The sequence below is a fragment of the Motiliproteus sp. MSK22-1 genome (assembly GCF_001968815.1).
Lineage (GTDB): Bacteria > Pseudomonadota > Gammaproteobacteria > Pseudomonadales > Balneatricaceae > Motiliproteus.
Window position 1 is genome coordinate 346,030 of the sequence record NZ_MIEQ01000096.1, and the last position, 57,671, is coordinate 403,700.

The 57,671-nt window shown below is 45.9% G+C and carries 48 protein-coding genes (1 of these 48 running past the window's edge); 24 read left to right on the forward strand and 24 right to left on the reverse strand.

Going from position 1 to position 57,671, the window contains the following annotated elements; translation table 11 throughout:
* Positions 1-94: 94 nt before the first annotated feature.
* A complete protein-coding gene (locus BGP75_RS25160; protein WP_076721648.1) occupies positions 95-1,651 on the forward strand; it encodes a M14 family zinc carboxypeptidase in 1,557 nt (518 codons plus the stop codon).
* A 102-nt stretch (positions 1,652-1,753) separates the two neighbouring features.
* On the opposite strand, the gene BGP75_RS25165 is transcribed toward BGP75_RS25160, so the two are convergent.
* The 4 genes from BGP75_RS25165 to betC form a co-directional block, all read right to left on the reverse strand.
* Positions 1,754-2,449, reverse strand: a complete 696-nt coding sequence (locus tag BGP75_RS25165) for a PspA/IM30 family protein (protein ID WP_076721649.1) — start codon at positions 2,447-2,449, stop codon at positions 1,754-1,756.
* Between the two features lie 9 nt (positions 2,450-2,458).
* Positions 2,459-2,731, reverse strand: coding sequence for a YiaA/YiaB family inner membrane protein (locus BGP75_RS25170; protein WP_076721650.1), 273 nt, complete (start codon positions 2,729-2,731; stop codon positions 2,459-2,461).
* A gap of 474 nt (positions 2,732-3,205) precedes the next feature.
* Positions 3,206-4,165, reverse strand: coding sequence for a choline ABC transporter substrate-binding protein (locus BGP75_RS25175; RefSeq protein WP_076721651.1), 960 nt, complete (start codon positions 4,163-4,165; stop codon positions 3,206-3,208).
* A gap of 70 nt (positions 4,166-4,235) precedes the next feature.
* Positions 4,236-5,801 carry a choline-sulfatase gene (gene betC / locus BGP75_RS25180; protein ID WP_076721652.1) on the reverse strand — a complete coding sequence of 522 codons (1,566 nt, stop codon included), beginning with the start codon at positions 5,799-5,801 and terminating at the stop codon, positions 4,236-4,238.
* Positions 5,802-6,053: 252 nt separating this feature from the next.
* Between betC and BGP75_RS25185 the strand changes: the two genes are divergently transcribed.
* Complete coding sequence (locus tag BGP75_RS25185) at positions 6,054-6,989, forward strand: choline sulfate utilization transcriptional regulator (protein ID WP_076721850.1); 936 nt, start codon at positions 6,054-6,056, stop codon at positions 6,987-6,989.
* A gap of 73 nt (positions 6,990-7,062) precedes the next feature.
* On the opposite strand, the gene BGP75_RS25190 is transcribed toward BGP75_RS25185, so the two are convergent.
* Entirely contained in the window at positions 7,063-7,995 is a 933-nt protein-coding gene (locus BGP75_RS25190) for an AEC family transporter (protein ID WP_143821187.1), read from the reverse strand.
* Positions 7,996-8,140: 145 nt separating this feature from the next.
* Positions 8,141-8,626, reverse strand: coding sequence for a GNAT family N-acetyltransferase (locus tag BGP75_RS25195; protein WP_076721653.1), 486 nt, complete (start codon positions 8,624-8,626; stop codon positions 8,141-8,143).
* Between the two features lie 363 nt (positions 8,627-8,989).
* Between BGP75_RS25195 and BGP75_RS25200 the strand changes: the two genes are divergently transcribed.
* A complete protein-coding gene (locus BGP75_RS25200; RefSeq protein WP_076721654.1) occupies positions 8,990-10,126 on the forward strand; it encodes a lipocalin family protein in 1,137 nt (378 codons plus the stop codon).
* 243 nt (positions 10,127-10,369) lie between these two features.
* Positions 10,370-11,098 carry a PEP-CTERM sorting domain-containing protein gene (locus BGP75_RS25205; RefSeq protein WP_076721655.1) on the forward strand — a complete coding sequence of 243 codons (729 nt, stop codon included), beginning with the start codon at positions 10,370-10,372 and terminating at the stop codon, positions 11,096-11,098.
* A gap of 61 nt (positions 11,099-11,159) precedes the next feature.
* Here BGP75_RS25205 and BGP75_RS25210 read toward each other — a convergent pair whose 3' ends face one another.
* The gene (locus BGP75_RS25210) at positions 11,160-11,603 is read right to left on the reverse strand and encodes a low molecular weight protein-tyrosine-phosphatase (RefSeq protein WP_076721656.1); all 444 of its coding nucleotides are present in this window, start codon (positions 11,601-11,603) and stop codon (positions 11,160-11,162) included.
* 367 nt (positions 11,604-11,970) lie between these two features.
* Between BGP75_RS25210 and BGP75_RS25215 the strand changes: the two genes are divergently transcribed.
* The 10 genes from BGP75_RS25215 (at position 11,971) to BGP75_RS25260 (ending at position 25,205) form a co-directional block, all read left to right on the forward strand.
* Positions 11,971-13,206 carry a polysaccharide export protein gene (locus tag BGP75_RS25215; RefSeq protein WP_198939538.1) on the forward strand — a complete coding sequence of 412 codons (1,236 nt, stop codon included), beginning with the start codon at positions 11,971-11,973 and terminating at the stop codon, positions 13,204-13,206.
* Positions 13,207-13,298: 92 nt separating this feature from the next.
* Positions 13,299-15,542, forward strand: coding sequence for a polysaccharide biosynthesis tyrosine autokinase (locus BGP75_RS25220; RefSeq protein WP_158070176.1), 2,244 nt, complete (start codon positions 13,299-13,301; stop codon positions 15,540-15,542).
* 341 nt (positions 15,543-15,883) lie between these two features.
* Positions 15,884-17,335: an undecaprenyl-phosphate glucose phosphotransferase gene (locus BGP75_RS25225; RefSeq protein ID WP_233153027.1), complete on the forward strand. Its 1,452-nt coding sequence runs from the start codon at positions 15,884-15,886 to the stop codon at positions 17,333-17,335.
* A 58-nt stretch (positions 17,336-17,393) separates the two neighbouring features.
* Positions 17,394-18,509: a non-hydrolyzing UDP-N-acetylglucosamine 2-epimerase gene (gene wecB, locus BGP75_RS25230; RefSeq protein WP_233153028.1), complete on the forward strand. Its 1,116-nt coding sequence runs from the start codon at positions 17,394-17,396 to the stop codon at positions 18,507-18,509.
* A 27-nt stretch (positions 18,510-18,536) separates the two neighbouring features.
* Positions 18,537-19,778, forward strand: coding sequence for a UDP-N-acetyl-D-mannosamine dehydrogenase (gene wecC / locus BGP75_RS25235; RefSeq protein WP_076721658.1), 1,242 nt, complete (start codon positions 18,537-18,539; stop codon positions 19,776-19,778).
* 30 nt (positions 19,779-19,808) lie between these two features.
* Entirely contained in the window at positions 19,809-21,002 is a 1,194-nt protein-coding gene (locus BGP75_RS25240; protein ID WP_143821188.1) for a hypothetical protein, read from the forward strand.
* Between the two features lie 61 nt (positions 21,003-21,063).
* A complete protein-coding gene (locus BGP75_RS25245; RefSeq protein ID WP_076721660.1) occupies positions 21,064-22,311 on the forward strand; it encodes a DUF6369 family protein in 1,248 nt (415 codons plus the stop codon).
* 47 nt (positions 22,312-22,358) lie between these two features.
* Positions 22,359-23,612: a glycosyltransferase family 4 protein gene (locus BGP75_RS25250; protein ID WP_076721661.1), complete on the forward strand. Its 1,254-nt coding sequence runs from the start codon at positions 22,359-22,361 to the stop codon at positions 23,610-23,612.
* A 69-nt stretch (positions 23,613-23,681) separates the two neighbouring features.
* A complete protein-coding gene (locus tag BGP75_RS25255; protein ID WP_076721662.1) occupies positions 23,682-24,446 on the forward strand; it encodes a WecB/TagA/CpsF family glycosyltransferase in 765 nt (254 codons plus the stop codon).
* 378 nt (positions 24,447-24,824) lie between these two features.
* Entirely contained in the window at positions 24,825-25,205 is a 381-nt protein-coding gene (locus BGP75_RS25260) for a hypothetical protein (protein ID WP_143821189.1), read from the forward strand.
* A 78-nt stretch (positions 25,206-25,283) separates the two neighbouring features.
* Here the strand turns inward: BGP75_RS25260 and BGP75_RS25265 are convergent, their stop codons facing one another.
* Complete coding sequence (locus BGP75_RS25265; RefSeq protein ID WP_076721664.1) at positions 25,284-26,312, reverse strand: glycosyltransferase family 2 protein; 1,029 nt, start codon at positions 26,310-26,312, stop codon at positions 25,284-25,286.
* Between the two features lie 330 nt (positions 26,313-26,642).
* Here BGP75_RS25265 and BGP75_RS25270 point away from each other — a divergent pair, with 330 nt between their 5' ends.
* Together BGP75_RS25270 and BGP75_RS25275 are read left to right on the forward strand one after the other, a co-directional pair.
* Positions 26,643-28,868: a bifunctional diguanylate cyclase/phosphodiesterase gene (locus BGP75_RS25270; RefSeq protein ID WP_076721665.1), complete on the forward strand. Its 2,226-nt coding sequence runs from the start codon at positions 26,643-26,645 to the stop codon at positions 28,866-28,868.
* A 149-nt stretch (positions 28,869-29,017) separates the two neighbouring features.
* Positions 29,018-30,295: an MFS transporter gene (locus BGP75_RS25275; RefSeq protein ID WP_076721666.1), complete on the forward strand. Its 1,278-nt coding sequence runs from the start codon at positions 29,018-29,020 to the stop codon at positions 30,293-30,295.
* 159 nt (positions 30,296-30,454) lie between these two features.
* Here BGP75_RS25275 and BGP75_RS25280 read toward each other — a convergent pair whose 3' ends face one another.
* The 6 genes from BGP75_RS25280 to pgi all read right to left on the reverse strand — a co-directional run bounded on the left by BGP75_RS25280 (position 30,455) and on the right by pgi (position 39,267).
* Entirely contained in the window at positions 30,455-32,002 is a 1,548-nt protein-coding gene (locus BGP75_RS25280) for a di-heme oxidoredictase family protein (RefSeq protein ID WP_076721667.1), read from the reverse strand.
* Between the two features lie 189 nt (positions 32,003-32,191).
* Entirely contained in the window at positions 32,192-32,899 is a 708-nt protein-coding gene (locus BGP75_RS25285; protein WP_076721668.1) for a response regulator, read from the reverse strand.
* Positions 32,883-34,457 carry a HAMP domain-containing histidine kinase gene (locus BGP75_RS25290; protein ID WP_076721669.1) on the reverse strand — a complete coding sequence of 525 codons (1,575 nt, stop codon included), beginning with the start codon at positions 34,455-34,457 and terminating at the stop codon, positions 32,883-32,885. Before BGP75_RS25290 ends, BGP75_RS25285 begins: the two co-directional genes overlap by 17 nt.
* Before the next feature lie 694 nt (positions 34,458-35,151).
* Positions 35,152-36,378 (reverse strand): AGE family epimerase/isomerase, encoded by a 1,227-nt coding sequence (locus BGP75_RS25295; RefSeq protein ID WP_076721670.1) that lies wholly within the window; start codon positions 36,376-36,378, stop codon positions 35,152-35,154.
* A gap of 137 nt (positions 36,379-36,515) precedes the next feature.
* On the reverse strand, positions 36,516-37,493 hold the full coding sequence (locus tag BGP75_RS25300) for a carbohydrate kinase (RefSeq protein WP_076721671.1): 978 nt from the start codon (positions 37,491-37,493) through the stop codon (positions 36,516-36,518).
* Positions 37,494-37,611: 118 nt separating this feature from the next.
* Positions 37,612-39,267, reverse strand: coding sequence for a glucose-6-phosphate isomerase (pgi, locus tag BGP75_RS25305; protein ID WP_076721672.1), 1,656 nt, complete (start codon positions 39,265-39,267; stop codon positions 37,612-37,614).
* 312 nt (positions 39,268-39,579) lie between these two features.
* On the opposite strand from pgi, the gene BGP75_RS25310 reads away from it, so the two are divergent.
* Entirely contained in the window at positions 39,580-40,896 is a 1,317-nt protein-coding gene (locus BGP75_RS25310; protein WP_076721673.1) for an ROK family protein, read from the forward strand.
* A 12-nt stretch (positions 40,897-40,908) separates the two neighbouring features.
* On the opposite strand, the gene BGP75_RS25315 is transcribed toward BGP75_RS25310, so the two are convergent.
* A complete protein-coding gene (locus BGP75_RS25315) occupies positions 40,909-42,021 on the reverse strand; it encodes a site-2 protease family protein (RefSeq protein ID WP_076721674.1) in 1,113 nt (370 codons plus the stop codon).
* Positions 42,022-42,178: 157 nt separating this feature from the next.
* Positions 42,179-42,817, reverse strand: a complete 639-nt coding sequence (locus BGP75_RS25320; RefSeq protein ID WP_076721675.1) for a PA14 domain-containing protein — start codon at positions 42,815-42,817, stop codon at positions 42,179-42,181.
* Positions 42,818-43,199: 382 nt separating this feature from the next.
* Here BGP75_RS25320 and BGP75_RS25325 point away from each other — a divergent pair, with 382 nt between their 5' ends.
* The gene (locus tag BGP75_RS25325; RefSeq protein WP_076721676.1) at positions 43,200-45,098 is read left to right on the forward strand and encodes an ABC transporter substrate-binding protein; all 1,899 of its coding nucleotides are present in this window, start codon (positions 43,200-43,202) and stop codon (positions 45,096-45,098) included.
* Positions 45,099-45,264: 166 nt separating this feature from the next.
* Here the strand turns inward: BGP75_RS25325 and BGP75_RS25330 are convergent, their stop codons facing one another.
* Complete coding sequence (locus BGP75_RS25330; RefSeq protein WP_143821190.1) at positions 45,265-45,825, reverse strand: hypothetical protein; 561 nt, start codon at positions 45,823-45,825, stop codon at positions 45,265-45,267.
* Positions 45,816-46,310: a hypothetical protein gene (locus BGP75_RS25335; protein ID WP_076721678.1), complete on the reverse strand. Its 495-nt coding sequence runs from the start codon at positions 46,308-46,310 to the stop codon at positions 45,816-45,818. Before BGP75_RS25335 ends, BGP75_RS25330 begins: the two co-directional genes overlap by 10 nt.
* Positions 46,311-46,868: 558 nt before the next feature.
* Here BGP75_RS25335 and BGP75_RS27860 point away from each other — a divergent pair.
* Entirely contained in the window at positions 46,869-47,063 is a 195-nt protein-coding gene (locus BGP75_RS27860) for an ATP-binding protein (protein ID WP_083705054.1), read from the forward strand.
* Between the two features lie 58 nt (positions 47,064-47,121).
* On the opposite strand, the gene BGP75_RS25345 is transcribed toward BGP75_RS27860, so the two are convergent.
* The 6 genes from BGP75_RS25345 to BGP75_RS25370 all read right to left on the reverse strand — a co-directional run bounded on the left by BGP75_RS25345 (position 47,122) and on the right by BGP75_RS25370 (position 51,549).
* Positions 47,122-48,030, reverse strand: coding sequence for a LysR family transcriptional regulator (locus tag BGP75_RS25345; RefSeq protein WP_076721679.1), 909 nt, complete (start codon positions 48,028-48,030; stop codon positions 47,122-47,124).
* A gap of 62 nt (positions 48,031-48,092) precedes the next feature.
* Positions 48,093-48,446 carry a DUF1428 domain-containing protein gene (locus tag BGP75_RS25350; RefSeq protein WP_076721680.1) on the reverse strand — a complete coding sequence of 118 codons (354 nt, stop codon included), beginning with the start codon at positions 48,444-48,446 and terminating at the stop codon, positions 48,093-48,095.
* 34 nt (positions 48,447-48,480) lie between these two features.
* Positions 48,481-48,846, reverse strand: a complete 366-nt coding sequence (locus BGP75_RS25355; RefSeq protein WP_076721681.1) for a YciI family protein — start codon at positions 48,844-48,846, stop codon at positions 48,481-48,483.
* Positions 48,847-48,856: 10 nt separating this feature from the next.
* The gene (locus BGP75_RS25360; protein ID WP_076721682.1) at positions 48,857-49,717 is read right to left on the reverse strand and encodes a YciI family protein; all 861 of its coding nucleotides are present in this window, start codon (positions 49,715-49,717) and stop codon (positions 48,857-48,859) included.
* Positions 49,718-49,746: 29 nt separating this feature from the next.
* Positions 49,747-50,148, reverse strand: a complete 402-nt coding sequence (locus BGP75_RS25365; protein WP_076721683.1) for a YciI family protein — start codon at positions 50,146-50,148, stop codon at positions 49,747-49,749.
* A 150-nt stretch (positions 50,149-50,298) separates the two neighbouring features.
* Entirely contained in the window at positions 50,299-51,549 is a 1,251-nt protein-coding gene (locus tag BGP75_RS25370) for an RNA polymerase sigma factor (protein WP_076721684.1), read from the reverse strand.
* Between the two features lie 415 nt (positions 51,550-51,964).
* On the opposite strand from BGP75_RS25370, the gene BGP75_RS25375 reads away from it, so the two are divergent.
* The 5 genes from BGP75_RS25375 to BGP75_RS25395 all read left to right on the forward strand — a co-directional run.
* Entirely contained in the window at positions 51,965-52,843 is an 879-nt protein-coding gene (locus tag BGP75_RS25375; protein ID WP_076721685.1) for a pirin family protein, read from the forward strand.
* Between the two features lie 35 nt (positions 52,844-52,878).
* Positions 52,879-53,850: a glutathione S-transferase family protein gene (locus tag BGP75_RS25380; protein WP_076721686.1), complete on the forward strand. Its 972-nt coding sequence runs from the start codon at positions 52,879-52,881 to the stop codon at positions 53,848-53,850.
* Positions 53,851-53,977: 127 nt separating this feature from the next.
* Entirely contained in the window at positions 53,978-54,715 is a 738-nt protein-coding gene (locus BGP75_RS25385; RefSeq protein WP_076721687.1) for a response regulator, read from the forward strand.
* A gap of 24 nt (positions 54,716-54,739) precedes the next feature.
* Positions 54,740-57,508 (forward strand): PAS-domain containing protein, encoded by a 2,769-nt coding sequence (locus BGP75_RS25390; RefSeq protein ID WP_083705055.1) that lies wholly within the window; start codon positions 54,740-54,742, stop codon positions 57,506-57,508.
* Positions 57,508-57,671 carry the 5' end (the start) of an ABC transporter substrate-binding protein gene (locus tag BGP75_RS25395; protein ID WP_198939539.1) on the forward strand. Its footprint extends 913 nt past the window's final position, so the window shows 164 of its 1,077 coding nt (coding positions 1-164); the start codon lies at positions 57,508-57,510; its stop codon lies off the right edge, out of view. Before BGP75_RS25390 ends, BGP75_RS25395 begins: the two co-directional genes overlap by 1 nt.

Consider the following 57,671-nt stretch of genomic DNA (forward strand, 5'->3'; position numbering starts at 1 on the left):
GGGTTTGGGAAAGGGGCCAAGGTTCCCTGCTATCAATATGTGTGAGCGTCCAGGGCCTGTCCTGGCGTTCACTTACACTATTAATGGAAATAAAATGTTATTACAAAAGGAATTTGCCGTAAGAGTGTCAAGCGTTCTTTTGATGTTGTCGCTTTCATCTGGAGTTATGGCTAATCACGCTAAAAATGAGTTTCATAAGCACAGATCTATGGATAAAGCGCTAAAAGGTTTATCGACCTACCAGCAACTGGATAAAAAACTCGCCAGAATCAAAAGAAAATCCCGTCGCCCGATACAAGTGGGTCCATTGATTAGAAATGGCGATAACAAAGGGCTTATCGACATAGATATTCCTCTGGATCAAAGTCTATCCATCAACCATGAGGTTTGTGGAGGTGGTCATTCAGTGCCCAGTATACGAAATGCGGTCGTTTGTACCCTGAATGATCAGGGGCGGGGTAATACTGATCCGACTAAAATAGGGCAATCGACTCAGGGCCGGGCCTTGTTGGCTGCGCGTTTAGGGAATCGGGCAGGGACCCGAGTGATGATCATTACACAGCAGCACGGTAATGAACCGGCCGGTACTGAGGCTGCCGTTAAGGTATTGCGCTGGTTAACTCGTTCCCATAGAAAAGCAATCAGAAATATATTGCGCAAGCTGGATCTGTTGGTTTTGGTCAGAGCCAACCCCGACGGCGGTGAGCCAGACTCGCTGCATTGTGAGTTAGACCCTCTCCCCGGCCGTGTTATTACCAAGGATTGCGCTCTGATCAGACAGTCTGTTGATGCAACAGCTGGCGGTGCATTTGCAAGCGATTCAGAAGCGGATTTCAGTGGTATCGTCGGTCGCGGTTATGATCTTAACCGCTATCACCATGTAGGTTTGGATAAGCCTATTCGTCCCATCGAAAGCCAGGCTATGGTGGCCGCTGCTCTGGCCTTCCAGCCTCTGGTTATACTGGATTTGCACGGAGATCTGCATAAAACAGATTGCCATATTGATTTTGACAGTATTCTTCCCGGTCAGGTATTGGGTCTGTTTCCTACCGGTGAATGTGCTGAACCGGACCAGGAAGATGATGTTCGGCTGATGAGTCCTTTTGCTGACGCCAAGGTTGGCTCCGAGCAGGAGAATCTGGTTAAAAGCCTGGCGGTGGATGTGATGGATCGTGTTGATGAAGTGTTTGACGGCTCTGTCGGTCGTTTTTCTCAGGTTCAGTTCGGGTCCGGTAATATTGGCAGTGGTTCTGCGGCAACCTATCAGGTTATTGGTGCGGGTGCCGGGGGGTGGGAGACTGCGAATTTCTCCTACGAGGTCCGCTCTGATGTTACAGCTGTTGTTGATGGTCAAGCTGTTATCGGATTGAACCCCGGTTTGCCTGACCCTGACCTGCTAAAACAACAGATACGCATCAATCGAGTTGCTCTGATTTCGGCACTTAAGTCGCTGGCCAAGTTTGCGGATAATCCACCGATAGATGGTGCAGATTTTTGTGACTACCCTTTGGCTTCGGGCTTGATCGCCAGTCTACCCGAGAAGTATTGGGGCGATGCCGCAACCGAATCTAACGTCCTGGTACCTATCTCCCCGGCTATAGGGGTGCCGCTTTATATTAGTGGGAATTGCCCGGACAGCCCACTTCAATAAGGGTATTGATTCGTCGACAGGTTGTTCGTCTGCCTTACCATAATAGGCATGGAGAGAGGGGTGCAGATACTGTTTGCAACTCCTCTCTTCAACGTTTAATTGTTAGGACTGTTGTCTGGCGGCTTGCTGGGCCAGCCTGTCCATAACATTGTTTACCGCTCTGTTGTCGGCTTCTCTGGTATTGGTTTGGGCGAACATTCCTTCAGGAGAGACGGCGCTTTCCACCTGTGCGGTAGCTTCCAATTTGTCAGAGAAGCGTTCTTGAGTCAGCTGAATACGAGCTAATGTTGATTCCATCTCCAACAGTCCGTTAGTTATTCCAGTTCCGCTGGATACAAGCCGCTGACTTGCCTTGTGGGCATTGTTTGTAGCTTGGGCCATTCGAAGTTCAAGCCGGTATCTTTCCACGTGCTGCAATGCTGTTTTGAGTGATTTTTCCAGTTGTTGAGCGTGTTGGTGTAGTTTTTCATGTTTCTTTTGTTGATTTTTTAACAGTGATTCTCTTTCTGCAATGGATTGGGCTATTTCCAAAGCAACGTCTTGCTGGTTGTTTGTCAATGCAGAAACAGCAAGTTGTTCTTGCTCCTCAACTGATTGTGTTAAGGCATCTATTTCCCGTTTCAGCCGCAGCTTTTCAGCAACGACTTGGGTCAATTCCTGTTTTGCCTGCTGTATGCCTTTTTCACAATCGATAATTTCCTGATCCAGTATTCGGAGCGCGTTGGCATCAATAACAACTTCCAGCGCTTCTCGAGTACTGCCGCGCATAGCTGTGACCAATTTTTGGATTAATTGCATAGGGGATTCCTATTCACTGTATTCTTTGATGATTTTGTTGGTTTTGGCTTCGCTGATCTTGTTGAGCAGTCGATTGTTCTCGTGATCATCACGTAAGGTTTTGGACAGGGTGATGGTGGTGCTGACCATAAACAGTGCGCTGATAGCGAAATATCCACGGATGACTAACTCAGCAGGCATAAAGGCGATACCGGCAGCCATGGTTAAAATAGATAGAGCAAATGCTGCTTTTACAAAGAACAGCCAGCCTGTGGAGTGGCTTTGATGGTTGCTTTCTAACATATTAATGACTCCTTGCTATGTAAGATTAAACCCCGTTGTAAGATTAAACCCCGTTGTTTCGGAAGAACGAGAGGCAGTATGCGAGATGGTTTTCCAGGGGCAATGGTTATCGCAGGAGTTTTAGCAGCCGTGCTCGGTGGTAGCAGGATGTAATACGTTTCAAGCCTTCTGCTCGGATAGAACAGCCGTTATCACTTCAAGACTGGAAGAAAAAAATAAGCTTCTAAGCTGGATTTGTCGGTCTTCGAAAGGTTGGGAAAGCTATCGCGATATCGCTGATTTAAGATTGGAGTGTTGATTGGGGAACAATGCAATTGACCCGACCCTGCATACAATTCTATGTATAGGGCCGTCCAGATAGACGTGCCGACAGATGAATAGAGCCTCTGCCGACACTGTTTCAGGTTTGTTGTTAGCTATTGGTCTGTGCCTGTTGTCCGCTGTATCAGAGGCAACAGAAATGATTTTGTGTTCCTAGTTTTGCTGCAGGTAGGCCTTTACTGCAGCCAGACCTGGTTTACCGTCACGAGTTGTCACCCCTTCAAGCCAATGGTCCAATGCCCCCGGGTTTTTGCTTAGCCATTCTCGCGCGGCTCCTTTTGGAAGCCATCCTGAGTCAAGAATCAGGCCCATCATTTCGTTTTCCATTTGTAGACTGAATTTCAGATTGTTAAGGAGTTTTCCAACGTTGGGGCAATCCTGCTGATAGCCCTTTCTGGTTAATGTATGGATGGTCGCTCCACCGAAGTTTGCTCCGAAATATTTATCACCTCCGGTGAGGTACGCCAGGTCAAAGTTGGAATTCATTGGATGTGGTTCCCAACCGAGAAAAACAATAAATTGCTTACGTTTTATAGTGCGTTTTACCTGGGCCATGACGCCTTGTTCACCGGATTCAATTAAGCGCCACTTCTTTAAGCCAAAATCCCCGCTCGAAATCATTTTCTGTAGCAGTTGGTTCGCCGGTGCTCCTGCTTCTATGCCGTAGATCTTGTTGCGGAATTTATCGGCATGCTTAACTAAGTCCGAAAAATCCTGCACACCGGCATCATAGACATATTGAGGTACAGCCAGGGTGAACTTTGCTCCTTCCAGGTTTGTGCTGAGCACATCGATGTCGCCAGGGGCCGCGTATTTATCGATAAATTTCTGTTGGGCAGGCATCCAGTTACCTAAAAAAACATCAATTTCACTGTTTTTAAGACCCTCAAAACCAATGGGAACAGCCAAGGTACTGATATCTGTCTGGTAGCCCAGTCCATTTAATACCGTGCTGGCCAAAGCATTGGTAGAGCTGATGTCTGTCCAACCAGGGTCCGTAAAGCGCACGGTTTCACACTGAGCTGGATCTGAAGCAAATACATTGGATGAGATCAAGCTGAAACCAAGACTGATGGTTCCAGTAATCTTTGCAAATGAACGTAGGGGGCGCATAGAACTATTCCTTTTATTGTTGTTTGTTTTTTTAATGTGGTTTGTAGCCACAAATCTGTTCGCCGGCAGGTTAATCGGTTACTTGGGGAAATCGGGCCCGCTTCTCCAGATCATCAAGATCGATATGGTTTCGCATATACATTTCAGTGGCGTCAAATATTGGCTGGTGATCCCATTTGGGTGGCTTGCCCTGCTTATGAGCTTCAGCAACCAGGCGGCGGCGTTTTTGACTGATAATGACGTCACGGGTAATTGCCTCGGAATCCCAGCGTGAAGCAGCTTCTTCACGGAATGCAGCAAGCAGTCCGGCAGTCTCTTCGCTCTCATGATTAGCGCTATCAGCCAGATTAATGCGTTCCTGGGGGTCTTCTTTGAGATTAAATAGCTGATCCGGGTCCGGTTGACTGCAAATATATTTGTAGTCGCCGCGGCGAATCATAAACATAGGAGAAATAACACCTTCTCCCATGTATTCTCCAATAACTTCGTCATGTCCCAGTGACGGGGTTAAATCTCCCTCTGCACGTTTTCCAGTGAGGTGGGGCATTAGGCTGCGACCATCAATGGGCATTGCGTATTCCGGCGCTTTTCCGTTGTTTGCCAGTTCAGCAAAAGTGGGTAGTAAGTCCATAGTTGATATGGATTGAGTGACGCGATGGGGTTCGAAATGTTTTGGAGCGTAGACCAGCATAGGCACACGAGCGGACCACTCGAAATAACTCATCTTGTACCAGAGGCCCCGCTCACCGAGCATATCTCCATGGTCACCGGAAAAGACAACTATTGTATTGTCATCAAGGCCCGTATCTTTCAAGGTTTGCATCAGCTTTCCAATCTGGTCATCGACATAGCTAACGGCTCCATAGTAGGCACGCCGGGCATTGCGAATCTGTTGGTCGCTGATTTGTGATCGGTCTTTCTGGTACACGTGCAAGAGTCGCTTGGAGTGGGGGTCCTGTTCATCGTCGGGGATTTCAAAGCTGGGAAGATCGATTTCTTCGTTTTCATAGCGATCCCAGTACTCTTTGCTGATGGCGTAAGGGTCATGGGGGTGAGTCATGGAGACGGTAAGACAGAACGGGCGAGCATCAGCTCCTCGTACATGATCATTGAGATATCGTTGTGCGTAAAAAACAACTTCATCATCAAAGTCGAGCTGATTGGTGCGAACGGCTTTCCCGGCCTGAGTCACTGAGGACATGTTGTGATACCAGGTGGGCCGTTTCTCAACGTTTTCCCAGTCTGGGAACCAGCCGTAATCGGCGGGATAAATATCGGTGGTTAATCGTTCTTCAAAGCCATGCAGCTGATCAGGACCGCAGAAATGCATTTTTCCAGATAGGGCGGTACGGTATCCGCTGTGGCGTAAGTAGTGTGCATAGGTCGGAATATCGGCAGGGAATTCTGCCGCATTATCATAGGCGCCAATTTTGCTTGGCAACTGACCGCTCATCAGTACATAGCGGCTGGGGGCGCAAAGGGGACTGTTGCAATAGGCTGAATCGAACACTACACCGCTTGCCGCAAGTTTATCCAAATGAGGTGTCTTGGCTGTTTTTCCACCGTAGGTAGAAAGTACTGGTGCGGCTAACTGGTCAGCCATAATAAAGAGTATGTTTGGTTGTTGCTGTGCCATTGGTTGATTACCTTATATGACCTGTTTATTTTTATTAGGTCAGCTTATGTAGTTTCTGTCGTCTGTTGGATTATTAGCTACTGAATTGGCATTCCAGCTAAAATTCCTGAAGATCTTAATATGAGTTTTTCTTGGTTTTTTATGCTTTAAAAGCCAGATTTTTACCTGGATGAGCGTTTATGGAGTTATTTTGCATAATGAGGAGATGGGCGTAAACTAGTCTGGTTTTAATGGATGGGATTAGGTTGGCTAATGTTACTTTGTCAGCGATTACCTTCGGTTCAAGGTCTGCTTATATTTGAAGCTGCTGCAAGGCATTTGAGTTTTACTGCTGCTGCTCGGGAGCTTGGGTCCACTCAGTCAGCGGTAAGTCAGCAAGTACGAGGGCTGGAGCAGCAGCTTGAATTGCCATTATTCCGTCGGATTTATCGTGGGGTTACCCTGACGGAAGAAGGACTGCAGCTCTATGAAGCAGTGCAGTCCGGTTATCAGCAGATGGCTGAGTGTTTGGAAAAGCTGCAGAGGTCCCGTCAACATCAGCGTATAAATGTCGCAACTGACTTTGCATTTGCCGCATATTGGCTATTGCCACGTCTGCCAGAATTCAGGGAGCGACATCCGGGCATAGATGTACGTATTGTTACTTCTCAGGGGCAATATGACTTTAGTGCTCAGGATGTGGATGTGGCAATTATCTTTGATAATCAGCAGTCTCTGGCGGATAAAACACGAAAGCCCTGGTTGGAGAAGCCCCAAAGGCTGTTTTTTGAAAAAGTATTTCCGATCTGTAGCCCCGCATTTTTGCGCAGGCACGGTCCTGTTCAAAGCCATAAAAAGCTGGCGGCTTTGCCTTTGCTTAAGCTGGGGGCGGATGCCGGGCAGGGATGGCAGGATTGGAACAGTTTTTTTAAAGGGCGACGCAGTCAGGTTGAGCCCAGTGATCCGGTGCTGACCTTCAATAATTATACGTTGTTGGTGCAGGCCGCCATTGCGGGTCAGGGAATAGGGATGGGATGGGATACCCTGGTTGATGATCTTATCAACAGCGGTGTGTTGGTCGGGTTGAGTGAATTCAGCCTGAGTACCGATTCAGGATATTTTCTGGTGGAACCTGACCCTCAGGACCGGTCCGCAGCCAAACTGTTTTTCATAGACTGGCTATTGGATTTGAAGGACAGGCAAGGCTGAGATAAGTGGTTTGGTGGTTTTGACCGGATTGTCTTTTGAGAGAACAGCGTTGCCGGTCTTTTTAGGGGATTCGTTAGAGCATTAAGCTTGCCCAGAGAGTCACGCTAATCAGGGACAACAGGGTTGAGGCAACAACTATCTGTGATGTTTCTTTTTCGAATACATCATATTTGAGCGCGACGACATGCACCAGTGCTCCTGTTGGTAATGAAGTCAGTAGCACCGCAGTTATCAGCCATACAGGATCATTGATACCCAGAAGATAGAAACTGCCCCAGGTGAGGGCGGGATGAGCGATTAATTTCACCGCCATTAGCCAACCCAGTTCAGAGACTGCCATTGAGTTACGGGAGAACTGAAGGCTCGCCCCCAGGCAGAACAGCGCTACCGGTATTGCGGCAGGTGCCAGCATATCAATGACTGTTTGCAGAATCTCTGGTGTTTTAAGCTCATTGGCTGAAAGGGTCAGCCCCAGCACTGTTGATAGAAAGATTGGATTACGTAACAGGGATCGATCAATAATTGAAAATATCTGCTTGCCCCCCCAACCTTTTTGGCGAAAGAGTTCAAGCAGCAGTTGAGCGCCTCCTATCAGCAAAACATTGCCTATCAGGATAATGCTGACAGTGGCTCCGTAAGCTTTGTCACCGATGACGCCAAACGTCAGAGGGATGCCCATATAAGCGTAGTTGGCAAAAACGCTGTTTAACCCACGAAGGACAAGATTTTCCTGGCCCTTAACTGAAAAAAATATACGGCAACCAGCAACGGTAATCAGGGCGGTTAACACGATTCCCAGTAGAAAAGCGCTAATGGAAGGTAGGTTGATCAGACTTTCAAGTGACTCTTTGCTGGAGGCGTTAAACAGCAAAGCAGGAACTGCCAAAAAATAGACAAACTGGTTAAGACCCGGCAGCATTTTTATATCAAACACTGTTCTCTTTGCCAGGTAGCCCAGGGCAATCATCAGAAACAGTGGAAGAATCGCCTGCAAGCTCAGTAACACTTATGCTTCTCCGTCTGTTGGGTAGAGTTGGATTGATATACGCCGTAAAGGTGAGCCAGCAGGGTAGAGTAAGCCCACAGGAAAATAAAGCAGATACTCGATCGGGTGGCGAGTTAAGTGGGCTTGTTTGCTGGTTTTCCGAGGACTATTGTCCCCGTCCGAACTTGCACAGTGCTTCTCCATCCAGTCGGTATCCAATCCACTCGTTTTGTGGTTTGGCACCGATGGAGTCGTAAAACTGAATTGCGGGTTCATTCCAATCCAATACTGACCATTCGAAACGTCCGCATTTATTTTCGATCGCTTGCTGAGCCAGGTGTTTGAGCATAGCTTTGCCCGCTCCTGATCCTCTTTGTTCTGGTGTGATATAAAGGTCTTCCAGATATAGGCCTTGTTTCCCAAGCCAGGTGGAATAATTGTAAAAGTAAACCGCATAGCCTATGGGTTTATCTTCTCTAAGGCAGATCAGCGCTTTGGCGGTTGCATCTGGAGCAAAGAGCGACGTCGCGATATCCATTTCGGTGGCCACGACTGAATGCTCAGCTTTTTCGTAGATGGCGAGCTCGGTAATAAAGCCCAATATAAGCGCAGCATCTTCTGCTCTCGCCGGTCGAATGGTCAGGTTGTTCATGATTCTCCTGTTGATTTGCCATGTTGCCTGATGGATTTTTTAAGTCATCTGGTGGATCGAATAGTACGATGAATCATAACTTTATGGCAGTGCATATTTATCATACCCGGCTGCGCAAACTTCATCTGTAACTGCATAAGACAGACTTAAATTATTGTTGCTTTTTGATGCGCTCCACCGACATGAATCCGTAAGGCTGACCAGAACTCTTTTGTTGTTGGAGTTTTTTAAAAAAGATATTTTTGGCGCAGAACTTTCACATAAAAAAGAGTTCATAGCAGAGGATTATCAATTGATGGCATCTGTTTGTGATGGACCGCGGAATCTGAATAAGCCCTTTAGACGATACAACAGGATGAATGTATGGCTTTAGCAAAGCGTCGGCAAAATCGAATCAAGAGTAAGAAAAACCTCAAGCGCAGACGCAATATTTTACTGGTGGTGTTTGTGATGGGTTTTGTTAGCGGCGTCGGGATGTTGCTATACAAGGCGGGTCTGCTACCTGCCAATGAAACCGCAAGTGAATGGTACGATACCAGCAAAGAGGATGTGGTACTGGTGCAGTTGCCGGCTGATGATGCTCCTCATCAAAATTATACCGAGTGGTGGTATTACAACGGTCAATTGCAGGGACCTGATGGCCATCGTTATAGTTTTCATTACACACTTTTTGTCATAAATGCGCTGACGGTTCATACGGTTATTCATGCATCTTTTGTTGATCATAAGACCGGCAAACGTTTTACGCATCAATCCCGCACAGGGGGTAACGCTTCGCTGGATACCAAGGACCGATTTGATTTTTCCGTTGGTGATTGGATTATGCAGGGTGGAAATGGTAAGGACAAAATCCAGGCTAAAACAGATGAATTTTACTTTAGCCTGGATCTTCAGAGTACTCAGCCACCAGTGTTTCAGGGAGGGACGGGGTTACTTGACTTTAAGGAGGCTGGAAAAAGTTATTATTACAGTCGTCCGCGTATGAGTATAGAAGGCTATGCGGGTCCAGTGGGTAAGGAGCAACCCGTGACAGGAGTTGCCTGGTTTGATCACCAGTGGGGTGATTTTCGTACTACGGTATTTGGATGGGAGTGGTTTGCCCTTCAGCTGGATGATGGTGCGGATGTAATGATCTACCAGCTTTATTCCGGTGATCAGCAGCCGTTACTGGTGTCAGGAACTTATACAAAAAATGGTGCAACCTCAGTGCTTGATCAGGCTGATATCCGCTCGAAATCTGTTAAATCCTGGAAAAGTCCTTTAAGCAGTATCAGCTATCCGCTTGAATGGGTGATTGAAATTCCTAAAGAAAATATCGAGGTATCAGTCAAGCCGTTGCATCAGGCCAGTGAGTTTGATGGGCGTAAAACGACCTATAACCTCTACTGGGAGGGGGCGGTCCAGGTTACCGGTTCCCACGGGGGTAAAGGTTTTCTGGAAGTGAATACAGCGGATCAATTAGCCTCTAAGCAGAAGGTAGTTAGTTCTGCTGGTCAGTAAAGTGTTTAGGTTTTGGTCGAAATTAATATCGCTAGTGTCATTGATTAGAGTGGGTGTCAGCTATTTTTACATAGTAAAAAATAGAATATTCACCCTGTTTTTAATTGTATGAAATATATGGAGAAAATATTTATGGCTTGATCTGTGCTGGGAAAATTTGGTTTTGTAAACGCTGTTGTAGGGATCTGACCTAGCGGGATGCTCGAATAATTATTTGCTTTTGGGATGCAAAGGGAACTAAGAATGAAAAAATTATGGCCTGGCGTTGCAGGCGCCGTTTTACTATCAGCTATTTCAGTAAACTCACAGGCTGGTTATGTGAGTACTATTGATATTGCTGGCGGGTTTGATATTTATAACTTCAATCCTGTTCTGCTTGATGATGACTCGAATCCATTTACTTATAACGTTGATCTGCATAATGTTACAGGTAGAGCGGACTTTAACCTTCCTCCTCTGGGTACCGATCTTGATTGGTATGCCAATGGTTCTGCGACAGCAGATTATGATCCTGATCCTCTTGTTCCGCCGTTGGAGCAGACATTTTCCAACGAGCTGATTTTCAGTGGCATATTTGGATTTACAGGATTTTCACAACCAAGCTACAGTTTTGACTTTGATACTCAGACCTATACCAGCGTCAGCGGTGGATTCACGTCACCCTTACCGGGCCTTCCCGGTATGTTAGATATCAGCTACGAAATTGTGGCTTTTGATATCGATGGAATACTTAACGATGTGTCCATTTCGATTGTAGAATCAGGGTTTACGGATCCCTCTCAGACCGTTTCGGCGCTTCTTAATGTTTTGGATGCGACTCCGGCCAATGGTGGGGTGGGTAATGGTGATGGACGCATCGACGGCGCTTTTACAGTCGATATGCAGATAACTGCAGTTCCAGAGCCAGCAACTGCGGTGTTGTTTGGTTTCTGCCTTGCCGGGCTTGCTCTTCGTCGCAGAAGGAGCCGGTAACCTTTCGTGTTGTTCTTAAGCTTTCTCCGGTGATCGCTGATCAACCGGAGAAAGCTTGAAGCTAGCTAAGTTTTTCTATCCATTGATCAACCCCCTCTTGAATCGATGTCAAAGAATCCCTGAATGCCTGAATACCCTGCTGGTAAGGGTCAGGAATATCTTTACCACTATCTTCCAGTAATCGAAAAACCTTCCCTCTTGTCGTGGGGTAGAGAGATTCTACGTGCCGCTTTTGATCAGAATCCATCACAAAAATGATATCCGCCCATTGGGCGAGTAAAGGGTTGAGTTTTTGACCGCGATGGTCAGAGATATCCAGGTTTATCTCTGACATCAGATGCTGAGCATTAGGGTCTGCCGGGTGTTGTATTAAGGCGTGTGTGCCTGCTGAGCGGACTTCAATCGGATAGTTAAGTAACTTAGCGCCTTGGCTGCGAAATACTGCTTCTGCCATGGGGCTGCGGCATATGTTTCCTATACAGGTGATGAGTATTTTTGAAAACAAACTATGAACGCCTATTTATAAATAATTGATTGTTGGTGTCAGAAATAAGTATTTAAACAGCCATTTAAAAACACCGTTTATATTATACGATTTAAATAGATGTTTTAAAATAGTGTTTGAAATCTCTGTCTGCTGGATCTGATTGAAGGATATAAGCAAATAGTTCCAATTAGTAGGAACTATTTCAGCAAAGAAGACTCTTGATTATCTGTGAAGAAACTTAGCAGAAGTAAGAAGATAGTTTTGGATAGACCTGAAATTTTGGCAGTATCTGAATAAATTAGAATATAAGGTCTATTAAATATATATTTAAAGCGATACAATTTGTGGCAGCCAAATGGAAAAGATGGAAGACAGGTGCAAGGACTTGAAGGATTCAGCAGTAGATTTAACAGAAATGGGTCATAGTCACTATCATCCCGGCACGTTTTTGTCAGCGCGCACTGCTATAGGTGCTCGGTATAGAAACGGCGCAGCAGTTTTAGTACTACTCTTTTTTATCATCGCAAATGCTGGTTGTAGTATCGCCCCTGGGATGCAGGCTTTTGGTTTGAAGCAGCAGTCCCGGGTGACGGTTCCTGCGGCCAGTCAAGATGAATCCCCCCCAGAGCACATTAAGATCAAGCCGATTGATGCTCAGCTGATTATCGAACTGGATAAGAAGCAGCAGCTAGCCAGATCACGCAACCAGTCCGCGACTCAAAACCAGTTGCTGATAGACAACTATGTATATCGGTTGGGGCCTGCGGATATTATCTCTATCATCGTTTGGGATCACCCTGAGCTGACTATCCCCGCCGGTGCTGAGCGAAGTGCTGAACAAGCCGGTAATATGATTGCTAACGATGGCACCATCTTTTTTCCCTATGCTGGAGTGGTCAAAGTTGCTGGTAAAACGCTGACTGAAACTCGGGCTTTGCTGACCAAAAAACTCAGCAAATACATTGAAGATGTAAAGCTGGACGTCCGCGTGGCGGCGTTTAACAGTCAGCGCGTCTATATGGTTGGTGAAGTTAATGAGCCCAGTGTTAAGAAAATTACGGATATCCCCCCTACTATTATCGAAATGGTAAACCGAGCGGGTGGTTTTACTTCTGAAGCTGACCGTCGAAATATTACGCTGACTCGTGGCGGAAAGACTTATCGTATTGATTTGCTTGCTTTATATGAAAACGGTGATAGTAGTCAGAATATCCTGCTTGAACCTGGTGATGTCGTTAACGTCTGGGATCGGGACCTCAATAAAGTCTTTGTTCTGGGTGAGGTTAATGGCCCCGGCTCGTTTAAAATGAATAAGCGTCGCAAGAGTCTGGCAGAAGCGCTGGCAGAAGCCGGTGGCGTTAATCAAAACACCTCAGATCCTAGCCAGATTTTTGTTGTTCGTGGCTCTGCAGATCAACCTGGTATTTTTCATCTGGATGCCAGTACTCCTGATGCTTTGATACTGGCGGATCGATTTCCGTTGGAACCCAGAGACGTCATCTATGTTGATACAGCCCAGGTGGTTCGCTGGAATCGTGTAATTGAGAATGTAAGTGGTACGGTCGAAACGTTGAATTCTGCTTCGAATACTAATTTCCCGTTGTTTAACGGTAGTAATTAGCAATTTCACAGAAGTGGTAGTGAAGCTGGAAATCAGCGTAATAGACTTCATCCTCAGATGGTTTGATGTCTGCGAAAGGGAAGGGAAAGAACTTGCAAGCCATTCAATCTAATCAATCAGAGAAAGTATCACCCTATCCGGTATCTTTTGACGAAGAGACGATAGATCTGGGGGAATACCTCGGTGTGTTGCTGACTTATAAATGGTTCATTGCGTCAGTAGCGCTTGTCGGTACCTTGCTGGGTGGCGGCTATGCCTTTATCGCAACACCTGTTTATCAGGCCAATGCGCTGATACAGGTTGAAGATCCGCAAGCGAGTGGTTTGGCCGCTCTTGAAGATGTTGCTGGTTTTTTGGAAGGAGACGCAGCTGTTGAGGCGGAAGTTCAGTTGTTACGATCCCGTATGGTGATTGGTGAGGCCGTTAATCAGTTGTCCAGAAATATTATTGCGGAGCCTGAGTACTTTCCCGTTATCGGTAAAGCTGTAGCGAGGTACTTTTCCCCAAATCAGCCCGGCGTGGCTAAAGCTTGGCTGAATCAGTCCCAGTATGCTTGGGGAGGGGAGCTTATTCGTCTGGATCTGCTGGAAGTGCCTTCATTTTTATTGGGAGAGAAGCTGCGACTGGTGGCCGGCAAGGCTGGGCACTACCGGCTTTTCGATCAGAAAAACCAACCTTTATTGGAAGGTGAGGTTGGTAAATTGGCTGAAATTTCTACCGTGGGTGGCGAGAGAATCAAGCTTTTTGTGTCTTCTTTGACTGCTCGTCCCGGTACTTATTTCCGATTGACCCGACTTTCACCTATCGCATCGATAGAGAAAGTACTGGCTGATTTATCCGTTAAAGAACAGGGTAAGAAATCCGGAATGCTCGGGCTGACAATGACCGGGCCGAGCAGAGAGGACATTACAACGCTGCTGAATAAAATTGCTGATGTCTATGTGACTCAAAATGTAGATCGCAGTTCGGCAGAAGCGGGGTTGTCACTGAGTTTTATAGAGAAGCAGCTTCCTCCGCTAAAAGAACGGGTTGATGCGGCGGAAAATGCCTATAACCAGTACCGTACTCAGCATAGTTCCGTCGATTTAGAAGCAGAAACCAAATCTGTGTTAGAAGGTTTGGTCAATATTGAAACCGCGTTGCTGGAGTTGCAGCAGGAGCGAGACGAATTACGTAAGCGCTTTAAACCAGCCCATCCAGTGATTGAGGCTCTGGACGGGAAGATTGGTTTGCTAAAGTCGAGAGGGAGTGAGCTGGAAACGGATGTTGATCGCCTACCGGATACTCAGCGGGATATTCTACGACTGGCTCGTGATGTTGAAGTGAATACCGGTCTTTATACAAAGTTATTAAGTATTTCCCAGGAACTCAGGGTGGTGAAGGCTGGTACTGTCGGTAACGTTCGCGTTGTTGATTACGCGTTGCTGCCAGAGCAGCCCATTAAGCCACGAAAATTCATGCTCCTGGCTATTTCATTGTTGGCTTCTCTACTGTTAGGCGCCATTTTGGCCTTTCTGCTGCGGGCATTAAAAGGCGGCGTAAACGACCCTGATGAAATTGAACGGAAGCTGGGTGTGCCTGTATATGCTTCGATTATGCACAGTAAACACCAGCGTAAAATGATCAATCGCGCTAAAAAAGAAAGTAAAGCCTTGGCTATTCTTGCGCAGCAATTGCCAGATGACCCCGCTGTTGAGAGTTTCAGAAGTTTACGTACAACGTTGCATTTTTCGCTTAAACAAGCTGACAACAATATCATTATGATTGCAGGGTCGAGTCCGAAAATCGGTAAGTCATTCACTGCGATTAATTTGGCTGCTGTAATGGCCAGTAATGATAAAAAGGTGCTCATCATTGATGCAGATCTTAGAAGGGGTTACTTGCACCGTTATAACGGTCAAAAACGTGATAAGGGTTTAGTCGAGCTGATTACCGATCCGGACGAGAGTGTGGCTGATTATATTCAGTCTACAGAAGTGGAGGGGCTCTATATGCTGCCCACTGGAAAATTGCCACCTAATCCTGCTGAATTGCTGTTACATGAGTTTTTCAAGAAAAAGCTGGATGTGCTATCCGGTTTGTTTGATTACGTAGTCATTGACGGACCGCCAATTCTGGCAGTTACAGACGCTGCCATTATCGGTAGAAATGTAGCCACTACTTTATTGGTAGCTAAGGCTGATTTTCATCCTATGAGAGAGTTGGAGCAAGCTACCCGACAGTTACAGCAAGCGGGAGTGGTTATAAAAGGAGTTATATTCAATGATGTTGAGGTTAATAGTGGGCGCTATGGCTCTGGAAGGTATGTTTATCAATATAGCTACAAAGCATCTTAATATAAAAGTTCTTAAACGGTAATAAAAATATTGCTTTGTAATATTTTTTAAGTATATAGATGGCATAATTTATCTTGGGGTTAAACTCGGAAAATAATTTGAATGTTTTAGAGCAGGAGAGGTCCTACAATATACTCTGAAAATGTAGCCTGGAAAATATGATTTAATAAAAAATGATCTAAGAAAAGTGAGTTCTGAGAGAAAATTGTTCTAAGAAAAATATAGTCTGAAAATTTCGAACCCGATGTTATTTATATATCGAGGCGTAGCCTACTAATACAGAAAATAATGCAGCAAAGGAAGTACGGATAATATTGTTGCAGTATTAAACGGATAAAAAAATGGAACTTCGCATTTCACAACCGAATGTGTCTTCGCTGCATATGGGTAGTAGTCGACGACTACTGAGAAATCATGAAACCCTCATGTTTTGGGTACAGCTTTTAGTCGATATATTTGTCGTAGTGGGCAGTTTTTTACTTCTGACCTATTGGAAGGTAGAGGGCTTTCCCCCGCATTATCGCTTTTTAGCCATTATTACGGCATTGGCAATTGCAGGTATCTACATATCCAGGGGCGTCTACAGCCGCTCAGCAAGCCCATTGCATTCGGCACTGAGGGTTACCATTGCATGGTTTCTGTGTTTGTTATTCTTACTTATTCTAGGCTTTTCAACTAAAACGACAGATATGTTTTCTCGCCAGGTTCTGATGACCTGGGCACCCTCGGCGCTGTTGCTGCAAATTGCGAGTCACATAATCATAGCTGAAGCGATTATTCATTATCGATCGGCTTTCACTAAAGCATTACCTGCTTTGATTATTGGTCATGGAGCGGTTGCCAAGCACCTGGCAAAAAGTCTGAACAATAATCGATGGTTAAGGGACCGGGTTATTGGTGTCGTACGTGATAGTGATGAAGTAGTTGATAGTGCTGAAGAGGAAGCGCTGACAGTACCTGTTCTAGGCAGTGTTAAAAGTATCAGAGAGACGATAAAAGCGCATAAGATCAGGCGTATATATATTGCCTTGCCCCTTAGCGAATCAGATCAGATTGAAGGCTTGTATATTGATTTATTGGATTTGAATGTCGACTTAATCTGGACGCCAGACATTTTCGCTATGAATCTCCTTAACCATTCGGTACGCGAAGTTGCAGGCTTACCCTTGATATCACTTAACGAAAGTCCGCTGACAGGCTCAAGGGTATCCATGCTGCTGAAGGACATCATGGATCGTTCCATTGCTGCGGTTGGCCTGCTACTTCTTGCTCCCTTTATGACTGCAGTAGCCATTGCGGTGAAACGCTCTTCCCCCGGTCCTGTTCTTTTCAAACAGGACCGCCACGGTTTTGATGGCAAAGTTGTAAAGGTCTGGAAGTTTCGCAGCATGAAATTGCACGATGATTCTGGAGAGGTAAAGCAAGCTACCCGAGGTGATTCCCGTGTAACTCCGGTCGGTGCGTTTATTCGAAAAACGTCTATAGATGAGTTGCCACAGCTGATAAACGTGTTGCAGGGAACCATGTCTCTGGTTGGGCCACGGCCCCATGCGGTGGCTCATAACGATTATTATTCTGACAAAATAAATTCTTATCTTTCACGGCATCGTATTAAGCCCGGCATTACAGGGCTTGCTCAGATCAGTGGATATCGAGGGGAAACAGAAACCCTGGATAAGATGCAGAAGCGGGTTGAGTACGACCTGGCTTATATCAACAACTGGTCTCTGTGGCTGGACACCAAGATCCTGATCAAGACACCGCTGTCATTGTTTGCCAAGAATATTTACTAGGTTTCTCAGAGACATTCGAATAATCGCAGAAATGTGAATGCTATTAAAAGGACTTAACTTGAAAAAAGTACTGACTGTATTTGGCACTCGCCCAGAAGCTATCAAAATGGCACCTCTGGTTAAAGCGCTGGCCAGTGAATCGGATATTGAAAGTCACGTCTGTGTGACAGCTCAACACCGTGAAATGCTAGATCAGGTCTTGTCCCTGTTTGACATCAAACCGGAATACGATCTGAATATCATGAAGCCTGGACAGGATCTCTATGACGTTACCACGCGGATTTTGATTGGTATTAAAGAGGTACTGCAAAGCTTCAAGCCAGATATTGTATTGGTTCATGGAGATACCAGCACAACCTTTGCAACGGCCCTGGCTGCATTCTATGAGCGTATTCCTGTCGGGCATGTAGAGGCAGGTCTGCGAACGGGGGATCTTAATTCCCCGTGGCCAGAGGAAGCCAATCGAAAACTGACAGGCGCTCTCGCTCAATGGCATTTCGCTCCGACCGAGGCTTCTCGCGTGAATCTTCTGAATGAGAACGTCGATCCTTCCGCAGTACGGGTGACCGGCAATACGGTGATTGATGCCCTGCATTGGGTGGTTTCAAAAATTGAGCAGGATGGAGTCTTATCAGAATCGTTAGCATCAGGTTTTCCATTTCTTAGGGAAGACAAAAAGATGATTTTAGTCACCGGACATCGAAGGGAATCTTTCGGTGGTGGTTTTGAGCGTATCTGCGAAACCTTACGCCAGATCGCTGAGCGCTACCCTGATGCCCAGATAGTTTATCCGGTTCATCTGAATCCCAATGTACAGGAACCCGTTAACAGGCTGCTTAATGGCATTGGAAATGTTCATTTGATTGAGCCTCAGGACTATTTGCCTTTTGTATATCTTATGAATCAGAGCTATCTGATTTTGACTGATTCCGGGGGAATTCAGGAAGAAGCACCTTCACTGGCTAAACCGGTATTGGTTATGCGTGATAACACTGAACGCCCTGAAGCGGTGGATGCTGGCACGGTAAAGCTTGTGGGAACCAATACAGAAAAAATGGTTGTGGCGATCAGTCGACTAATGGATGACGAAGATCACTACCAGAGTATGGCACGTGCAACGAACCCCTACGGCGATGGTAAAGCCTGTGCGCGTATTGTCTCGATACTGAAATAGATTAAAGAAATAAGGAAATAGAACAGCATGAAATTTGAAACCGTATCAGTTATAGGTTTGGGATATATTGGTTTGCCTACTGCTGCAATTCTGGCGTCCCGTGGTCTGAAGGTTATTGGTGTTGATGTTGATGAGCATGCCGTTAATACCATCAACCGGGGTGGGATCCATATCGTTGAACCTGACCTGGATATTATTGTTCGTGCTGCAGTGACAACGGGTAACTTTCGTGCTGTCACCTCGCCGGAACCAGCCGATGCGTTTATGGTGGCGGTCCCAACACCTTTCAAAGAAAATAAGGAACCGGATCTTTCCTATATTAAGGCTGCTGCGGAAACTATTGCTCCAGTGCTATCGGCGGGCAATCTTGTTATTTTGGAATCCACTTCTCCCGTTGGTGCCACAGAAAAACTGGCAGATTGGCTGGCCTTGTTTCGTCCGGACTTGAGTTTCCCGCAACAAGTCGGAGATAAGGCTGATATTCTTATAGCCCACTGTCCTGAGCGAGTATTGCCCGGTTATGTATTACAGGAACTGGTATCAAATGATCGAGTGATCGGAGGTCTTTCTCCCGCATCCTCTGCCGCTGCTGTCGAGCTATATGAAACCTTTGTTAAGGGGGATTGCCTGATTACCAATTCTCGAACAGCAGAACTGGCTAAGTTAACTGAAAATTCGTTTCGTGATGTAAATATTGCTTTTGCCAATGAGCTTTCGATGATCAGCGACAAGCTGAAAATCAATGTATGGGAGTTGATTCGGTTGGCAAACCGACATCCACGGGTGAATATTCTTAATCCGGGACCGGGGGTGGGTGGACATTGTATTGCCGTAGACCCCTGGTTTATCGTCAGTTCTGCACCAGAGGAAGCCAGGTTAATACGACAGGCACGAGAAACCAACGATTCGAAACCACAGCATGTAATTGATCAGGTAGTGCAAGCCGCTGACCAGTTTAAAAAGCCGGTTGTTGCCTTTCTGGGGCTTGCATTTAAAGCAGATATTGATGATTTGCGTGAGAGCCCGGCTATGCAAATCGTCGAGCAACTGGTGAAAGCCGATATCGGACAAATGATAGTTGTTGAGCCGAATATCGAAGCTCTTCCCAGCAGCCTGGCAGATAATAATGTTGAGTTTTCAACTCTTGAGTCGGCATTGGAGAAGGCTAATGTCGTAGTGGTTCTTGTTGATCATCAGGAATTTAAAAGGGCAGATCGGATTCATTTTTCAGCGAAGGTGGTCATCGATACCCGGGGTGTTCTTCAGTAATTTACAAGACATCTTGCTGTTGGTGAGCCTGTGCTTATTATAAGAAAAAATCTATCTCTGTTGGTGATGTTGGCTGGAGCCGCTGCACAGTTAGCCGGCTCCCTGCTGTTGTATAAGTTAATGGCGCCGGCTCAGTACGGCTTATATGCTCTGTTCATTACATTTTTATCTGTCGTTTTCTCATTTGGCCTGTTAGGTGCTGAACAGACATTTATGAGAACCTGTTCAATTAAAGATGGCAGAATTACCATCAATAAAAACCTTGTCATATTACTCTTTATCTGTTTCCTGATGGGACCAGCTGTTTTAGTTCTAATTTCGTCATTAGTTTTCATGCAGGCGTTTAGTTTTATTGAGCTTTATTTGGTGGCAATAGCTGCTGTGATGGTGATGTTTGGATATAACTACCAAAGGATATCCGGGCGTTTTGTTGAATCACAATTGATCAATAATTTTTGGCGTCTATGCATACTTTTTTCGTTACTGGCGGGGATCCTTATAGGGTTTGAGTTCAAAACTGTTGCAGTATGGATAGTCGTTGGTTTAATAATAAGCTCCAGTTTTTTTCTGTACAGGTTTTTTCAAGAAAAAAATATTGAGATTGTGAGAAGTGGTAGCGATGCCTTTTTTATTGTCAAATTGTCGTTGTCCTTTTTGTTTTCTATGGGTGTGTTAACTGCATTAAGTTTTTTCGATCGTTATTTGATCGGTGCAAAATTTGACATAGAGATTTTCGGGAATTTTTTCTTTTTACAAAATGTTTTTGTGCATCCATTTGTTTTGATATCTAATTATATTGGTTTTAAAGGATTGGTTGAGTATAAGAAATATTTTAATGTGAAAGAATTTAATAAAAAAATTATTTTTTTATTAGTGTTGATGCCGATTGTTTCTGCTGCTTATGTCGCGATAATATTTTATTTTGATCAAGTTATAAATTTATATTTTGGATTTTACAGTTTTTTTGACCTTATTATCCCCTTAGTTGTATTTGGTTGCATCAAGTTGGTGTATTCCTATCTTTCTGCAGCAATGGGGGCGAGAGGTCATGCAAAAAACATATTTATATCGAATGTTGTGTCTGGAATTTTTGCATTTTTCATGGGAGTGTTTTTAATAAATGTTAATGTGAATATTGAAACAGTTGCTTGGTCTATGGTTATTTTATGGCTTATACGATGTACAGCATATTATATTGGAATACGTAGAAGTGTAGTTAAGTGACTTTTGTGGGTTTGTATTTTATATTTTATTGTCTTACTTCGAAACTGATTCGGTAATTTAGATGTTTTTTATACTGTCTGCTATTTTTTTTGCTTTAGGACTGTTCTATAAGCGGACGGTTGTTATTTTTTTGTTCTTGATTGTAGCTTTTGTTTTCGGGAATGGATTTTCAAACTTGTATTATAAATATGGACTGTATGCATATGACTTTTATTTTCTATCTTTTATAGTTATGTTTTTTTATAACTCTATCGTAGGTAGAGAAAAAATTTACAATACAAACTTAGCCATTCCTATAGTAATGATTATTGTTTATGTGTTATTTAGTGCTGTCTATACTGAACTTGATAAGTACTTTGTTCGTGATTTTAGATTGCTACTTTTTTTGCTTGAGTGTTTTGTTGTTTATCAGGTTTGCAGAATGAGTTCTGGGATTAATTCCAAAGTTGTTATGTCCCTTGTTATTGTTGCTTCTTTCAGTAATATAATATATTGGTGGCTTTCAAGTTTTGGACTAATTGGTTACTCAGATGTTTATTATAACGATAATAAATTCAGATATTTTGACTTGTCTACTTATATTTGCTCTGTCTATATCGTGTTTTCCCCTTTGTTTCTGTTTAAGTTTTATTTGAATAAAATAGATATTATTTCCTTTTCTTTAGCAGTTTTGTGTGTTTTGGTGTCCGGCTCCAGAATGGTTGTTTTAGTTTCTATCTTTTTCTTTATGTTCGTGTATGTCAGTAATATAAAGAAGCTTGTTTTAGGGGGTGTTTTTTTAGTCGGTTCATTTTTTATTATATATCTCAAAGGACTGGATGGAGATCTTCTAACAAGAGTTTCAGATCTTTCATTCGATGTAATTAAACATCATTTGGAAATTAGATATTCACCGTTTTTTGATTTAGTTCAGGATTTTGAATTGTATAACTTTGTCTTTGGTCGTGGGTTTGGTACCACGTTTTTTATACCCTGGTTTGAATATAGAAGCGATAATCTGGTCCCTGTTAATAATTTTATAGATACTACCTATTTTACGTTGTTTGCTAAATTTGGTGTGCTTTCTTTGGTTTTTATATACTTTTATATACGGCTGGCAATTACTGTTTTATCATCCGTTACCGCCTTGAAGCCAAAGGTTTGCCTTGTTCTTTATTTGCTTTGCCTGATGTTTGTTTATGCGATTCCTTACCAATCGAGTGCAATTGGCATATTTATCGGACTCCTGTTGGTGTTTTTTCGCTTGAGCGAAGTAAGGACCATTAAAAGTAGTATTCGCGTAAATATGACTCAGAAAGCTGTTTTATGATGAAGCATGAAATCAATTTTTAACCTTTTATAGGGAGATAAAAATTAATGAAAGTCTTACATGTACTCTATACCTCCCTGCCAGATCATTCCGGCTCCAGTATTAGAAGCCGAGGAGTGGTCTCGTCACAACTGACGGTCGGTTTAGAACCCACGGTAATCACTTCACCTTTTCAGAAACCGATGGAAGCAGGTTGTCAGGAGGAGGTCTTTGAGGGTGTTACTCATATTCGTACTTACAATGGTAAGGCTTCGCAACAGGTTGATGAGAATGGCAGTGGGATTGTAAAACAACTGAATAAGCTGTTTCAGATCTTTACCTTTAGAAACAAGGTTTATGCGCATGCTAAGCGATTAGATGCTGATGTGGTTCACGGGCATTCAACTTTCTTTTGTGGGCTCGCGGCAATCTATGCGGCCAGAAAGCTTTCCATTCCCTGTGTTTATGAGGTTCGCTCTCTGTGGGAAGAACGTGCCGCTGACCGAAATGGAAGCAGGCTTTCAAAGTTTTTAGCGAGTGTTATTCGTCGTCTGGAAACTTATGTTATGTACCGGGCCGATCATGTGGTGGTTATTAATGATGCCCTTAGAGATGACATTCTGGCGCGGGGTATCGATTCTGAGAAAATAAGCGTTGTTGTTAATGCTGTTGAAGATGCGACACTGGAAAACGGGGGTGATTCTTCCTGGCCCATTAATGGCAGAGACGATTTTGTTTTTTCTTATATTGGGAGTGTGAGTCCAATTGAAGGGCTTGATCTTCTGCTGGATGCCTGGAGTAAGTTCTTTAAGAATGGAATGAGCTGCCGGTTAAAGATTTTTGGAGGCGGCATTTTTTCGAATACTCTGGCGCAAATAATAGACTCCCAAAAATTGCAGAATGTGGAACTATGCGGACCTTTTGTACCAGCAGATGTGAAGAGTATTTATGGGACTGTAGACGTCATTGTTAACCCACGAAATAAGTCCAGACTCACCGATACGGTAACACCCCTGAAACCACTGGAAGCTATGGCCTATAAAAAACTGGTGCTGACCAGCGATGTGGGGGGGATGAAAGCGTTGGTTAAGAACTCTGTTACAGGGTTACAGTTTAAATCAGGTGATGTTGATGATCTGGTCAGGCTGCTGAAATACGTTACCAGTGAACGTCAGGAGGTTCTGGCAGGCATTGTAAAGGCGGGTCGTGATTATGTAGTTGCAGAACGGAGTTGGACAAAAAACTCGAACAACTATAAAGAGTTGTATTCGGATCTTGTTCAAGGGAAAAGTGCTTTAACTGTCAATCTGGCGGATAAATAAGCAGATTATGGCTGTTGTTATTTTATGACTTTTTCTCATCTTTTATTGGCAGGGGGATGGATCTGACCTATGAGACGTATTAATTTTTTGGGCTCACCCATGGACGTGGCCTCCATGAAAGATACGGTTGCTATTATTCAGAACAAAGTAGAGGCTGATAGCTTTACCCAACATGTAGTTGTCAATGTGGCAAAAATTGTCAATATGCGACAAGACAAGGAGCTTAACGAATCCGTCCGGGCCTGCGACATTATCAATATTGACGGAATGGGAGTTGTTTGGGGGGCGCGGTTCTTGGGTCATAAAGTACCTGAGCGGGTAGCCGGGGTTGATCTGTTTCATAATTTAATAGAGATGGCTGCCGAAAAGGGCGTTCCTGTTTTTTTGCTCGGAGCCAAAGAGGAAGTTGTTTCCGAGGTAGAACGGCGGGTCCGGGAGATGTTTCCTCAGCTAAAAATGGCGGGTTATCATCATGGCTATTTCTGGGACGATGAGGAAGCCGTGGTAAACAAAATTCGTGAGTCAGGGGCCAAGATGCTTTTTGTTGCTATCACTTCTCCTAAAAAAGAGAATTTTATAAATCGCTGGAAAGATACACTGGGCGTTAATTTTGTAATGGGCGTCGGTGGCACCTTCGACGTAGTTGCAGGGAAAGTGAAACGTGCACCGGTTTGGATGCAAAATGCAGGGCTTGAATGGCTTTATCGGATTATTCAGGAACCCAGACGAATGTGGAAGCGCTATCTTGTGACAAATTCAAAGTTTGCCTGGCTTCTAATAAAAGCGCGGTTAGATCAGCTTCTAAATGGAGGAAAGGAAAATAATACAGGGTAAGATCCTATCGTCCGGTGATTGGATATCCTTATTTAACGAGAGTTCGCGATTTTGATTTATAGGGCATTCCGCCTGGTTACAACGGGTTTTGATATCGCTTAGAACATGGAGTTTTTATGGTTGCTATTTCCCATCATGGAGCAGTCCAGGGAGTGACTGGTTCCTGTCATCAGATGACGCTGTCTTCTGGTGAGGCAGTGCTTATTGACTGTGGGATGTTTCAGGGACTGAGTTGAAAGCCGCTCTGAATAAAATACCGGGCTGGATCCGATTGATCCTGTCAGTACGCGGATAAACTTTTCTATCGATAATACCCAGGCATTCGTCGTGACTCATTAAAAAGCTTGGTGTAGTAGGGGAAGTTCGAAGGGGATAGTTGTGGCGTGTGAGCGTTCGATGTTAAGGGGATTGTGGTTGAGGCGAGTGTCATTTTTACTCTGCCTTCTGGTCGTGCTATACGGCATCCTTCAACCAGTGCCGTCCAGGCAGCTGTTTGTTAATTCAGACAAAATCATTCATGTCTTGGCTTTCATTTGCCTTGCTTTAACGGCTCGTATTGCGGTGCCTCAAGGTAACTGGATCTGGCTGGTTATTTTTTGTCTGGCACCATTGCTGGAATATCTTCAAGGGCAATTAAGCCCGTTACGCTCTTATAGTCTGGAAGATGGGTATGCCAATGTCGTCGGCGTTTTGATAGCGTTAATCTTTGTGAAACTACATCAGAAATATCAATCTGGCTCGGTGAGAAGCAAACAATAGCAATTGTTGAAAGAAAGGACCGCTAAAAAACAGATGACCCGGACTCCATTGGAAGAGTGCGGGTCCCGGAATGGCTGGTTACAGATTTATGCCATGATTTAATTGTACCGGCTTGTTATCTTCCAGCTCGTCATAAAGCAAAGTTGAAAGCTCAACAGGGTTTTTAAGTGGGTCCCAGATGGGGAATAACCGCCTTCTGATACTGCTGACAACACGGTCAATAATATTAGCGACCGGGATGGGGATATATGCCCAGCGAAGGATCAAATACAGTCGGCGTCGCATACACCAGAAGTAGACTGCTTGCTCTGCATACCACTTGTAGCCCCAGCGTTTTTCGAAAAGATCGTGAGATTCCTGGCCGATCTTTCTATTCCAGCGGTAATTGAAATACAGCAAATCCTTAAGTTCGGCCCGACTGCCTAGATTGTCAAAATAGATAACTGAACGGGGATCTGCAAAGAGCTTTTCACCTTTGGCTCGTAACTGCATTCCTATATCCAGATGCTCGCGAATAGCCATCTGTGGTAACTCTATTTCTTTTAGTATTTTAGTATTGAACATCACCCCATGTAATTCAAAAGCTTGGGTTGGCGCGGTTTCCTTCGGCATATTTTCAGGCAGTTCACGTCGATAGGGCTTGTGTTCGATAAGGTATTGTTTGCCTTCTACCTCAACTGTACGAATCTCTACGGTGTATACGTGGTTACGTAGATAAGCACCATCTACACCGTCCTTTTCTAACGTCAGGGGGGATATAACCGCCGCGCCAGTTGAATCGCCCGTTTCAATCAACGGTGGAAGCCAATCAGGTGAAACACGAGAATCATTGTCGAGCAGGAACGTGTAGGGCGTATTGATTTCATCCCTGACTTTTCTCAGGCTTTCCATTGGAATCATCAGGCCGTATGAAATAATGCGCGCATTGCTCTTCGTTTCGATTCGAGCTCTTGCCTGCTGTATCTCTTTGCGGGGATAACCCAGATCAACAATAATGAGATCGAATAGAGATTCATCGGTGTGTTGGTAAACATTGTCAATGCAGTCAGCTAGTCCGCTAAACCTGTCACGGGGGGATATGACGATCGTTACTTGCTTATCACTCACCTTTTAACACTCCTATCTTGTTCCTTTGGGCAAATGCAGGGGGTTGCCGAGCCAATTATAGTGCAAATTGATAGGTAATTTCTGACTGATATGGGCCTAATTTCAATAAATTTGGACTTGTTCATAGGTTCCTAAGATCTATTGCCGGTTTCGATCAGGTTTCTGTTGAAGAGCAGATTTTGGTTGGGAAAGATCCAAATTCAGCAGACCGGAAAAGCTCTGGATAAAAGTTGCGATAGAGATTTGCCTCTATCTCCGGTTTTTTGACCTACACTAGAGGAGAGTTGGCAGCAGCGCTGCAGTAATCCGCATCTCTTGAGAGGTTAAGCATTGGACGTTCCAGGGAAATATCAACGGACTGATATACTGCTTATTGCTGGCTTGGCCGTTGCTTATGCGTTGATATCTCAGCTGATTCTCAGCATATTTTCCGGTAGCGGTACCGATAGCGTGATATGGCCCTGCAGTGGCTTGGCACTGGGGATAATGCTTCTAGCAGGGAGAAAACTCTGGCCGGCTGTTTTCTTTGGCACCTTGCTTGTCCTGGCGATCAGTCAATACCCTGTCTGGATTGGGCTGGTTGTTGCTATGGGCAATACGCTTGAGGCCCTCATGGGTTATTGGTTATTGACGCGTAACAGAGTATTTGATCTGTCTTTACGTCGAACTCAGGACTATTTTCTGCTTTTTTTTCTTGCTGGTTGTGTCAGTGCCAGTATCAGCGCGTTGATTGGTTCAACAACCTTGCTCATCGCCGGAATTACGGCCGTCGAATCCTATTTTCAGAATCTAAAACACTGGTGGATGGGGGATGCTCTGGGTATTTTCCTTTTTACCCCCTTATTGCTGGTTTGGCGCTATAAACCCAATTGGCTTACCGGCAAACGGCTGTTGGAGGCGCTGGTCTTTTTTGCGCTGGCGTTTCTTTTTGGGCAGGTTATCTTTTTTGATTGGTTATATGAATATCTAGGTCACATCAACCGAGGCTATTGGATGTTTCTATTGGCTGCAATAGCGGGCATTCGTTTTGGTCGTCACGGGGCCATCATTATTATTCTTATGACCACGGTTCAAGCTTTGGGCGGTGCATTTCAGGAAACTGGTTTTTTTGGTAATGACATTCAAGAAACTCAACTTAGTAATTTTTGGATGTATATTTCTGTACTCAGTCTTGTCGCGATGGCTCAGGCTGCTGCCATTAAGGAAAATAAGGTTCAGGCAACGATAGATTCGCTCAGCGGGTTGCCAAACCGATTATTATTCCAGCAGATGCTGAAGCAGGAGCTGGCTCTTGCGAGCAGGGAAAGTAGTCGAATGGCACTGTTGTTTATCGATCTGGATCAGTTCAAGGAAGTGAATGATACCCTGGGTCATCATGTGGGTGATGCATTGCTGAAAGTGGCTGCAAAGCGCATCCAACACTGCACCGAAAGTCCCGGTGGCAGCGGCTGGGTTGCCCGCATTGGCGGGGATGAATTTACAGTGATTTTGCCTGATATTCAGCAGTCTTCTGATGCTGAGAAAATGTCGAAGACTATTCTGGAAGTGCTTGATGAGCCCTTTGTTATAGACGGCCAGCGCATTTTTATCTCCGGAAGCATCGGCATAACCATCTATCCGGATGACGCACAGTCGTCCCCCGATCTATTGAAGTGCGCTGACCAGGCTATGTATGTCGCTAAGGGTCGGGGTCGTAAATGCTTTAATTTCTTTACCTCTGAGATACAGCGGGCTGCTGAGTTACGTATGAGGCTGGCCAATGATCTCAGGGGGGCATTATCCGAGCAGCAATTAGTGGTTTATTACCAGCCGATTGTAGATCTAACCCTGGATGAAGTTGTAAAAGCTGAAGCGCTGTTGAGATGGGAGCATCCTTCACTGGGTATGATCAGTCCGGAGCTATTTATTCCTATTGCTGAAGAAACCGGGCAGATCAACGAAATTGGAGATTGGGTTATGCATCAGGCCTCTATCAAAGCGAAGGAGTGGACTGATCTGCGTGGGTCAAATTTCCAGGTAAGTGTAAATATGTCACCTCTGCAGTTTCTTGGTGCGGGAAAAGATATTGGTCTGGTGGAGTACCTTGAGCACATGGGAATAGATGGTAATCTCATTGTGGTTGAGATTACAGAAGGCGTTTTACTCAATGATCGGCCAGAAGTCGCTTATCGATTGTCTGAATATCTAGAGGCTGGTATTGAAGTTGCGATTGACGATTTTGGCACCGGTTATTCCTCATTATCTTATTTAAAGAAGTTTCCGATCGATTACCTGAAAATAGATCGTACGTTCACTAACGATATTACGACTGATAAAACGACCAAGGAACTGGTAGTGGCGATCATATTGATGTCCCATTCATTGGGATTGAAGGTGATAGCGGAGGGTATTGAAACCCTGGCTCAACGTAGTTTCTTATATGAAAACGGCTGTGACTATGGACAAGGATATTTGTACTCAAAGCCCGTGCCGGCTGACGAGTTTGCTTTGTTGCTTGAAAGTGCAGAGTTAGAGGAACTCACGGTAATGCCTCCAATTAGAATGGTTGATTTGTAATTAAGCTACGGTCTGCCTTTCCTGGCTGCTTCCCGGATACTGTACTGAAGTTATATTCTGTCGGCTATGTCTGGCTTCTGCGTCCTGCTATCGGTTAAAGTCCGGTTTCTCCTCCTCATTTTGTTAGACATTGATCTTATAAGGAATAAATGGATTTGAGTGATATCAATAGACCTGCAGTATGGTCCTGGGCTTGTTACGACTGGGCAAACAGCGCATTTTCAACGGTGGTAATGGCAGGTTTTTTCCCCATATTTTTCAAACAGTTCTGGTCTGCTGGTGTATCTGCAACAGAAAGCACTTATCAGCTGGGGCTTATCAATTCTGCCGCCAGTCTTATCATCGTGGTCCTTGCTCCGGTGCTCGGAGCCATTGCTGACCAATTGGGTCGTCGAAAAGGTTTTTTGCTACTGTTCGCCTGCTTTGGTGCTGTTGCGACTGGAAGCCTGTATTGGGTAGAGCAGGGGCATTGGCAAATGGCTTCTTTTCTCTATGTGGCCGCTATTATCGGATTCTCGGGCGCCAATTTGTTTTATGATGCGCTGCTGCCCTTGGTGTCTCCAGCGCAATGGTTTGATCGGGTTTCGGCGCTTGGGTTTGCATTGGGGTATTTGGGAGGAGGTCTGTTGTTTGCGTTTAATGTCTGGATGACATTAAGCCCAGACTTATTTGGCCTTGATGGAGCCAGTGATGCAGTGAGGCTGTCATTCATTCTGACCGGGGCTTGGTGGCTATTATTCAGCTTGCCGTTATTGCTGTTTGTGAAAGAAACAAACCCATTGGTAACAATGCCACTAAAGGCCATTGGATCAGGGTTTGCCCAGTTAGGTCGGACCTTCGGTAAAATTCGTGAGCTTCCTCAAACCTTCAAGTTTTTGTTGGCATATGCGCTCTATATCGATGGTGTTGATACCATTATCCGAATGGCTGTGGACTATGGCCTGGCGATCGGGCTGGAGTCCAGTGATTTGATTACAGCCTTGTTACTGACCCAGTTTGTGGGTTTTCCAGCGGCGTTGTTGTTTGGTCGCATCGGGGAACGATTTGGTGCACGAGCAGGTATCCTGCTTGCCATTGGAGTCTATTTTGCTGTTACTTTATACAGCGCCTGGATGCAGTCTGCCTGGCAATTCTATCTGTTGGCAATTGTTATTGGATTGGTTCAAGGAGGGGTTCAGGCTTTGAGTCGTTCCCTTTTCGCCCGCTTGATTCCTCCAGGACATACTGCTGAGTTCTTTGGCTTTTATAATATGTTAGGCAAGTTTGCCGCAGTCTTGGGACCCATTCTGGTGGGTTGGACCGCTGTGATGTTCGACAGTAGCCGGATCAGCATACTTTCCATTTTACTGCTGTTTGCCGGCGGCGCCTATTTGCTTAGTCGGGTCAATATTGTGAGCGGTCAACGTCAGGCTGCTGACTTTCGTTGAGTCTGAGAGTAATCAGGGATTGATGCTGCAAGTCGTTGATTGTAATTAATTGTGTAATTAATTGCTGTCACACTGGATTCTAAACAAAGGGAGAGAAATTGGCTGCTGAGAGATACCGGTAGACTATTACCGGTATCCGCAGTTCGATCGATTTTCGTCCTAGTCCTCGTTTTTGTACAGTACCAGATTATTAAGGTATGTGATCAGAGCTGTTTGATCTTCATCTGGTAACGATTGGTATAAATGCTGAGAATCAGCCCCTTCACCGCCATGAAGTAGAATGGCCTCAGCTAGGGTTGTTGCTCTGCCGTCGTGTAAATAAGGAGCTGTTGATCCCACACCCCATAGTTCTTTAGTGATGAACACGGAGGCACCAGTTCCTGCTTCATCGATTGATTCAGCCAACTCTGCTCCCATATCATGGCGTTTTAAGTCGCCATACAGTCGAACAATGGCTCCTCCTTCCGTGTTTCGTTGGAAATTACCCAAGTGTGTTATGCGGCCATTTCTTTGTCGAATGATGTTGTCCGGGATATCGCGAGTGAGATCAAAGCTGATCGGGTTTTGAGGATCTATACCCCGCTGAACGGGATCCTGCCCAGCAGGGAAGGTTTCGTCTCGATAGTTAGGGTTACGACTCGGTTCCTGAAACACGGGATCGTTAAGTGTCAGCTCGGGTTTATGGCAACTGGCACATTCAATTTCGGTAAACAGGTCTTTGCCTCTCTCTATCCGGGTAATCTCTTCGGAAGACAGTCGGGGAATAATACCCAGTCGTGCCAGTTCTCTTTTGGTCGTTGGGCGTGGTTGTGCTGCCTGGTAGATCACCATTGCGGTAATGTCGCCCACGCTGAGTTCATCAGCTACACCATCGCCATCACCGTCGATCCCATCACCGGCAATTTCGACCGCTTGCATTCCCAATTCATTGTGATTGGCATCCCGCACAAAGGCACGGATATATGGTGTGATACCCTTCCACTCGATAGGTTTGACCAACAGATCGCTATCGATTCCTTCGACCATTGAGGTGTTCAAAGTACCGTCGGGGAAAGCCGTGATAGTGCCAAATTCAATGCCCTTGGTGGACAGCGGTAATGTGATCTCGCTGTTACTGGCCAGGGCTTCTGTTCTTGCTTGTTGTTGTACTGCCTCCAGTTCTTCACTCATCTCTTCTGCCAGTCTTTGTAAGGCACCTATGCCAAAGATATGAGGTGGCTGACGATTGATAAATGATCCCATATCGCCGCTGTGTAGAGGGTCACGAACATTATTCATGACGACGGGACCGGCGCCGTCTCCAACCGGTTGGCCGTGACAGATATTACAGCTTTGGGCATTGGGTCCGGTAACACGCTTAGGTGAATGAGTTGCCCATTCATCCTGTCCACTCAGATCAGCTCGTGGGACAAGGGTAAAAAGCTGGCCGTTGCCGACATTTGCCCCCGCACCTTCTTCTGCAATAAACGGGTGCTCAAAGAGTTCATCTCCCACATCAAAAGCGGTTCTGAACGCGTTCTTTGAACCCTCTGATACTAGTATGTTATTTAACTCTGCTTGAGTAATATGCAGCTCTGGTTCCGGTTTTGTGAGTCTGTCTGCCAGCACCGGCTGGGCACAAAGAATACTGATACTGCCCAGAAAGCCTGTGAACTTTCGAAGTGACGGAACGAGTTTTGCTATTAGCGCTAGGTTTTCTTTTCTCATTGCTATTCTCCCTACTGGCAAGAGATATCAGCTTATCCCAGCGATTTATGCAAAGTGTGGAGGCAATGTGGAGTTGCACTGGTTTTATTCGAGACCGGGCCAGAAGCAGACTTTCAACACTGCATTCAACGGCTAAACGGTCACATAGTGATCCGTGTTCTGATTCTGAAGTAATAATGCCAGGGGCATTCAGTCCCCTTTTAGCAGGTCCAGTTTATAGCCAACCCCATAAACAGAGTGGATAACTTCCTGATCAGGTAGGCTGGTCTGAATTTTTTTACGCAGATTCTTAATATGACTGTCTATGGTGCGATCACAGACCAGACGGTAATCGTCGTAAATCACATCAAGCAGATCGTTACGACTAAATACCACCTCCTGTTGAGAAAGCAGGTGATTCAATAAACGAAATTCGACAGGGGTTAAGTCCAGTGGTTTTTGGTGAATATGGATTGTCATTTTGGCCTGATCGATTTTGAATATTGATGTGGTTTTATCGGCAACGGCTTCAGATTGTGTGCCGGTACGCCGCAAGATGACCTTAACCCGTGCGACCATTTCTTTAAGGCTAAAGGGTTTGCAGAGGTAATCATCGGCGCCTATTTCAAGCCCCTTAAGGCGGTCGACTTCATCAACCTTAGCCGTGGCCATGATAATGGGGATATCTGATTGTTCACGAATTTGTCTGCAGAGTGTAATTCCGTCAGTACCGGGAAGCATCAGGTCAAGTATTACCAAATCTGCACGATGTTCGTTTAACCAGGGTATTACCTGATCACCGTCATGCAGGCAGTGACTGGCGTATCCTGCCTGTTGAAGGAATTCTTCCAGTACTAAGGCAAGCTTTACCTCGTCTTCGACAATCAGGATCCTTTGTTGATTATTGGTGATTTCCATTTCTGTCTCCGGGCTGAACACTGATCGGCAAGCGGATGGACACTTTCAATCCGCCGAGGCTGCTTTTTTCTGCGCTGATCGTACCCCCTTGCGCTTCGACGATATTTTTACAGATCGATAAGCCGAGTCCTGAGCCACCTACTGCTCGACTGCGGGATTTGTCCACTCGGTAGAGCCTCTCGAAAATTCTGTCCAAGGAATCATCCGGAACCGTCGGTGCGCTGTCTTCAATCTCTATTTGCAATTGTGCTTCCTGGATGTCGATAGTGGTCGGGGAAAGTGGCGATGTGGTTAGAGACGCAGGAGAAGCCCGGTGGGTTGAGCTCGAATGGGATGCGGCAAAATAAACATGTGTAAAACCTTCTTTATCAGTATAGCGCAGACTATTTTCCAGCAAATTTGACAAAAGTTGCAACAGCCGATGTTTGTCGCCTTGCATTCTCAGGTCCTGAATTTGCTCTGTATGTATATTGAGTTGTATGCCTCGCTCTTTCATCCGGGGGCCAAACAGGACCGCCAGTTCTTTGATGATGTGATGCAGGTCTATATTCTCATGTACAAGTTCGAGAGCACCATGGTCTGATAGAGAAAGCTGATGGAGATCTTCTACCAGTTTGGCCAGGGCGCCAATATCGGCGTAGAGTGAGCCGATACGTTCATGAGTGGGCTGTCTGATACCGTCGATCAACGCTTCAATTTCGCCACTGATTACAGCAATGGGGGTGCGTAGTTCATGGGATATATCTGCAATCCACTGACGGCGAGCGATTTCATTTTTTTGTAGGATTTCTGCCATCTGATTAAAGTTCAGGGAAAGTTGTGCCAGTTCATCCTTACCCGTAACCGCTACGCGAGTATCGTAATCTCCATTGGCTAGTTGCCTGGCAGCCTGTGCAACTCTATGAATGGGGCGAAGAAATAATTGTCCCCATATGGCTGCAAGGATAAGCGACAGCACTAATACGATAACAGCGACAAAGAGATAGCTTTGCCGCTGTTGATCGACAAAGCTTTGTGCCAGTTGATTGGTGGCGAGTTTCATTGGTACCAGCCCTATCCAGCCGACAATTTTGTCGCTGTTTTTGACAGCCAGCCAGTGCTCGATAATCGTTGGATTTCTTTGGCCAATGACTAAATTTCGATTGGCATCATACAGGCCTAACCGGTGTGCAAGAGAGTTGGGTTCCAACTGCCTTCCTGGTCTGTCTTCGGGTGGTGGAGGAGCTGGAGGGGGGATTCTGTTGTCTTTCCCGCCAAGCCTAGGTGGTGGCGGTGGGCGGCGGCGTTGTCCGGCTGGAGGCAGTGAAATATCTGCCTGTTCCAGTACTCGACGCCAATGTTGAAAGTTACCCTGTAAATAGCGCCAGTGTCCGATTTGAAGAAATTCATCCGCCAGTAATGCTGAGACGACGCTGGCCTTTCTGATTTCACCTTGCTGGAGATAATCAGCAAAGCCCTGCTGAAATGACCAGTTCACGATAAATAACATCAGCAGCACTATGGCGGATAGCGTAGCAAGTAACGTTAGCAAGAATTTCAGAAATATTCTGGAGCGCAACAGCCTGAGTCCTTGTTTTTACTAGCGAGTGGAAATTGCCAGTGTATCCTGAAAATGCGGAGTAAATATGGACTTGTACTATTTTTATTTGTAGATGTTTTGTTGTTTGTAGATTTCTTGGTTTCAGGGGTAGCAGTCAACGCCAGCCAGTTATTATAGGCGCAATATGGCCAACAGTGTTGAGTCGCGAGATTGAGTAGATTTCTGTTGGCGACACTTATAGACGGCAGGCCAACCAGTATTAGCGTGGGGTAGGTTTTCGTGAGAAAGCTTCAAACAAGTGGAGAGGTTGTGAGACTGAACGAACAAAGGGGAGGCCGGTCACCCCGTTTTGACTCGGTTAGCATAACTTTCAACAGAGTTGTTATTTTTATTATCTGCTTACAGGCAGTGCTTGTTGTTCAAATAACCAGATGACCAGCGGTTGCCTCAGTTGTTATTTTTATTAAGAGGCTTAGCCTTCGTTCCGTAACCCTTATTATTTTTATTGAGTTTCAGAGGTCAGAGCATGTTTTCTTGTTGTTGGGCCATATATAGCAGAACTTATGCCATAAATTATAACCATCTGTATTATAAAGATTATATTAATTATTGTGGCTTATTTCAGTTGCTGAGCAGGCTGCTGTGTTACGGCGTTACCCGTAACGGGTAACACTATTTGAGTAGGAAGGTAACACATTCGTGAGTAGAGCATTTAGCGAGTCCTTTCTGCGGATAATTTAAGCTGCCTTAATACTTCGTAGCATGCGCCCATGGTGTGATAATCCGTTTTACCCGCGGGGCTTTTTAAATTGTCATACTTATTGTTTTGCTGATCGAGAATTCTAAACCAAGCGCCATTCTCATGATCTATCATGTGATTCCAGGAGTAATTCCAGATGCGTTGGTACCACTGCCAGTAATGAGGATCGTTGCTGCGTTCTGCCATTAATGCTGCCGCTGCAAAAGACTCTGCCTGAACCCAGAAATATTTATCTCCATCGCAAATGTCTCCATCGGGTGAAAAGCCGTAACAGATCCCACCGTTTTCAGCGTCCCAGGCATTTTCAAGAGCACTATCAAACAGCGCTTTGGCTCGGGGGTAAAGCCAGGTCTCGGGACGATGCCTTTCCAGCATCAATAGCAGTTTGGACCATTCAGTAAAATGACCGGGCTGAAATCCCCAGGGGCGAAAAAGATTTTTTGGGTCATCAAGATTGTACTGCCAGTCAATTTGCCATTGGCTGTCATAATGTTCCCAGATTTTTCCTTTTGATTGAGATGCCTGCCTTTGGCAAATATGGCTCGCCAATGTGAAAGCACGGTCCAAATAGAGGATATCTTCAGTTGCCTCATAAGCTGCGATCATGGCTTCACAGCTGTGCATATTAGCGTTCTGTCCTCTATAGGGAGATGTCTGAGTCCAATCAGCGCTTATTTCATCTCGGTACAAGCCATCTTTGTCACACCAGAAGTGTTGTTCCATGAGTTGATAGGTTTCTGCGATATAGGGTCTTACCTCCTGAACACCTGCTTTTAATGCGCTGCTGTAGGCCAGCAACACAAAGGCGAGACCGTAGCAATGGTTTGTGCTGTCTATGGCTTCTGTACCGTTCATTAACCATGCATAACCACCGGTTTTGGGATTAAGGTGATGTCGTCGAAGAAACTCGACCCCATGGCGGGTGTATTCCAGGTATTCTGCCTTTTCAAGCTCTAGCGAGTCGGCATGAATAGCAGCCATGGCATAATTGAATATAAAGCGTGTGCTGCTGACCAGGTGCCGGGTTTGAGGGTCGTAGATAGAGCCATCGTCACGAAAGTGCTGAAAAAAACCGCCGAGTTGCTGATCAATACAACGGGGGTGATAAAAGGCCATCGTGTTACGAATATGTTCAAGCAAGAATGCCTGATCACGAAAGTCAGCAGTCCTTTGTTTCATAATTATTTTCCCTTAAGGGTATTGTGCTGCGGGTTGCAGGACTCAACTGGCTTGCAGCTCCAGTCAGCAGCGCGGGCTTAATGAGTTATTGATTAATGTGAATCCTATGTCAGGTCTTATTCACAGGTTGCGTAGATTCAGGTCTGGTCGCTTAGATTCAGATCTTGCCGCCTGGGCAACGACGTGAATGCGCCTTTATGAGAGACCGCATGAGCTCCACACCGAGATGCAAAGATCAGGGCTTTTTCCAATCTATCCTGATTGACCGCAAGGTCTGCCAGATCGTTCTGCCGACAATTCTGTTCTGCCAATTGAAATAAGAACCCACCGATAAATGCATCCCCGGCAGCAGTGCTATCCACCATTATTACTTCAGGCGGTTTGATGGCTCCCTCAAGTGCAGAGCTGAAGTAGCGCAATGGGCTACCTCCGTCAGTTAACAGAACCAGTGATACGCCAGAGCTGAGTAACTGTTCGATGACCTGTGATTCAGTTTGCTCCCGACAGAGGAAATCCATCTCCTCTTTGGAAAGCTTGACTAAATCGGCCAGTCTCAGTCCTTCCCAGATTGGAATCATCGGATCACTATCAATTGGCCACAAATTGGTTCGTAAATTGATATCAAAACTGACCAGATAACCAGCCGCTTTAGCCTTCTGAATACCTGCTATTGTTGCTTCCCGGATCGACGGGGCGGTTAGGGTATTGGAGCAGAAGTGAAACAGTCCGGGCTGTTCGAACCAGTGCTCTTCAAAATCATCAGGCATAAACAGCATGTCTGCGGAAGGATTCCGGTAAAAAGTAAAGCTGCGCTCACCACTGTTATCCAGAGATACAAATGCCAGAGCCGTATTGGCCTGATTGGTTGCCAGCAGGTAATCAGTATTGACTCCGGCATCTGAAAGCGACTGGGACATAAATTGCCCAAACATGTCGGTGCCAATTTTTCCGGCCATATAGCTTTCACCGCCCAGCTTTGCGATTGCCGCGGCGACGTTGGCAGGAGCCCCTCCTGGGTATTTGGTAAAAGATTCCAGTGAATCGTCCTCGGAGGAGCTGATTCGATTGGAAAGCATATCAACTAATGCTTCACCAAATGATATTACCTTTAACATAGAATCAATCCTGCTTATTGATGTTGGTAACGACCGCTTCAGTTGCAGCTGACAGCCGGGCATTGAAAGTCCCGTTGCTCTGAAGGTCTCCGATTCAAGAGGGCGATTTCTTGATCTCTCAGGCTTTACCGGCTTTGGTTTTTCCGGCGGAGATATTGGTAACCGTTTTCTTTCTTCCTTTGGAAGAAGGCAAATGGTGCTTAACAATAGCCATTAAACCCTGAGTCGAAGGGTCATAGTCGGTGCTTTGACGTTTAATATTGCCACTGATTTCCGTTGCCAGACGTTTACCTAGCTGAACACCCCATTGATCAAATGAATTGATATTCCAGATAGCGCCCTGAACGAAAACTTTGTGCTCGTAGAGAGCGATTAATGCGCCCAGATTGTGAGGGCTCATTTCATCTAACAACAATACGTTGCTGGGACGGTTGCCGGGACAGCTGGCGTGGGTTTGGGCATCCCCATCCTGATCGCCGTTCATAAAGGCGTTTGCCTGAGCCAGCATATTGGTTAACAGTGCAAAGTGATGTTCGGCTGTTTTTTCGTCACTCTTTAGCGAAGCGATAAAATCAATAGGTACGAAACGGGTGCCCTGATGCAGTAGCTGGAAAAAGGCATGCTGGCCGTTTGACCCTGTTTGCCCCCAAACGATTGGTCCTGTGGCATAGTCTATCGGGTGTCCGTCAGCATCCATTGACTTTCCGTTACTTTCCATATCCAGTTGTTGCAGGAATGCTGGCAGCTGGTGCAGTGCCTGGTCGTAAGGAATGATGGCCTGGGTTTCGGCACCGTGAAAATTGATATACCAGATTCCAATCAGCGCCAGGATGACCGGCATGTTCTGATCCAAGGGAGCATGGAGAAAATGCTGGTCCATGGCATAGGCACCTTCCAATAGCTCGATAAAACCGTCGTAGCCGATGGATAGGGCAATAGGCAGACCAATACTGGACCAAAGAGAATAGCGGCCGCCGACCCATGCCCAGAATTCGAAAATATTCTCCCGCTTGATGCCAAACTCCATAGCCGCAGCCTGGTTGGTAGAGACTGCGACGAAGTGCTGAGCAATATCTGCATCACCTTCGGGGGCATTTTCAAGAAACCAGGTTTTGGCACTGTTGGCGTTTAAAAGTGTTTCCTGAGTGGAGAAGGTTTTGGTGGAAACGATAAATAGGGTTGTTTCAGGGTTAAGCGGCTTTAATATCTTATGAATGTGCTGACCATCAACGTTGGAAACAAAATGAAAACGTAGTTCAGGATGACGGTGATGTAAAAGGGCCCGACAAACCATGTTGGGCCCAAGGTCTGAACCGCCTATGCCGATATTAACGACATGACGGATTCGTTTTCCGCTGTAGCCCAGCCATTGGCCTTCGCGCACTTTCTCGCTAAAAACTTTGAGTTTTTCCAGACTGGCACGGATTTCAGGCATTACATCCTGACCGTTCACCTCAACAGGATCTTCACCGCGATTACGTAGGGCGGTATGCAGAACGGGTCGCTTTTCTGTGACATTTATAATATCACCTGAAAACATCTGTGCTCGCCGTTGGCGCAAAGGTGAGTGCTCAGCGAGCTGAATCAGTGATGAGAGAATTTCCGGAGAGACACGGTTTTTGGAGTAATCCAGAAACAAACCGCCTAATCGAAGGCTCATTTCATCGAATCTATTCGGGTTATCACGAAAGGCGTCTGCGATGCGATCATCGGCAGTTTGTTCTGCTAAGTGCTTAAGCTTCTTCCAGGTAACCGATTGGCTAAGGTTATACATGACACTGCTCTCTATCGATGCTTTTTTATGATCTTGTTAGTGATCTGGAGTTGTACAAATGTAGTAATTGTACGAAAAAAACACCCAAATTTGGTAGTAAATCAAATAAAAGTAAGTAATTTTTTAAGTTTTGACTATGTTATGATCAATTAAATATTAAATCAACTAGATTTAATTAAAAAAATCGAGTTCACTCCAACTAGGGTTAGGGTAAAACTGATCACTCCGGAAAACTTCACTGCGACTGAGTATAGTGCATCGAGGTCAGCGCTAGTGCAGGCTTGCTGAGAGGAAAGGAAAAAGGATATATGCATGGCGGTAAAGGCAACGAATTCTGGCAGTACATCGGAGCAGGCCCGGCAATACAACGAGAGAATCATCCTCCAGTATGTTCGTCAAAGTGGAGAGATAGCCAGAGCTAAACTGGCGAAGTTGACAGCCCTGAGTGCTCAGACTATTTCCGTTATCACCTCGTCTTTAATTGAAAGAGAGTTACTTCAGGTTGTTGGACGCGAGTATGGGGGAAGAGGGCAACCTTCAATCAAACTGGCGCTCAATCCGAGGGGCGCATACAGTATCGGGATCAACCTGGATCGCGATCATATTTCAATTTCACTGGTGGACTTTTCTGGAAAGCTGCTGCAAAAATTTCACCATGAGTTGCTATACCCAACACCAGAACAAGCTCTTAACCGAGTCTCTAAGGACTTGACCAATATTCAAACTCAGTTAGGCCTTGACTGGTCGCGGGTCAGGGGGGTTGGGCTGGCAATGCCCCGAAAGATGGGAAGTTGGCTGGATGAATTAGGGTTTGGTGGCAATTCCGTTAATGATTCGCTTGAGACAGGGGACGACCAGAAGCAAATTCAAGAGCATCTTGGACAGGACTTCACTCACCGGGAAAATGAGGCTGCTGATAATATAGTATCTCGTTTAAATCAATGGAATGAGGTTGATTTTGGGCAACAGCTACATGCTTTGTTTGATCTGCCTGTCATGACAGAAAACGATGCTGGAGCCGCGGCGCTGGGGGAGCTTTTCTATGGACTTGGACACCGCTACAGTCATTTTTTCTATCTTTTTATAGGCATGTCTCTGGGAGGAGGGATCATTAGTGAAGGCCAGTATTTTCGTGGAGCTAACGGAAATGCTGCAGATTTTGGATTGTTTCCGGTCGCTAATGAGCATGGACAGCCCAGTTGTATGTTAATGAGTAAGGTTTCATTAGCGTCTTTATACCGTTATCTTCAGAAAAGAAATATAGTCGTAGATTCTCCAGAGCAACTGCAACACCTGAAAGGAAGCGACGATGAATCTATTGTGGATGCCTGGGTTCAACAAGCGGCCCAGGCATTGGTTGTGCCTTTGTTCAGTGTGATGGCAACCCTGGATACACAAGCGCTGATTTTTGGAGGCCGGTTACCTCCTTATATTATGGAAAAGTTGATAAGGGCCACCCAGGATCTTTCCAGCCAATGGCTGTTTCCCGAGCAGGTGATCGCTGAATATGTTCAGTCTGAAACCGGTATGGACGCCGCCGTTGTCGGTGCTGCAATGCTGCCTCTGCACGAAAATTATTCGCCTATGCGAGAAAGATTACTTGTTCGTTCAGCAAATACCGCTTTGTGACAAACTTTAGTTTCAGGATTCTAAAAACATCGTTGCTAGCTCTGAACCAGGGAGTCCACTGGCGGCAATTGAGTAAATAACGACTAAAAAGACAGCAATAGTCAGCAGATACCAGACCAGTGAGAATGCTATGCCATATGGATTCAGAGGGGTTTTTCCTTCTCGGGAAAAATCTCGCCAGCTGGCGATTAAATCAATGACACCGATAACGATAAAGAAACTTAGTAATACCAGGCCATACTTGGCGGATACTGCGAACAAAGCCGCTGATGTGGCCAATAAGAGTACCAGCCCCCAGTATTTTCGACCTGAAAAAACCAGTGCCTTCAAGACACGTCCGCCGTCTAAAGGATAAACCGGTAATAAATTAATCACATTCACCAGTGCACTGATCGAAGCGACAAGTCCGGCAAAGTGATTTCCGCTGAATAGATATATCAGGTAGAAAACTATACTCATGGCAAGGCCGTAGACGGGCCCCATCATTGAAATATAGACATCCTGCCACTGGGTTTTAGGTTTATCACCGACTGCTACTCCACCAAAGAATGGAATCAGGTACATGCCTTTGGTGGGGATATTGAATTTCTTCATGGCTCGAAGATGGCCGTACTCGTGAAAAACGATCACGCTTATCAGTACCAGCGCAAACTCCCAGCTGAATATGATGGACCAACCTGAAAAGGCTGCACCAGCTAGCGCTACTTTAAGGACTTTGGCGCTTTTAAAAAGCTTGAAGCCTAATCCAAGCCAGGATACAAAATGACCGCTGTTTGATTTTCTGCCTCTAGCTGGATTTGGAGAAGGTTCATCGTTACCTTCCGTTCCGCTTTCAACAGCAAGGCTTTTTGTTTGTTTTGTCGCCCTGAGGTTCTTTGTTTCCTCAACCAATACGACGTTATCGCACTGTAATTGGTAGCAGACATTTTTACAGAGCTTGTCGATGGTGAAGTTAAGGTTCAGGGTGCCAAGGTCTGGGATTGAAAAAGAATGGGATCCAGAAAATCGAAAGTTACGCTTGCGAGAAACTTCTTTCCCATCAATCAGTAGTTGTTCCAAACCACTCCAACTGGATCCGATAAGTTCAAAAAGCATGCCGTTATAGTGAAAATCAAATAGCTTCATGGTGTGTTAATGATACCGTTCTGATCAGAACCTGATCGTTAGAGTCGCCGCGTTGGGAAGAGGGGGAAAATCATCTGGCTGGCAGGTAAATCCGACCTGTGAAAGGATATGCCTGCCATTGCCTTGAGATGAGTTGGTAATGGGTTATTGTGTCGCGTTATTTCAAGTGTCCATAAAACTTTGCGGGAACGGCTACCTCAGTGTCACCCTGCGGTGGCGTCCAGTATAACCCCAATGCTGAGGTGCCTTTCTTCTGGTAGTAATCAATTTCCAGGTCATACCACCCGGCTTTTTCCACAACAAAGTTTATTGGATCTGACATTATATCTGAATGAATATAGGGATCTTCATAAACCAAAATGCCAGCAATACTCAGCTTTACCCCATCATTGGAATTGATCCGCAGAATGTAGGTGCCCGCTTCTGGGAACTGAATCATCCCGCGTATTTCTGCCCCGACCCCCATAGAGCGTTTGGAAGTCAGTACTTTGCCTGTATCGGTGTCGTGGTCCAGCATTGCTATAGGCTGACCTGGTTTGCCTTTGACCAACTTGCTGATATAGGCAACGTCTTCAAACATCGCGTAATAATAGGTCACTGATAGCCCGGGTTCTATGTCACTTTTAGAGGGTTGAGAAGCGATGGGCTGAGCACCGGTGATGGTTTCATCATCTTCGTCAGCGTTAGCCGTGAGTGGGTAAAAAGTGAGGCTGATGAGTAAGGAACAGACTCCAATCCAGCCTGAATAACGACGTCCTTGTGTTTTTGATCTTGCAGATATTGCTGTTGCGCTCATCGGTATCTCTCCAATCGCTCTGAAAGCCAGAGGCTCAAAGGATTTGTTTGCAGGTTCCTCAGCCCCATCTTTATGAGTCAGGCTTGGTTAAATTGTCATTTGGAAAACAATAGCATCATCACTCTGATCAGGACAGTAGTGCCGTAAACTTCTTATGATTTTCAGTTCTTGTTACCAGTCTTTTTTTATCAGCACCAGCGTCCGTTCAGAGCAATGATTATCTATCAGTCCAGATGATTAGAAAAGACAGACCGGTTTAACAGGCTACTGGTTTGTTATCTCATTCGCCAGTATGCTTGCACAATGAATGGGTTGATCTACTGTTCTATAGATAGTTTTGATAGTAATGACCAATACCCCCTGATTTACGGAGTGAAGAAGAATGAAGTGCTGGCTGTATTCTTTGCTGTTTTTGACTTTGCCTGTCTCGGCGCTGGATCTGCAGGAGCCACCCTATCTGATGCAGGAAGTTGCGGCGGGAAATCTTCCGGCAATTGAACACCGTCTTCCTTCGCGCCCCTATGTTGATTCAATGACAGGCCTGCAATTGGGTAAATCCGGTGGTCGTATTCAAATGCTGATGGGCCGTCCGAAAGATATCCGCAGACTGGTTGTATACGGATATGCCCGTCTGGTGGGCTTTAACGAAAAACTTCAATTGGAAGCAGATATTCTTGAGTCTTACGAGGTTGAAGAAGGGCGCATTTTTACGCTTAATCTACGTCCTGGACACAGGTGGTCTGATGGACATCCTTTTACCTCAGAAGATTTTCGTTACTATTGGGAGGATATTGCCAACAACAGGGACCTGGCCAGTTTTGGTCCTCCCCATACCATGACTGTTAATGGTGAGCCTGCCAGGTTTGAAATATTAGGCCCCTATAGTGTCCGATATAGCTGGGATTCGCCCAATCCCGATTTTTTGACTGCTCTGGCTGGTCCCAGCCCTCTTTATATATACCGTCCAGCACATTATCTTAAACAGTTTCACCTCAAGTATCAGACTAAAAAGCAACTCAAAAAACTGGTTAAACAAGCCAAGACTCGTAACCGCAGCTGGGTTGGGCTTCATCAGAGAATGGATCATCAGTATAAGAATGATAATCCTGACCTGCCCACTTTACAGCCCTGGTATCCGGTTACAAAAAGTCCATCAGAACGATTTCTGTTTAAACGAAATCCGTATTATCACCGTGTTGATGCGCTGGGAAATCAGTTGCCCTATCTGGATGAGGTAATTATTCAGATCGCCAGCAGCAAGCTTATTCCAGCGAAGACCGGAGCAGGGGAGTCTGATTTACAGGGTCAAAGCCTGAGGCTGGATAATTATACTTTCCTTAAGGAAGGAGAGCTTCTTAAGCCCATCAAAACGCTGTTATGGAGCACCTCAAGAGGTTCCAGGGTCGCTATATATCCCAATTTGAATACGGTAGATGACGAGTGGCGAAAGCTGTTCCGGGATGTAAGGTTCCGGCGAGCATTGTCCATGGCGGTTAATCGGCATGAAATTAATCAGGTAATATTTTTTGGCTTGGCCCTGGAAGGCGCCAACACCCTAATTCCTGAATCTCCGCTGTATCGACCTGAGTTGCGTTCAAAATGGGCATCATTTGATTTAAAGAAAGCAAATCAATTGCTTGATGAGTTAGGCCTTACAGAACGCGATGAACGGGGAGTAAGGTTGCTGCCTGATGGTCGTCCGATGGAAATTATTATTCAGTCAGCCGGGGAGAGTACCGAAGAGACCGACATTCTTGAGCTTGTTCACGATACCTGGATACAGGCGGGTATTAAGATCTTTACTAAGCCATCAGAACGGGAGGTCTTTCGGAATCGAGTATTCTCCGGCGATGCTCTGATGTCTGTGTGGTGGGGATTGCCTAATGGTATTGCCTCCGCAGATATGAGTCCGGCTCAACTAGCCCCGACGGAACAACAACAGCTTCAATGGCCCAAGTGGGGCAAGCATTATGAAACGGGAGAAGAGTCTCCCCCTGATCAGCCGGAAGTGCAACGGTTGGTCGAACTGATGGGGCAATGGCGTCAGGCGGTGAATGATCAACAGCGTCTTGATGCCTGGCAGGAAATGTTAGAAATATGGTCAGACCAGGTGTATACCATCGGAACTGTTTCAAAAGTACTTCAACCCATCGTGGTACATCAGGCAATGCGCAATGTCCCCGAAAAAGGGTTATGGAACTGGGAACCTAATGCCTATTTTGGGGTTTACCGGCTGGAAAGATTCTGGTTTGATCCAGAGGACTCTCTGGTTAATAAATAGATCCTGACTACGCGGTGGTCAGTTCCACCGCATGTCTTGTGCCTGGGATTGATTTGAACCTCAGAAATTGATCTGAGCAGTGTCTACAGGGTAAGCTGGTAGCTTTGACAGGTGTTATGTCTAAAAAGACATCCCCAACAGCGTATACCTTCTAAGCCATTCCGGGTTACAGAACGCTAGCATTGGTTAAAAGCTTAATTATCTCACTCCTATCTTCGCGACTGTCGCCTTCCTTGTGTTTATCTTTGGCTAGCTCCAAAGCATTAAGCTGCCCTAAAGTCTGACTCTTACGATATAAACTAGCTCCCTGATCTATCAAGAACTCTACACGTTCTGCATCGTTGTATAGAACCGAAGCTTGAAGCGGAGTTACATCATTGGGCGCACCATAATGATTGATACCGTTAATGTCCAGCCCATTGGCAAGGAAGAATTCAGCTATCTCATACTTCCGCGGAGCCTCATGATTGAGGATATAATCAAGCCCCGCACCTTCACTCAGTTCTTTAACATCATTGTCAGTATTGCGTAAGTTATACAGATAGAATTCGCACATTTCACGTACTCTCTGTGCTCTCCAGCCTCCCCTCCCTTCGTCCGCACTACACTGAATTAAGTAGTGCACATCTCTAGTGATCATGCCATAGTGCAGCAGCCCGGCCGCTGCCAACAAGAGTGAGATTACGACACTAATGGCTATCTTTTTAATCACAGAGACTACCCCCATACCTTTAAGGGGCCGTTGGGGGGAGCTGCGTAGGCAATATCTCTGGATAGAAGCGGCATAGTATTGTTCTGTGCAAAACGTATTTTTAGATCATACGCGAACGCTCTGCCTAGATGATCTCTTACAAAGTCGTAGATTTTAACATTCTCCAGGTCGTGCACTGTCGCGTGCTTAAACCAGTGCTTGGCAGCGTTTTTCCCAAATCTCTTGATGATTTTTATGGAAGCTGTCCCTGCTCTGCCCATAAGGCTTTCCGCTATAAGAGCTACATATCCTACAGAATATGAAGCGTCAATCGCTTTGACTAGTAGACCTTGAGCATATCCACGCACATGGTCGTTCATGGGTAATTCATCAATATATGCATGGTGTGTAGGCTTGAAGATAAACTTTAAGACAATCAGGCTCTCTTCTTCATTGAGTAGCAATTCTTCAGGTTTGAATTGGATAAGTTGCTGAAAACCTTTGTTAAAGTTATAGCTCATACTATCTCCTTGAGGCAGCTTTCCTATGCTGTTCCATTCGCAATGACAAGGCATCGCAGTCAAATAATTCGAATGATGTATATGACATCATTCATCTCCTTTGTACCGTCTGATCGGACTGAAGGGGAAGCGTTGAAACTTACGCCGACTCATCGGTTGCCGGAGTGTAGCATAAAAGGTTTGAGTGTCTGGAACATTGGATAAAAATATTGAAACTGTTTGTCAGCTCTTTGTAATTGAATTCGTCTGCATCAACCTATCGACAGGCAACTGCGGAAAACAATCTATTCGACCCTAGGTAACGATACCGAGCTGACACTCAATATTTCACGTACTGAATAATGAAACGCTGGGGTCAGGATAGCCTTATGATTAGCACAGCTGTTTTTGGAATTGGTAGAGCAATTGACACTGGCTTGCAAACCTTTGGCGTTAAAACGCTGTCTCCCCAATCTGATTGATAACGCATTGTTCTATGGAGAGAGGGCTGAGATTCAGGTTGTTGCAGACGCGGCTAAATGCAGCCTGCAGTTTCGAATCTATGACTAAGGTCCCGGTATTCCTGAAGATAAACTGGAAAGTCTTTTTGCACCCTATTTCCGACTGGATAAATCGCGCAACAAAAACAGCGGCGGTATTGGCCTGGGTTTGAATATTGCCCGTAACATAGCCAGAGCCCATGGTGGCAAGCTGTATCTGGAAAACACGACGAGTAAGGGGCTGCTAGCCGTATTGACCCTACCGGTCGAATAGCTCAAATCACTGTTATTCGAATTGAGGTGATTATTTCAACGGAGGAGGATCGGGTTTATTACAAAGCCTGATCCCAATAGGGTGTTTCTCCAAACCGGTCTACTAAAAACTCTATCAGCAATCGGGCTCTTTGCGGCAAGTATCTGTTTTTTGAATAGACGGCGTAGGCGCTGTTATTGCTGGCTGAGCATTCTGGAAGTACTCTTAGCAGATCACCTGATGCCAGTGCTTTCCAGACAATAAAAGTCGGCAGTAGAACGATCCCATGACCGGCGATAGCCATGCTCTGAAGAAAGTCACCGTTGTTTGCTGCCATTTTACCCTGGAGATTAAGCTGATGAAGCTGTCCCTGGGGATCGGTTATTTTCCAGACCGGGCTTTCAGTGCCGCTGTATTTCAAGATATCGTGATGCTGGAGGTCGGCAGGGGTATCGGGAATTCCTTTAAGCTTAAGGTAACTGGGGCTGGCGACCAGAACCTGGCGCATGGGGCAAATCCTGCGTGCTTGAATGCTGGAGTCTTTTAAGTCTGCAATACGAAAAGCCAGGTCAAACCCTTCTTCGACAATATCAACCTGGCGATCGGAAAGATCGATGTGTATTCGTAACTGCGGATGTTGTTTGGCAAAGAGGTCAACGGCCGTACTTAGATGCATTAACCCGAAAGATAATGGGACGGCAATGCGCAGTGTTCCAGACAACGCCGCATTAGCCGCAGCCGTTTCCGTATTCATTTCAGAAACATAGTCAACCACTTTTACCGCCCGCTCATAGTATTCACGACCGGCTTCGGTAAGGCTGGAGGTGCGGGTTGTTCGGTTTAGCAGGCGGGTGCCCAGGCGTTTCTCAAGTTCACTCAAGCGCCGACTGACTGCCGATTTGGCTATTCCCAGCTGTTCGGCAGCCCGGCCAATTCCACCTGCTTCGATGACCCGAATAAAAATCTGTATGTCTTCGAGCTGTCCCATTCAGTAATCCTATAGGGTGGTAGAGGAAAACAAATAAAGTCAGCAGTGTCATTGAGTCTGGCCTAAGAATCAACAATCATCTCGAAGCCTCCATAGATCAATCGTTTACCGTCGAAGGGCATGGGGTTTGTTTCGGGATCGAAGCGTGGATCTTCCATGACTTTTTTCATTCCGTCATCACGCACTTGTTTGGAAGGCCAGATTATCCAGGAAAAGACCACTGTCTCATCCGGTTTGCAGTTAACGGCCTTGGGAAACGAGGTTACTTCACCTTCAGGGACATCATCACCCCAGCATTCTACCACCTTCAGAGCCCCGTTTTCTTTAAACACCGCTACCGCTTCTTCAGCGTACTTGCGGTATGTTTCACGACTTTTGCTTGGAACTGCTGCAGCAAAACCATCGACATAATTCATGACTTTTCTCCTTTATATGCAACTATGTGCGGCCTCAAGAGCCGCTATGACAATCTCGATCCGGCAACGGGAAAAGTGGCCGAACTTCTACTGTGCCTTTCTGGGCTGGCGGCAGGCGAGCGGCTATCGCCAGAGCTTCGTCCAGGTCCTCCACATCAATGATGTAATAGCCTCCTAGCTGCTCGGCAGTTTCTGCGAACGGCCCATCGGTGATTAAGCGTTTACCGTTGCGAATGCGTAAGCTGGTTGCTGTGGAAACTGAACACAATGGAGATGAGGCCAGCCACTTTCCCTGTTCAGCTAACTCATCGCAAATAGCCATGGATTCCAGCATACACTGCTCTCGTTCAGCTTCCGTCCAGCATTTTTCATCACCGTAAATCAATAACATATATTGCATTGAGTTCTCCTTAGTGAGTGTTCTGATCACAGCTTTCGCCGGGAAGCATTACCATCCAACTAATACCGAATTGATCGGTGACCTGACCATAAAGTGGTGACCAAAATGTTTTACTGAGAGGCATTGTGACACTGCCTCCTTGTGACAAAGCGTTAAAAACTCTGTGGGCATCAGCGCTGTCAGGCACTGTCAGCGCAAGACTAAAGCCACTGAATTGGGTGGCTTCACCACAGCCATCAGATGCCATTATTTGCATGTCACCAATGGTAAAAGAGCAATGCATGATCTTATTTTCAAACCCCTCCTGGAGAGTACCTTCTGGGAGTGGTTCCGGGCTCTCGTTAAAACGCATTAACATTTCGACGTTTGCACCGAGATGTTTCTGGTAGAAGTTCAATGCTTCTTCACAACGGCCTGAGAAAAACAAATAGGCGTTACCATTTGATTTCTGCATGGATATTTTGTCGCGTAGAGCCGTTTCCTTATTACGCAGTTCACCGGTGGTATCGATCTCTGCAAAATCATCCAACTGGTAAAAAGGACGAATTTCAATTTCGGAATCTTCCTCCATCGGGTTAGGGCATTTCTTGACCCACTCAAGGGCTTCGTCCATAGATTTTACATTCCACACCCAGTAACCTGCCAATAGTTCAGTTGTTTCAATAAAAGGGCCTTTTGTCACTATTCGTTGGTTACCGCTAAAGCGAACCCGCAGGCCTTCACTGCTGGGTTTAAGTCCGTCTCCTGATTCCATTATCCCAGCCTTTACCAGTTCCTCATTAAAGGCACCCATTGCGCTTAGCAGCTCTTGATCAGGCAGTTTCCCCGCTTCTGAACTTGGCGACGCCTTAATAATGACCATAACTTTCATAGTATTGACTCCGATTGATAAAGATTACTTCAAGTAAGAGAATTACAGGCTGATTTTTGCGAATGCTCAGCAATGAGTTGATTGATATTCTCGTCGGCGGCACGAACTTCAAAGGGGCCTAACTTGACCCCCGGATGATTGGACATCAGAGAGATGGCGTGATTTAAATCGTTTGCTTCCAGCAACAAGATGCCCCCTAACACTTCCTTGGTTTCTGAAAAAGGTCCATCTGTTACACCCACTGAGCCGTTTCTCATTTTTAATGTCACTGAGTTTGAAGCGGATGCCAATGCTTCCCCGCCTAAGAAGTGTTTTCCTCGACGCAGTTCATCGTCATAGTTAAAACAGGACTCTATGAAATCTGTTCGTTCAGATTCCGGCATCGCCTCCCACAGGGCTTCGTCAATATAGCCGAGACATACGAATTTCATGGTGACTCCTCATAAGAACAAAGTTCTCTTTCACATGAGTTTTGGTATCTATCAATTTGGTTTTCTATCAATAGTCGAATGAGCAATTCAGAAATCGACAGATCCAGGAAATTATTTTCAATAAATCGAAAAAAGGTGTTTTAGCTGTCATTACTCAGATTGGATCCGGGCTATTTTTTGTTTTAATAAACGTTGTTCGGGTGCCTGTTTTGCCAGCTCAATAGCACGCTCGAATGCTGAAATGGCTTGATCAGTCTGTCCGGTTCTTCGCAGCAGCTCGCCAAGGGAAGAATGAAAAAGGTGATAGTTTTTAAGCTCTTTTCTGTCTGCCAGTGAAGCAAGAATTTCCAGACCGACCTTCGGGCCATCTCGCATAGCAACCGCCACTGCACGGTTTAGCTCAATAATGGGGGATGGATCCAATCGCATCAGGACTGAATACAGAGATACCACCTGATTCCAGTCCGTATCCTCAGGTGTGAGTGCTTCGGCGTGAACAGCAGCGATAGCTGCCTGAATGGTATAGACACCAAAGCGTCGGGATGCGGTGGAATTGTGAATCAGGGTAATACCCTCCTTGATATATTCCTGATTCCACAGACTTCTGTCCTGATCTTCCAACAGGACAATGTTGCCGTTATGGTCAGTACGGGCTTTTCTGCGAGACTCATGAAGTAGCATCAGTGCCAGCAGTCCCATTACCTCGGAATCAGGCAACAGTGTTAAAAGCAATCGGGCCAGACGGATAGCCTCATTGACTAAATCAGTGCGTACAAGAGAATCGCCCGCCGAAGCAGAATAGCCTTCACTAAAAACCAGATAGATTACGTAGAGCACGGCATCGAGCCGATCCGTTAATTCAGAGACAGCAGGAATGGCAAAGGGAATTCTGGCGGCTCGAATTTTGTTCTTTCCTCGTACAATTCTTTGAGCCATTGTTGAGGGAGATACAAGAAAGGCGCTGGCAATTTCTTCTGTCGTTAAACCACAGACTTCACGTAACGTTAATGGAATTTGTATGTTGGGGTCTATTGCGGGATGGCAGCAGATAAAAATCAGTCGTAACTGATCATCCTCGATATCCTGCTGTGTCAGCGATACATTGTGTGATTCAACCTCATTGAGAAACTGTTGCAGCGCTGGCTGTAATTCCCCAAAACGTTTTTTTCTACGGATAATATCGATTGCTTTGAATCGGCCGGTGGAAATTAGCCAGGAACCAGGGTTTTCGGGAATGCCTTGCTTGCTCCATGTTTCGACCGCTGATAGAAAAGCTTCGTGCATCGCCTCTTCAGCCAAATCAAAGTCACCAATTAATCTCACCAGCGTGGCCAGTACTTTGCCTGAGTTATTTTTATACAGCTGGGATAGCTCGTTTGCCATTTGGGGTTGGGCAATCATCGTGTTATACCTTTAGGCACCGTATAAGACCCTCACAATAAGACCCTCACACGGCACCCTGCTGAAATGAGTTTCTGTTTTAGACCGTATTTCTATAATAGAAGCTTGTTTGGATAATGCGTTGAGTGTAGCTCGTTTTGTCATACCTTGTTGATTTAAATGAATTTGTTATCTTTCATCAGGTCTCCGGCACTCCGATAGCTGAGGTCCATTGGCTGGTTCGCAGACTCCTTTATTGATAAGGCCTGGAGTCTGATCTGCTACCTTCATGTCACATCTGTTGCCTTTAAAATATTGTTCTAATTATGAGAATAAATATTTGCATTATTCTGTGTTTGTTCTCTGATAGGTAACGAGTATTGTTGATTTATACAAAGCAGCTATATGAGTTTTCCAAGCAGACAGGAGTTTAATCATGGCAACTGCAGTCAACAACAATGCAGAGTCCGTACCCGCTGAAGAGATTCGCGAGTTACAGCACCTGATCAAGGGTCAACGGGCCATGGATGGTGACGGTGTCAATCTGACCCGAATCATCGGTACGCCTCAACTGAATATGCTGGACCCTTTTTTATTACTTGATGCGTTTGAATCCGACCAGCCACAAGACTATATAGGAGGATTTCCAAGCCACCCCCACCGGGGATTTGAAACGGTGACCTATTTACTGGCCGGGCGTATGCGGCACAAGGATAGTGCTGGTCATGAAGGAGTTATTGAGCCCGGTGGGGTGCAATGGATGACCGCCGGTAAAGGTATTATTCATTCAGAGATGCCGGAACAGCAAAACGGGCTGCTGATGGGGTTTCAGCTTTGGGTAAACCTGCCAGCCAGCGCAAAGATGGTTGATCCTCGGTATCAGGAGTTTCCAGCCAATAAGACTGCCTTGGAAAAGTGGCAAAGCGGAACTCAGATTCGTGTTATTGCCGGGCTAAGCCATCAGGGCACTGAAGGTCCGGTGAGAAACGAGTATGTTGATCCAACCTATATGGATGTTGAACTCAAAGCTGAAGATGATTTTATTCAGACGCTTCCCAAGGAACATACTGCGTTTATCTATGTTATCGACGGAGAGCTGAAGATTGGTCAGGAAAACGCTTCCGCTGGAGCTGGAACCCTGGCTGTTCTCAGCGCCGGAATACAGGTAAAAACCAGCGCAAGTGCTGATAGCCGCTTTCTCCTGGTGGCCGGTAAGCCACTTAATGAACCTGTTGCCAGAGGGGGCCCTTTTGTTATGAATACCAAAGCCGAGATCCTTCAGGCTTTTGAAGATTTTCAAAATAATCGTTTTTAGAATTTTGAGCTTAAATAGCGCGGGGAGTTGAACCGATGGGATTATTAATAGAAGGCCAATGGCATAACGATTGGTATGACACCAAATCATCCAACGGAAAGTTTGTTCGCAAAGACTCCAGCTTCCGTAACTGGATTACTGCAGATGGCCGTGCGGGCCCAAATGGAGTGGCGGGATTTAAAGCAGAGGTCGGTCGCTATCATCTGTATGTCTCCATGGCCTGTCCCTGGGCTCATCGGACCTTGATTTTGCGTACTTTGAAAGGTCTGGAATCAATGATTTCTGTCTCTGTTGTCAATGCCACGATGGGAGACGAGGGTTGGACTTTTGCCCCTGGCGATGAGGTTGTTGCGGATAATGTTAACGGGAAATCCCTGCTACACCAGATCTATACGCTGGCGCAACCTGACTATACGGGGCGAGTGACAGTCCCGGTTTTGTGGGACAAGAAGTTAAAGACGATCGTGAACAACGAATCATCAGAAATTATCCGCATGCTGAACGGTGCGTTTGATGATCTGGGAGCCACGCCTGGCAACTATTACCCCTCTGAACTGAGGAATGAGATCGACAGCATCAATGATCTTATTTATCCGAATATCAACAATGGTGTTTACAGAGCCGGCTTTGCGACAACGCAAGAAGCCTATGAAGAGGCATTTAATGAAATTTTTGACACGTTGGATAATCTGGAAGAGCGCTTGGGACAGCAGCGTTATCTGGTGGGTGATCAAATAACGGAAGCTGACTGGCGTCTGTTTACTACCCTGGTTCGATTCGATGCGGTATACGTTGGTCATTTCAAATGCAACAAGCAACGCATCGCTGACTATCCAAACCTTTGGGGGTATTTACGGGAGCTATATCAGCTGCCTGGTATTGCGGATACGGTCAAGATTGACCATATCAAGGCACATTATTATGGAAGCCATGAAACCATCAATCCAACCCGAATTATACCCAAGGGGCCGCATATTGATTTTATGCAACCTCATAATCGCGGATAGGTGAGTAATCATCTGTCTGCTTGCTGGCAGCTCATTGTAACAATTGTAATTTTGGCAGCGGGGTTTTGTATTACACTCAAACGAGACTTCCTGAATAGTCATCGATAATGGTCGTTGAGGGGTAGCTATGACACAGCTGCAAAAGCAGCGAATATTGGTAGTGGACGACGAGCAGGCAATGCGAGAGCTGTTGACCGATCTGTTTGAGGACGCCGGTTATGAAGTAAGCACCGCTGCAGACAGTTTCTCCATGAACAGAGCACTTGAGGAGAAGCCCTGTGCGCTGGTGATTCTGGACCTGCGATTGAAAGGTGAAGACGGTCTGATGCTTGCCCGGGAACTACGCAAAGATTCCAGTATTCCAATAATGATGCTAACCGGGAAAGGGGATGAAACCGACCGTATTCTTGGCTTGGAGCTGGCTGCCGATGACTACCTGATGAAGCCATTCAATAACCGTGAGTTACTGGCGCGGGTAAGAGCAATGCTCAGGCGAACAACGGAACTTAGTTTGCCCCAGATTAGAAAAGAAGACAGTTATAGTCACCAGCGGTATAGTTTTGATCATTGGGTTTTAGACCTGACCAGTCGGGAACTCTTTGGTCCTGATGGGGCGGTTGAGTCGTTGACCTATGCTGAATTTGGCTTGCTGGAGGTTTTTGTCCAGTCTCCTAACCGGGCTTTGAGCAGGGATCAGCTGCTGGAACTGAGCCGTGGAATAGAAGCTGATGTTTTTGACCGAACGATTGATGTGTTGATTCTTCGTCTCAGGCGTAAGATCGAACCGAACCCTAAGCAACCGCGCTATATACGCACAGAACGGGGCCTCGGATACATATTCACAGCGGCAGTTACGCAATGTTGACTGTTGGATTTGGAGCTGGGTTTTATGGGCGCCAATGAACCCTCTGACACTGAATCTGATAGCCAAACAAATGCTAAGAACGCAGTCGAAAGCGATCGTAGCAACAACTATAAACAATCCGACACCGCTGAATCTGATCAACAACCGCCAAGGGCATACAGGCTGTTCCCCAGGCTGAGTGTCCGTGCCCGCTTATTGCTTACATTTGCCGTATTGTCCTGTTCCGCGATGACTCTGGCAATCGTTGGCTGGCTAGGGCTTAGTAATACCGAAAGTGCCTTTTTACAATTTGAGCAGCAGGCTCTGCCGGATATCTCTCGTTCCCTTGAGCTTGCGGAACGAACTGCCAACCTTGCTGCGGTTGCTCCTTATGTGGCCAGTGCGAGTGGTCCTTTTATATTACAGGGCGAGAATCAATTACTCCGTCAGAAAATCAAGACGGTGTTAACGCTGGCCCGTGACCTGCCCCAGTTAGACGCAGCGGCTCCAAATCTGAAAAACTTATTAGTTCGCCTGGATCTGACGATTGATGAACTCATTGAGCTGACTCGACAACAGTTATTCCTGCGAGAAGATGTTCGTCAATTCAGCTACCGACTTGGATTGTTGGATCGCCTTCCCGGATCAGATGAATTTATCAGTGTAGGCGCTTGGCTGGAAGACCTGTTGCTTGCGGCTACTCATGCGACAACTGTGGAGGAACTGGAAAGAATCAGGGGGCGCATGGATCAGGTTTCCAACGCCGCAGCTATGGCCGAACTTTCTGCGAATAATAACAACAGGCTGCAAGCTGAGTTGATCAATCAGCTTTTTGAACGACGTCGTGATCAGCTAAGACTTCAAAAGCGCAGTGGTTTTTTACTGTCTTCGACTCGCGCTATTTCTGAGCAGTTGACCGGCGAAGTAAAGCTTTTTGTTGATCAGCTCCGAGAAGATATTACCAGCCAGAGTCAGCGTATTGGAGGAGAAGTTGCGTCGGGAAAAACCGGCATTCTGGTTATTTCATTGTTGTGTATTATTGCGGCCCTGGGGGGCGTCTGGCGGGTCAAGGAGTTAGTTAACAGTCTGACAGCGGTGACAGCGCTTATGACTCGTTTGGCTTCCGGGGATCGCCAGCAACAACCCCCTGCTATCAACCGCCGGGATGAGATCGGTGATTTGACGCGGGCATTTCAGGTATTTCGAAAAAATGCGGTGCAGATGGATCGGATGACGGATCATCTGCAGGAACAAAGTCGGCTGTTGGAAACGGTTTTCCAGAACATTAATGATGGTCTCAGCGTTTTTGACCATGAGGGAAAACTGGTGACCTGGAATCCTCAGTATCTGTCCATAATGGAATTACCCGATGGACTGTTAAAGCAGGGCATGTCGATAGAGCGAGTTCATGGGTTTTTGCCACGTTATGCCAAAGAGAGTGTTGCTTTGGATGGTGTGGTGTTGGATATGGAAGAGGTTAATCTGCTGAGAAAACAGAAACCGCAACGTTTTGAACGGCATTTCTCAAACGGTAAAGTGGTGGAGTTTCGCAGCAGTCCAATGCCGGATGGAGGCTTCGTTACACTTTATAGTAATCTGACTGAACGTAAAGCCATAGAAGCGCAGCTCCGACAATCTCAAAAAATGGAAGTGCTGGGGCAACTGACCGGTGGGGTTGCTCATGATTTTAATAATCTCCTGGCAGCAATCGTCGGAAATCTGCAATTACTGGAAAGCAAGTTACTGGAGGCGGAGCAGGGCCAGAATTCAAAACAGTTGATTTATGCCAGACGTGCGCTGGCAGCGGCAGAAAGGGGCAGTAACCTGACCCAGCGATTGTTGGCATTTGCACGTAAACAGCGCCTTGAGCCAGAACCCGTTCAGGTTGATGGGTTGATCGAGGGAATGCTGGATCTGATCGAGTATAGTGTTGCTCCTACAACGGATATTCGATTGTACCTCAAGTCTGAGGATTGGATCGTTAATGTGGACCCGGTACAGCTGGAAAACGCCTTGCTCAATCTGGCGATTAACAGCAGCTCTGCGATGCCAGAGAATGGACAGCTGACGTTCACCACACAACAATCTGAACGACTTTGGTTAAATGGCGTTGAGACTGACGCTGTGGTTATCAGGGTAACCGATACCGGGAGTGGCATTGCTGATGAACACTTATCTCGGGTCTTTGAACCTTTTTTCTCCACTAAGGAAATCGGTGAAGGCAGTGGATTGGGATTAAGTATGGTATACGGCTTTGTCAAACAGTCTGGCGGTGATATCCGCGTGCAAAGTGAAGTGGGTCAGGGGACTCGAATTGAAATCTTACTTCCCAGAGCTGAAACGACGATCAAGCCGATGGAGGTGCAGGGCTCGCTGGTTGATACCGAGCCTTTACCCGCAGGACAGGGCGAGCGAATTCTGGTTGTTGAGGACGACGTATCGGTCTGCGCCGTAGCGGACGAGATGCTGCAGAATCTGGGGTACCGGGTATTAACGGCAAACTCCGCTGAGCAGGCCCTGAGTATTTTAAGTGGTGAAGATAAAATTGATCTGCTGTTTGCCGATGTAAACCTGGGAGCCGGAATGAACGGTATCCATCTGTGCGAACAGGTAAAACAGTGTTGGCCGGAAATCACAGTGTTGCTCACCTCAGGTTTGAACCGGATCCAACTTGAAGAACGGTATCGGCTGAACGAATCAACCCCGGTCGTTGCAAAACCGTACTATCGAAGTACTGTGGCTCGTGCCCTGAGCCGGTCACTTCGAGAAAAAGCTGATGAGATTGGTCCCGCTCAAACAAAAGGTGAAGAATAATGAGACGAGTCTTCTCGTGTGTGACCGGCTTAAGGGATTTCATAGCGTTGTTAATGGCTCTGGCGTTTTGCTGCAGCAACAGTGTTCTGGCAGATGATTTTGAAAAGTATCCGTTAACCATTGCTCCCATCGTTACTGGTCAGAGTGAGGTAGCAACGACTGC

Coding starts and splice junctions, on each gene's coding strand:
- BGP75_RS25160 (WP_076721648.1), top strand. CDS start 95: ATGTTATTACAAAAGGAATTTGCCGTAAGAGTGTCAAGCGTTCTTTTG.
- BGP75_RS25165 (WP_076721649.1), bottom strand. CDS start 2,449: ATGCAATTAATCCAAAAATTGGTCACAGCTATGCGCGGCAGTACTCGA.
- BGP75_RS25170 (WP_076721650.1), bottom strand. CDS start 2,731: ATGTTAGAAAGCAACCATCAAAGCCACTCCACAGGCTGGCTGTTCTTT.
- BGP75_RS25175 (WP_076721651.1), bottom strand. CDS start 4,165: ATGCGCCCCCTACGTTCATTTGCAAAGATTACTGGAACCATCAGTCTT.
- betC (WP_076721652.1), bottom strand. CDS start 5,801: ATGGCACAGCAACAACCAAACATACTCTTTATTATGGCTGACCAGTTA.
- BGP75_RS25185 (WP_076721850.1), top strand. CDS start 6,054: ATGTTACTTTGTCAGCGATTACCTTCGGTTCAAGGTCTGCTTATATTT.
- BGP75_RS25195 (WP_076721653.1), bottom strand. CDS start 8,626: ATGAACAACCTGACCATTCGACCGGCGAGAGCAGAAGATGCTGCGCTT.
- BGP75_RS25200 (WP_076721654.1), top strand. CDS start 8,990: ATGGCTTTAGCAAAGCGTCGGCAAAATCGAATCAAGAGTAAGAAAAAC.
- BGP75_RS25205 (WP_076721655.1), top strand. CDS start 10,370: ATGAAAAAATTATGGCCTGGCGTTGCAGGCGCCGTTTTACTATCAGCT.
- BGP75_RS25225 (WP_233153027.1), top strand. CDS start 15,884: ATGGAACTTCGCATTTCACAACCGAATGTGTCTTCGCTGCATATGGGT.
- wecC (WP_076721658.1), top strand. CDS start 18,537: ATGAAATTTGAAACCGTATCAGTTATAGGTTTGGGATATATTGGTTTG.
- BGP75_RS25245 (WP_076721660.1), top strand. CDS start 21,064: ATGTTTTTTATACTGTCTGCTATTTTTTTTGCTTTAGGACTGTTCTAT.
- BGP75_RS25250 (WP_076721661.1), top strand. CDS start 22,359: ATGAAAGTCTTACATGTACTCTATACCTCCCTGCCAGATCATTCCGGC.
- BGP75_RS25255 (WP_076721662.1), top strand. CDS start 23,682: ATGAGACGTATTAATTTTTTGGGCTCACCCATGGACGTGGCCTCCATG.
- BGP75_RS25275 (WP_076721666.1), top strand. CDS start 29,018: ATGGATTTGAGTGATATCAATAGACCTGCAGTATGGTCCTGGGCTTGT.
- BGP75_RS25280 (WP_076721667.1), bottom strand. CDS start 32,002: ATGAGAAAAGAAAACCTAGCGCTAATAGCAAAACTCGTTCCGTCACTT.
- BGP75_RS25285 (WP_076721668.1), bottom strand. CDS start 32,899: ATGGAAATCACCAATAATCAACAAAGGATCCTGATTGTCGAAGACGAG.
- BGP75_RS25295 (WP_076721670.1), bottom strand. CDS start 36,378: ATGAAACAAAGGACTGCTGACTTTCGTGATCAGGCATTCTTGCTTGAA.
- BGP75_RS25300 (WP_076721671.1), bottom strand. CDS start 37,493: ATGTTAAAGGTAATATCATTTGGTGAAGCATTAGTTGATATGCTTTCC.
- pgi (WP_076721672.1), bottom strand. CDS start 39,267: ATGTATAACCTTAGCCAATCGGTTACCTGGAAGAAGCTTAAGCACTTA.
- BGP75_RS25310 (WP_076721673.1), top strand. CDS start 39,580: ATGGCGGTAAAGGCAACGAATTCTGGCAGTACATCGGAGCAGGCCCGG.
- BGP75_RS25315 (WP_076721674.1), bottom strand. CDS start 42,021: ATGAAGCTATTTGATTTTCACTATAACGGCATGCTTTTTGAACTTATC.
- BGP75_RS25320 (WP_076721675.1), bottom strand. CDS start 42,817: ATGAGCGCAACAGCAATATCTGCAAGATCAAAAACACAAGGACGTCGT.
- BGP75_RS25325 (WP_076721676.1), top strand. CDS start 43,200: ATGAAGTGCTGGCTGTATTCTTTGCTGTTTTTGACTTTGCCTGTCTCG.
- BGP75_RS25330 (WP_143821190.1), bottom strand. CDS start 45,825: ATGGGGGTAGTCTCTGTGATTAAAAAGATAGCCATTAGTGTCGTAATC.
- BGP75_RS25335 (WP_076721678.1), bottom strand. CDS start 46,310: ATGAGCTATAACTTTAACAAAGGTTTTCAGCAACTTATCCAATTCAAA.
- BGP75_RS25345 (WP_076721679.1), bottom strand. CDS start 48,030: ATGGGACAGCTCGAAGACATACAGATTTTTATTCGGGTCATCGAAGCA.
- BGP75_RS25350 (WP_076721680.1), bottom strand. CDS start 48,446: ATGAATTATGTCGATGGTTTTGCTGCAGCAGTTCCAAGCAAAAGTCGT.
- BGP75_RS25355 (WP_076721681.1), bottom strand. CDS start 48,846: ATGCAATATATGTTATTGATTTACGGTGATGAAAAATGCTGGACGGAA.
- BGP75_RS25360 (WP_076721682.1), bottom strand. CDS start 49,717: ATGAAAGTTATGGTCATTATTAAGGCGTCGCCAAGTTCAGAAGCGGGG.
- BGP75_RS25365 (WP_076721683.1), bottom strand. CDS start 50,148: ATGAAATTCGTATGTCTCGGCTATATTGACGAAGCCCTGTGGGAGGCG.
- BGP75_RS25370 (WP_076721684.1), bottom strand. CDS start 51,549: ATGATTGCCCAACCCCAAATGGCAAACGAGCTATCCCAGCTGTATAAA.
- BGP75_RS25375 (WP_076721685.1), top strand. CDS start 51,965: ATGGCAACTGCAGTCAACAACAATGCAGAGTCCGTACCCGCTGAAGAG.
- BGP75_RS25380 (WP_076721686.1), top strand. CDS start 52,879: ATGGGATTATTAATAGAAGGCCAATGGCATAACGATTGGTATGACACC.
- BGP75_RS25385 (WP_076721687.1), top strand. CDS start 53,978: ATGACACAGCTGCAAAAGCAGCGAATATTGGTAGTGGACGACGAGCAG.
- BGP75_RS25390 (WP_083705055.1), top strand. CDS start 54,740: ATGGGCGCCAATGAACCCTCTGACACTGAATCTGATAGCCAAACAAAT.